Raw genomic sequence first — 43,998 nt, forward strand, 5'->3', positions numbered from 1 at the left:
CGAATTCTTCAATAACTATCGTGTCCAATATCATTGACAAACTAACACCATGGCTTGTCGGCAATAGTTTTTTCACTATATTTTTTCATATTGTTCATATCAATATAATATGATTTATGTGCTCTATGAAAAGCAACAAAAAAGTGCCATTTTTCGCACTTTTTAGGCTAGCACCTACAAAATTCATCATGATAATTTGTACAAATTTAGTCTTGCAAAAACATTTAAAATAGTATATAATATATCTGTTAAAGTAAAGTGATTTTGTTTATAACATCAAACCAAATATCAAAGAAAGAAACAAATGTATGAAAATAAAAAAAGAAATAAACCTCTTTGCGGGAATGTTCACTGCAGATGAGATATATCGCTATGGTGATATCATACTGCTGTTAGGTCATATAATATATCTTGTGCTGTTTTATCGGTTCGGAGTATACCAAATGGTATACTACAACTATTTCAGCGTAGCATTCTATGCAGCGATGTATTTCCTGCTTCGTTTTAAGAAGATAGGCAAAATATCATTTACTTATCTTGTGCTGAGCGAGATAATAGTACACGCCTGCATGGGTGCATATCACATAGGTTGGTCAGCAGGATTTACGCAGATAATGCTGTGTATAATACCTATTCCGTTTTTCCTTGCACCAAACAGAAAAGCGATACCATATATACTTTCGTCCTTTGATGTTGTTGTGTTCATAGTCATGCGTATCATAGTCACAAACAGGGTTGCACCTTACAGCTTTGATACCGGCAGAGAGAATATCTTATACATTTACAATACTCTATGCAGCTTTATTATAATTATCTATGTATCTTCCATATACATTTTCACAAATGAGCATAACAAGCGTGAAGCAAAAGCACAGAACGAAAAGCTTCAAAAGCTCGCCACTATCGACCCACTCACTCAGCTTTTCAACCGCCGTGCCATGATGGATTTTATCAAAAAGATAGAAAGCAACAGCCGCAGGACAAACAGCGTATATTCTATGTGTTTGGGCGATATTGATGATTTCAAGCACGTTAATGATACATATGGTCACGAAGTCGGTGACAAGGTACTTAGAGCGGTATCAGATGTTATAGCTGGAAACGTGCCTAGCGAGGGCTATGTGTGCCGTTGGGGCGGTGAGGAAATACTATTCGTTGTGCCAAATACAGACACTGAAAGCTGTGAGAAGATAGCAAAGAGCATTTGCCAGAAAATACATGAGTGTACATTTAAGGAAAATTCTCGAAGTTTCAATATATCCATGACTTTTGGAGTTTACTCAGTAACTCCGAACGAAAACTATGACGAGGGTATCTCAAAAGTGGATAAGCTGCTATACAAGGGCAAAAATCAGGGCAAAAACTGCGTTGTATCTAAATAAAATCAAGGCAGCCGTGTAGAAAAAACTCCACGGCTGCCATTTTCATGCCTATTTTGCAGAGAGATATCCTCTCATGTCTACAGAAAGGCGTTCCTCAAGACATATAAGCTCCTTGGCAATGTTCTTGGACTTCTCGTCTGCCGCCTTATAATTGTTGAGATATCCGGACAGGGACTTCACGCCCATATTACAGCCGTCTGTTATAAAATCTGCCACAGCGTCATCACTGCTCTCTGCCGCAAGCTTGAAGTTGGTTTTAAGCCATGCCATACCCTTTGCCATAGCAGGCGGCTCTTTTCCGCTGTCATGATATGAATTTAAAAGCCCCTGAAGCTTCTCTTGTATCTCAATATGCCCTGCAAGATTTTTCTCCAGCGTTCGCTTTAGCTCTCCGTTTGAAGTGTATTTCAGCGAATCCTCAATAGACTGCACGCCCATTTTTATTCCTGCGTCGCACTCCCTGAGAAGCTTTATTGTATCCTGTTCTATCATATAAGTTCGCTCCTTTCATAACTGCAAATAGTTTTCCACAAAAATTTCTCTTTATGCCTGCATAAATTCAGCAAAACTATTGAAAAATCTTTAAATTTGTGATATAATTTTTTTATGGCTTACGCCTGAAGTATATAAGGGGGTATTTTAAATGGGAGAACACAAACATTACAAAGAGTCGGGCAAATTCAGCCCAATTGGAGCATTGCTCATGGTGCTTGCAACGGCAGTATGCGGTGGATTGCTTTTCTGGCTCTATCTGCTTTTTGAGGGCTGGTGTACTATCATCTATCTCAATGTTATCGCTGCAATAGCGGTGTCATGCGCACTTGGCTTTGTGGGAGGAAAGATAGTCAGAGCATTCAAAATGCGAAACACAGTTGTGGCAGTTGCCTGTGCAGTAGTGGGCTTTTTATTTGCCTCATATTTTAAATGGGCGCTGTATGATTACAACGATCTGAAAAAATATGGCTATGAGCTTATGAGTGAATACACAGCCTATGATTATTATGACGAGCTGAATATGCTTTTCGATGAAAACACAGACGGCTTCGGTGATTATTATGACTTTTATCACCAGACCAAGGCATATGATCTTTTCAGCAACGATTCAACAGGCGATTTCACAGACGAGGACATTGCCACGATGCAGAAAAAGTCTGTATGGCAGTTTTTCGAGCTTGACAAGCTTCTCGGCAAGGACGAAAACTCAGCCAAGAAAAGCCTTGAAAAGTCATACACAATGAACGCATATGACTACACTTATGATTACAGAGATTATGATAAAACAGGTCTTTTTGACATAATCGCACACCCGTCTGACCTTTGGAAGGACGTTAAGTCTATCAACAAGGAAGGTCGCTGGTCTTACAAGTCATCACATTCATCAAGAGATAACGGCTCGCTTGTGAACGGCACGATCCTGTGGATAGTATGGGGCAGTGAATTTATCCTTCTGCTGGCTTTCCTTGTGGGCGGTGTGAGAATCAAGTCAAAAGAGCCTTTTATCGAGTCTGAGGACGATTGGGCAGAATACAAAAACCTCAAGGGTGCATACAAATTCATGGTGCCTGAGGACATAAAGTCATTTAAGGTTTCAATGGAGCAAAGCCCTTACACGCTTTTTGATTATCAGACGGCTGTTACTCAATTCCTGCCTACATATATGGTGATAGATTGCTATGTGAGCAAGTCAGGCAATGAGAATTATCTCACAGTTTATCAGCAGACGATCAATCCTAAGAACAAGAACCCTGACACAAAAGTTCTCGTGAACAAACTCTTTGTTGACGGTGACTTCATGAACAGGCTCTATTCCCTTGCAAATTTTGCTCCGCAAATGCAGGACGTTCAGCAGACACCACAGTAAGGAAAGAATAAATACATACAAAAAACACGGCTGAAAAAAATATCAGCCGTGTTTTATTATGCCAATTTTTATATTTTACAGCCAAGCGCCGTAAATAGTTTCCCCTGTAAGCTCACGATATGAGCGCACTCTAAGATCCAGCATATCTGCTCTCGCCTTTGCAATGACCTGTGAAGGTGAATTGTAATTCACCACTATGGCAGGCTCACTATGAGAGGTGTGGTCAAGCTTATCCTTGACCGCTTCTGCTACCTCATAGCCCTGTGCTTTCATTGTAGGCTTGCCCGAAACGATAGACTTTCTGTTAAGCTCCTGCGGCTTTATGACCATCACATTGTCAGACTTTAGTGTTATGTCAAACTGAAAATCAGCCGAGTCGCAATACTGACCCATGCCTATAACCGTCACCTTTGCAGTTCCAACGTTCACGTTGTCAGAGTAAACCGTTCTATAATCAACATCAGGAATAAGTGTTTCGCCGCCAACAAAAACGTCAAATATCTGTGTTCTCTCCTTGCCTGTGTATGACATAGAGCCACGCATATTTGTGGTACAGCCCACAATAGTAAGCTTTGTTTTTATGCTCATATCCGCACTGTCGCTTCCCTCTTGGATACTGTCAACAGTGTTAAGAAAAGCTTTCACTTTATAAACATATCTTGTTTTTGGAACAAGTCCATAGTCTGTAAAAGAAGTGCCGTCTGTTACAGTAGCTATCTGCTCAAACTCTGCGTCCTCAGCGTCAGTCTTTCTGTAAACATAATAGCCGTCAGCCTGCGACACCTCGTCCCATGTTAAAGTGAGCTTATCAGAGCAGATATCCTGCGACTTTACGTTATCAGGTGCGTTCAGAAGCACTGCCGCACTGCCTGTGACGTAAATATCGCCCTTGCTGTTGTCAGCAAAGCTGTTTCCGCTTATTTTAACCTGAGATTTTTTATTAGCTTTTATTCCGTAGCCTTTATTTTTATTGCAGGTGTTGTTGAAAAACTCCACAGAAGCGCTGTTGTCAGCCATAAGACCGCTAAGACCGTTTTCTTCAAGGATATTGTCAGAAGCCTTACCGCTTCCGCCAGTGAATATAAGTCCGTGATTTTTAGACTTCTTAACCGTGTTTTTTCTCACATCTGCCTTAGCTTCTTTGGTTATCTTTATGCCGTTGGAGCCTGCGGAGGTTATAGTATTGCCTGATATGGTATTTTTATCAGAACCGCCTGAAACATAAACTCCCGACACGCCTGGCTTTTTAATGGTATTTGAGCTTACCTCATTGCCTGAACCACCGCTTATATAAACGCTGTTCTGCTTTGTGCCTGTAAGCTTATTTTTGGTCACAGTCACCTGTGACGATTCGCTGAGCCATATAAGATCCATGGAATAATTATATCTGTCATAGTCATAGCTTATATCGTTAGAACCTATGAAAATTCCCGAAACGTCTGTAAGCCTTACTGCCGAACCGGCTGTTTTTATAGTGTTGTCTATTATCTTCACGCCTTTTACAGTGTAGTTGTAATCAGGGTGAGAGTATGACTTTTCAAGCTTCTTGCCGAATATCTGGATAGCATACGGCTGGGGATAATAATATGTGCCCACAACGGTTATGTCGTTGTTTCTTATTATGGTGTTGGCATTATCGTCAAGACGATCCTTTATGCCTGCATAGCCTGAATTAGGCACATGGAAATTTGCATTTTCGTAATCTGTCATGTACTTGAAATCTATGGCACAGCCAACGTTTTTCATCGTATTGTTTTCAATTATACATTTTTTATGATTAATAAGTACGATAGCTGTTCCGCTCATATTATAAAATGAGTTGCCTGATATAAGTGTATTAGTATAATATACACCAAGACAAGCTGAATGTGAGCCAAGACCTCTTATAAGGTCATGGAATTTGTTGTTCTTTATTACAGCATTGTCGCAAGGGGTATCATCAAAAGGCTCATACGCCGGGAAAACATCACTGTTACTTATGGTATCCAACTGTATAGCCTCTTTCTGAGATGTTCCAGTATAGCCGTGAAAATCGCAGTCTTCGATAGTGATGCCATTTACGCCGCCTATCTCTACATGATGACCATTGTAATTGTTTTTTATCTCAACGTTCTTTATCCAAAGGTTTTTCATGTGACCAAATCTCATATTAGAAAATGGTCTTGAAGTAGGCGAAGGGTTGCCGTCCCAACAGCCTCCCTCGATAACGATATTTCTCTCGCTGCCATATCCGCCTGCACCGTTTGCCTGAGCGTTCTTTATCATACAGCCCTTGTCAAAATTTCTGACGATAGTCGCTCCGTCCTCAAGATACAGCCAGGTGTTTGAATATATCTCCAAAAGCCTGTCTATCCTGTATTTTCCTTTCGGCACAACGACCTTTATCTGCACAGAGTTGGAGCCGTTGTCAATGGCATAGTCAAGGGCTTTCTGTATCGCCTTTGAGGAGTCTTTCTTTCCCTTTTTGTCTGCGCCGAAGTCAACAACATTCACTTCAAGCGCTCCCGAATATCCGCTTATTTCCGCTCCACTGGCTTTTGTGCCGGTGATAGTGGAATAATCATAAGCAAAGCACCTTACTGTCATAAGCATAATGGCGAGTAAACACGCCGCTGCAAAGGCAATAAAGGTGCGAGTGATCTTTGTCAATTCTCATCTGTCCTTTCGTTGTCTTGGGGTTATCGCTGCTCTCTTTTTGTTCCTTTTATCTTTTTTTGCAGAACATATTTTACACATATTCAATTATACCAAATCATGCCCCGTTTGTCAACCGAAAAACGTCAAAAAGACGAAAGCAATAACTCACAAAGTCAACGCATGATACTTGTGCGTTATCACCATAAAAAGCTGCGGTGAAAAGTTCCTCCGCAGCTTTTAACAAATGCGTCTTTTTTATCCTAGTGCCACATCAAGTATCATCATAAGCAAGAAGCCTAGCATTACGCCAACTGTTCCCATGTGACCTTCCCCCAGATGTGCTTCGGGGATAAGCTCCTCCACCACCACATAGAGCATTGCTCCTGCGGCAAAGGCAAGAAGCCACGGAAGAAGCGGTTGGATAGCACCTGCGGCAAGAACGGTGAGAAGTCCGAAAACAGGCTCAACAATTCCTGAAAGAGTGCCAAGACCGAATGCTTTCGCCCTGCCCATGCCCGATTGCCTCAACGGCAGTGCGATAGCCGCACCCTCCGGAAAGTTCTGTATTCCCATGCCTATGGCAAGTGCGATAGCAGAAGCCAGCAGTACCGAGCTGTCATTATGTGCCGCCAACGCAAAGGCAAGACCTACTGCCATGCCCTCAGGGATATTGTGCAGTGTGATAGCGAAAATAAGCATTCCCGAACGCTTTAGACCCCTGCGGACGCCCTCTTCCCTTTCAGGCTCAGGTAAAAAATAAGGCATTGCCTTGTCAAGCCCCATAAGAAACAGCACGCCTAGTGCAAAGCCGCCTGCGGCAGGTATCCAGCCTATCCTGCCGAGAGCTTCCGCCTCGTTTATGGCAGGGATAAGCAAGCTCCACACGCTTGCGGCTATCATAACGCCTGCGGCAAAGCCTAAAAAGGCTTTCTGCACCTTTTCGCTCTGCCCCTCTTTTCTCATGAAAAAGACCACAGCCGCACCTAACGTCGTCATAGAGAATGTAAAGCCCGTGCCTGCCGCAGCCCAAAGTAGACCATTCATACTATTATGTTTCCTTTCAGACAGTATTATGTCAGATACAATGACATATCTTAGTCTATGAAAAGCCTTTACGCTGTGTGAAAAAGCCTCTGCCGACAAAATACATTAAATTTGTCTGAGATTTTCAGAATATGACCCGTCCCAAGTGAATATAATGTTCTCAGCAGGGCATTACAAGCCCTTTACGATCGTATGATCAGTTTATTTTTAGGAGGAAACAGACAAGATGAACACTATGGATCTTAAGCTTAACAGAGAGATGCTGTCAATGACACGGACTATCCTTGACGCCTCCTGCGAGCAGGCTGTGGAAAAGGATTTTTTGCTGCCAGACTATTATCCCGATATTTTCAGGGTACTAAAATGCGTTATCACACCAACAGTACAGAGCCATTCCATAAACGGCGGAAAGCTAAGCTTTGACATGGCAGTGCTCATAAGAGTGCTTTACATCAGCCAGAATGACAAGCGGATAAACTGCATCGAGCAGAAAATGAACTACACAAAGTCTTTCGACCTGCAAGGGGATTGCGGCGACCCTATGATATGGCTCACGCCAAAATGCGATTATGTCAACTGCCGTGTGGTAAATCAGCGCAGACTTGATATCAGGGGTGCTGTGACTATCCACGCAAATGTGACGGGCGAAGTAACTGTGCCTATAGTCACAGACGCATTCGGCTGCGGCATACAGCTTAAAAAAGTTGCTGTTACATACCCTGCAAAACGTCTTACCGCTGCAAAGCGTATCACACTAATAGAAGAATTGCAGCTTTCTGCGGCAAAAGCCCCTGTTGGCACTATCCTGCGGACAGATTGCCGCATTATCCCACAGGAACACAAAATGATAGCAGGCAAGCTTGTGACAAAGGGCGACGCTGAGATAATGATGCTTTACTCCTGCGTAACTACCGATGGAGAAGAAACCGCCGAAACAATGCGGTTTACTCTGCCGTTCTCACAGATAATCGACATAGACGGCATTGACGATACTTTCACCGCAGACGTGAGGATAACCCCTGCGGGGTGTGATATCATACCAAAGTCTGACGATTCCGGCACACTTGAATGTGAGCTTGTGCTTCTTGTGAACTGCGTTGCCAAAAAGCTTTCCACCTGTGAGATCGTCACAGACGCATACTCCACCTGCTTTGAGTGCGAGGCTGAAAGGTGTGAAAGCAAGCTTGACAGCGAAAGCATAAAGTTATCTGACAGCCACAGTGTTACTGCAAAGCTTTCCTGCCAGGATGGCGAGATACGCTGTGTTCACGACAGTTGGGCGACCCTTTCCAATGTGACATCAAGGCTTGACGAGGAAAAGAAAGCCTTTATCATTTCAGGAAGCGTGACGTTCTGTATTATCGGCAGGAACGAGGACGGCACTCCCCTTTATCTTGAAAACGATTCGCCTTTTGAGCATGAGATACCCCTTCCTGAGAATGTCAATGGTGAGATATCCATATCCCCTGACCTGTGCATAGAAAACTGCACATACTATCTTGCAGACGAAACAACAGCGGAGCTTAAAGCCGATATCAAGATAGGCGGCGAAATGACTATTCAACAGACAGGGACTATGATATCAGAGCTTAGGGTACTCACAGATAAGCCGAAAGAGAAAAATGACAAATACGCTCTGAAAATATGCTACTGCAATGAGAGCGACGACATCTGGGAGATAGCGAAAAAGTATTCAACTTCCATAACAGCCATACTTGAAGAAAACGAGCTTACCGACGATAAAATATCAAAACAGGGAATGTTGCTTATCCCATTAATGAACTAGGAGGACAGACACATGAAAAACGATATTTACACCGACATTGCCACACGGACGGGAGGCGATATCTATATAGGCGTGGTAGGTCCTGTCCGCACGGGAAAATCCACCTTTATAAAACAGTTCATGGAGCAGTTCGTTATACCGAACATTGAAAGCGACTACCGCAAAGAGCGTGCCATTGACGAGCTGCCCCAGTCCTCCGCAGGCAAGACTATCATGACCACCGAGCCTAAGTTCATTCCTGAGGAAGCTGTGAACATCACCCTAGAGGGCGGAGCAAGCTTCAACGTGCGAATGATAGACTGTGTGGGCTACATAATCCCAAGCGCCATAGGCTACATAGAGAATGAAGCCCCGAGAATGGTGGTCACACCGTGGTTTGACACGGAAGTTCCATTCAACATGGCGGCTGAGGTGGGAACGCAAAAGGTCATAACAGAACATTCCACCATAGGACTTGTGGTGACAACAGACGGTAGTATCACCGACCTTCCACGTGAAGAATATGAGGAATGTGAGGAGCGTATAATCGACGAGCTGAAGCAGATAGGCAAGCCGTTTGTAGTGCTTATGAACACCACTGAGCCTTACTCTCAGCAGACAAAAGACCTTTGCGAACAGCTTTCCGACAAATACGGCACTACAGTTATGCCTATAAACTGTTTGGAGCTTTCGGAAAAAGAGATAAAAGAGATACTTACGCTTCTTCTTTACTCTTTCCCTGTGAAAGAGATAAACATCTCAATGCCCTCATGGATAAACTCTCTTGACAAGGGTCACTGGCTGAAAGAAGCGGTTTTCGGACACATCAAGGAAGCGGCTTCGGCTGTGTCAAATCTTCGTGACATTTCAGACTGTGCCGAAAAGATATGCTGCTGTGAGCAGGTATCATCTGGTTCGGTGGCTGAGATAGACCTTGGAAAAGGCTCGGCTGTCATAAAGGTGGAGCTTGACCCTGCGCTGTTTTTCAGGATAATAGGCGAAGCCACAGGGCTTGAGATAAAGGACGAAAACGACCTTATGCCGAGAATTCTGGAGCTTGTGAAGATAAAAGAACGTTTCTCGAAATTCAGCTCTGCCCTTGATGAAATGGAGAAAACAGGCTACGGAATAGTTATGCCTGAAATGAACGAGCTGACCCTTGATGAGCCTGAGATAATAAAGCAGGGTGGAAAATACGGCGTAAGGCTCAAAGCCGCCGCACCAGCTATCCATCTTCTGAAAACCACTATCAACACCGAGGTCGCACCTATCGTCGGCTCAGAAAAGCAATCTGAGGAGCTTGTGCTTTATATGCTCAACGATTTTGAGGAATCACCTGAAAAGATATGGGAGTCAAACATTTTCGGCAAGTCACTCCACGAGCTTGTGAGCGAGGGTCTGCACACAAAGCTTTCAAAGCTTCCTGAGGACGCACGCATGAAGATAAAAGAAACTATCGAGCGCATGATAAACGAGGGCTGTTCGGGACTTATCTGTTTTATTCTCTGAGAGTTTCATAAATGAAAATAAACTGATCCACCAAAAAAAGCGTTACACTGAGAAAAGTGCAACGCTTTTTATCTTGTATAAAGTGTTAATTTACGCCCTCTGCAAAGCTGATCGGCACACCGAAAAGCACACCTGCGTTAGGCTGTGAAAGATCGCCTGTAACATCAGTTATCGCCTTTCTTGCAACATCTACCTGATCGTCTGCAACGGCAACGAAAATTGTCTTGCCCTTCTGTGCAGCGTCCTCACCGCTGAGAATAGATCTCAGAACGCCGATCATAGGCAAATTATCCATTGTAGAAATAGATTTCGCCATTCCCACGCTGTCAATGACCGTTCCGCCTCTTATGCCTGCCTGTGCCAGCGAACGCATGATTTCGTCTACTAACTCGATTCTCTTGATAACCAAAAACAATAACTGCATTTTGATCCGTCCTTTCATCTCTTATTTCCTGAATGACGCAGCCACCCAGTCTTCTTTTTCTCTTATCTCAATAAGCTCAAAGCCCTCTGCTTTAAGCCTGTCAAGCACCTCGTCTTTTCTCTGGTCGATTATACCTGAAACTATGAGCGTTCCGCCGTCTTTGATAAATCCGCCGAAAATCCCGCTCATGCCTATAAGAACATCTGCCACGATATTTGCACAAAGCAGGTCATAGCCTGTGCCTATCTGCTCCACCAGAGCCTTATCGTCTATGATATTTCCGCAGTAAGCTGTATACTTCTCTGCGCTTATATGGTTTTTCTCTGCATTTTCCTTTGCTATCTTAACAGAATTTTCGTCAACGTCCACCGCTGTTGCACTTTCAGCACCAAGGAGCAATGCGCCGATAGAAAGTATTCCGCTTCCGCACCCAAGGTCAAGTATCCTGTCGCCCTCATGGAGATTTTTCTCCACAAGCTCCAGACAAAGCTGGGTTGTGTTATGCTGACCTGTGCCGAAAGATGAGGCAGGGTCTATTTCCAGTATCTTTCTCTTTTCACCCTCAGCGACCTTTTCCCATGACGGCTTTATAAGAAGCTTTTCGCCAACGCAAAGGGGTTTGAAATACTGTTTCCAGTTATTCGCCCAATCCTCTTCCTTAACGTTTTTAAGCTCATATTCAAGTCTGCCGAACTCATTGTTCACGTCACGCTTTTTGAGCGCTTTAAGCTCCAGCTTCATAGCTTCAAGATTTTCAAGACCCTGAGCGTTCTCAGGGAGATAAACTGTCACTGTGGTTTCACAGTTTTTTAGACCCATAAGGTCATCATCTATATAATCCCAGTTGCCGTCCTTATCATCAAGAAAGTCCTGAAAATCCTTTGCGTCCTTGATAACAAAGCCGTTTATACCCATTCCAAGCAGACTTCCCGTTACTGCTTCGATGCCTTCTGTAGTAGTATATATATCCATTTCAACCCAATTCATAATATCAATTCCTTTCGATAATATCTCATTATAACACATTTTTGCGATTTTGTAAAGCTTTTTGACTATGATTTATTATACAAAATTAAATATTGATAATTGTATATACTTATCAAATATCAACCATATTAAGTGCAAAGAAAAAGCTTCCCGTCAAAAAACGAAAAGCTTTCATGATCATTTTTTCTTATCGTAAGCGTCAAAGGCTTCCTCAACAGTGCCGTCCACCTGCACCTTGCCGTCTTTTAGGAATATCGCCCTTGTGCAAGTTTCCTCGATAGCCTTGCGTGAGTGGGAAACGAACAGTACCGTTACACCAGTGGAGATAACATCATTTATCTTGTCACGGCACTTCTTCTGAAAGTCTGCGTCGCCAACGCTCAGTGCCTCGTCAACAACGAGGATATCAGGCTTGATATTTATATTGATAGCAAAGCCAAGACGCATTTTCATTCCGCTTGAATATGTTCTTACAGGCTGGTCGATATACTCTCCAAGATCTGCAAAATCAATTATATCCTGCTCTATCTCCTTTATCTGATCGTCATTAAGACCAAGTAGATAGCCCTTTAGATAGATATTTTCCATACCCGTCATATCCAGTGAAAAGCCTGCTGTAAGCTCAAGCAATGCGGCAACCTTTCCTCTTACGGTGATAGTACCGCTGTTTGGAAAGCTTACGCCTGTTATCATTTTCAGAATGGTCGATTTTCCTGCACCGTTCTTTCCGATAATTCCCACAGACTCGCCTGGGTATATCTTGAAGCTCACGCCTTTAAGGGCAGGGTGCTTCTTTACTCCCCTGTTTTTGGTGAAAATAGCCTTAAAACGTGCCTTTTCGTTTTTATATAAAAAGTATTCTTTTTTTACGTCCAAAAATTCAATAATTGGCTCAGTCGCTTGATTTTCCATTTAAAAGTCAGTTCCTTTCAGCCTTTGTTACAGAACGTCAGGAAGTATCTTCCTGAATTTCTTATAGGTGTGCGCTCCGAGGAATATCATAAAGATAAACTCCGCATAGAACACTATAGTTTCGGTGGTATAGTTAGAATCAAAAATAAACGTGTCTGTAAGAAAGCTCTTTCTATAGCCGTTTACAAAATAGTTTATAGGGTTGAAATACATGAGCTTTCTCAGCCACAAAGGTGAGATATCATATGTGTTCCAGAATATACCTGAAAGCCAGAAAAGTCCTGTTATAATAGAGTTTATAAGATTTTCAAAATCCTTGCTGAACGCACTGAGAGGAGCAGTCATCCACGAAAGCACAAGGAAGAAAAAATACATCATCAGCGCATAATAGATAAACTGAAGATTGTAAATACTCGGTCCAAAGCCCAGACACAGCAGCACCACATACATTATAGCACACAGCAAAATGTGGATATAAAGTCCCGAAAGTGAGGTAAAGGTCATGATATTTGAAACAGGGAAGGACAGCTTTGTTACAAACTGCTTGTTGCTTCTTATTGACCTTGATCCTCCAACGATACATTCTGAAATATAAAACCACGGCACATAGCCGGTGAGCATGAAAACGAACTGAGTGTACTTTCCGTTAATGAAATGCACTCCACCGTTTCTTTTTAAACCTATTTCAAAGGCAAACCACAGTATAAACAGGGTAAAGGTCGGCTTTATAAGCGCCCACAATGGGCCAAGCGCCGCACCCTTATACTTCTTTTTCAGCTCGTTCACCGACAACATTCTTATCTGTCTGAGCTTTCCCTTATGCTCCTTCAATATCTGGGTAAGCCCGAACCAATCAAACTTTTTTCCTTCTATTTTTATCATCTCCGTCAAAAACGCTCTTTTCCCAAAGCGCTGTCGATTATTCTTTCCGTTGACCTGCCGTCGCAGGCAGACATATATTTTTCCGTGAAACGCTCCACGCCCTCACGGTCAAAGCTCTTTTCACTGTCAAGCACAGCCTGTGCAAGCTTCTCTCCCTCCGTCACCAAAGGCGCAGGCATATCTGTTTTATAATCAAGATAAAAGCTCCTGCCCTTGCTGTAACTCTCAATATCAGGGGCAAATATCACCCACGGCTTTTTATACAGTGCATACTCGAACACAAGCGACGAATAGTCTGTCACAAGCACGTCTGCCACAGGCATGAGCCTGTTTGTAGCAATATCGCAGTTAGTCAGCCCGCTGTGAAGTCTGGGGTGCATTTTTATAATGACTTTCCAAGCCTCCCCAAGTTTTTTTTCAAGCTCTGCGGCATATTCTTCGCCCACGCAGTGACAATCAAGTGCATTACCTCTGAACGTTGGCGAATAAAGCACTATCTTCTTGCCCTTATAGTCGGGATATCTCTCAAAGAACTCACGTCTGCACTGCTCGTTGTAGCTTTCATCAAAGAACACGTCCGTACGGCTGACGCCAAGGGGCTTTACGATATCTTCTTTCAGCCTGAACGCAGACACAAAAGCCTTTACGCACTCTTTACTGCTCACAGTGATAAGGTCAAAATTTCTTGTAACAGAGCCTTTGAAATGGGAAGATATATCCTCCTCGCTGTCATAGCCGAACTTTTTCAGTGCTCCGCAGGAATGCCAAAGCTGAACCACTGTGGTTTCCTCACGCTTTTTGCAGGAAGTCACAGGCACAAAATAGTTGCATATGAACACAGCCCTTGCATTTGCGTAAGCTTTCATAAAGCTCATCATATATTTAAGCCCCGAGACCATTCCACAGCTTGAAAGGTCGCAGTACATCTCCCTGACCTTATAGCCACGGCTTTGAAGCTCCGCTTTTATAAGCTCCATGCTCTCAGGAGTAGAAACGCTGTTAAGGTCTGCAAGGATAACGAGCTTTTTGTCTATATCCTTTTTCTTTGACAGCTTGTAGCACAGCGGCAAAAGCGTTTTTTGCAGTGCTGATTTTATGTGCTGTCTTATTATTCGTTTGCGGCTCTCCATTATCCCCTAAGAAACCTCTTATATATCTTGCCTGTCAGCGATTTCGGCATTATGAAAATGAAAAACTGAAAAGTGCATGGAACAATAAAGTCCCACAGATTTGAATATCCCATACGGAATATCTTCCACCTGACATTCACAAAAGACTTTGTGTTTGCCCAGTTTCTTCTTCTCTCATAATTGTTCGCCGTAACTCTGTACATCACAAGCGTTTTGTCAAGATTTATTCCCCTTGCGCCGTCCGCAAGCATTTTCACCACGAACTCATAGTCCTCACAGCGTTTTATATTGCTGTAACCTCCCACGCTCAAAGCACGGGATTTCTTATAAACAAGGGTCTGATTATTGAACGGATTTCTCCGCCTTGCATATTTGTGTATCTCTTTATTGGTCAGTGGCGTTTTCTTTGTGGCTATCACTTCGCCCGTCTGACTGTCGAACTCGTCTATATAAGCCCCAAGCATATCTATCTCAGGGTGCTTTGCCATAGCATAAAGCGACCTTTCACAGCGGTCAGGCTTAGCGATATCGTCAGAGTCCATTTTGACTATATACTCATTTTTGCAGGCGTCTATACCTCTGTTAGCGCATCTTCCTGTGCCTACATTCTCCTTGAGCCTTATGGGATGAAAGCACTCGTAATTCTCCTCATAGTAGTCTACGACCTCGTCAAGCTCTTTTGTGAGCTTTCCGTCGCACACAAGCACAAAATCGTTCGTCACATAGGTCTGTGACAGCATACTCTCGATACTTGCCCTGAGATGTTCAGGCTTCTCTCCTGCATAAACAGACATAAGCACGCTGTATTCAGGCAACTCCACATTTTTCACTACCATAGCGCACCGTCCTTTTTTCATTCTGTCAAAATTATCCCCACAAATCTGTAAGCTATTCCATTATACCATTAAAACCGCTGTTTGTCAACGCAGATAAGGCTGTTAAAACAACACAAAAAGGACGGCTTTTTACTGCCGTCCTTTGTATCAAGACCTTATCCGTCACTTTATGACCTTAGCACATATCTTTTCGTAATTGTCTATCTTATAGTTGAGTCTGTCGATAGTCGCAGCTATCTCAGCCTGCTTTTGGAGGAGATCTTTTCTCTGCTCGATAAGCAGATTTTTTCTTGCCTCGATAGTGCTGTCGCCCTGCTGATACAAAGCAACATACTCTATAAGGGCTTCTATTTGCAAACCTGCGCCTCTCATGCACTTTATGAACTCTATCCAATTGCATGAACTTTCATCATAGTCCCTAAGACCGCTTCTCGTTCTCGGCACAGGCGGGATAAGTCCTATCCTCTCATAATATCTCAGTGTATCGGGTGTAAGTCCGAATTTCTCGCTTACTTCAGAAATAGTCATAGCTTTACCTCTCTATTAAAGTGCATTATACTGCTCGTCTGAAACGGGCTCGCACCACTCGTTCGATGCGCCCTCGGCAGGTATCTCAAGAGCAACGTGCGTGAACCACTCGTCCTTTGTTGCACCGTGCCAATGCTTTATCTCCGGAGCAATGTAAACAACATCACCAGGGTGTAGCTTTCTTGCAGGCTGACCCCATTCCTGATACCAGCCCTCGCCGTCTGTACAAAGAAGTATCTGTCCGCCCTTGTGGTGGATATGCCAGTTATTTCTGCACTTCGGCTCAAAGGTAACATTAAAAACGCCTACGCCCTTGACATTCAGCGGTTTAAGATAGCTGTTACCTATAAAATACTGAGCAAAATTCACATTTGGCTCGCCAAGACCAAAAAGCGAGTCTGAACAGCCGTTCTTTTCCTCAGTATACACTTCCCTTACCATTGGAAAGACAGCCCAAGCGTTAGGCCAGCCAACATAGAATGCGGCGTGAGTGATGATCTCCACCATTTCTGTCTTTGTTACTCCGTGATTTTTAGCATTCTCGATATGATATTTGATAGAATTGTCTGTAATGCCCTTTGCCATAAGAGCGGTTACCGTAACGATACAACGATCTCTCAGTGAGAGCTTGTCCTCTCTTGACCATACCTCGCCGAAAAGAACGTCATCATTAAGCTCTGCAAATTTAGATGCAAGGTCGCCAAGACTATTTCTGCCTGCTGTCTGTTTTACTGCCATGGTAATTACCTCCTAGAGTTTTATTTATTGATTACATTTTACCACCTTGAGTTAGCTCCAAGTCAAGACCTTTTCTATAAAATCGTCGATATGCACAAATCGTCATGCAAAATTTGTTATCACCGACAATATCTTAACGCTAGTCCGACACATTAAGAAAATCTTATGAAACAGTTAAGATAATACTCGTGCGAAAGCTTCTTTAGTATGGTATCATTTATACAGCAAAAGCAAAGGAGCGGACATTATGACAAAGAAAAACAAAAAGCATATCGTAATCGCCACTGCAATCATTATTTTGGTTGTGGCATTGCTTATATACAGATATTACATTCCTGATATGAAGCCCAAAAAGCAAACCACACCTGCATCAGTGGAATACACCTATGACGACAGCGTGACTTCATCTCAGCTTGCAGAGTATAATGCCCAGCAGGACTGGCAGCTCACATTGGTGAACAATGACACACCTATATGCGAGAATTGTTCAGTGATACTCACCGCCCTTGACAATGGTCAGGCAGTGGACTGCCGCATTTACCCACAGCTTCAGAAAATGTTTGATGACGCACGCTCGCAGGGGATATATCCCACTATCACATCATCGTTCCGCACCGCAGAGGATCAGCAGGACATACTTGAGAGCAAATATGAACACTATCAGAAAATAGGCTACAGCGACAAAAAGGCGAAAGCCTATGCGGAAGAATGGGTGGCGATGCCAGGCACAAGCGAACACGAGCTTGGTCTGTGTGTTGATATCGCAAGCGGTGACAGCAGAGTTACAAATCAGGAAGTATGGGATTGGCTCGCCAAAAACAGCTACAAATATGGCTTTATAGAGCGTTACACAGCCGAAAAGCAGGATATTACCGGCATTATCCCGGAAGAATGGCACTACAGATATGTTGGCGAAAAGGCGGCAAAGGAAATGTATGAAAATGACCTTTGCCTTGAAGAATACTTGCAGAAAGCGTCATAAAAATGAAATTATGTACACATTGTTTGATATGTAATACTGCGGGCGACCTGAGGTCGCCCACTAATTATTTTCTTTGCAACACTCACAGCACTGTATCTCCACGATGCAGTGCTTTTATTTTGCATATATTTTCTTCAATATCCTTATCATATCCTTTGCCTGCTTTTCAAGCTGTGACTTGAGATAATACACCCCGAAGGACACTTCCCTCACGCCATTTATAGGGATACATTTAAACGGACCTCTGTAGGTTTCCCCTATCATAGGGTAGACAAAAAAGCCTATCCCTGCCTCCGCCATTGTGATAGCACTTTCATAATCGCCGCAGAATGTTATCTTTTCCACATTTCCCTGTGCAAGAAGTTTGTGCTGAAATGAGAAAACCTCTTCAGGACAGGTGTGCCGCTCTATGAAAAGCGGTCTTCCTGAAAAGTCCTCTATGTCAAGGCTTTCAGCCGCCGCAAGTGGGTGATCCTTTGTGCAAAGGCACATGAGCGGACAGCGGCAAAGCTCAGTGTAATCAAAAGGCTGTTTCTGCGTGCTTTTAAAAGACAACAAAAGCTGTATTTTCTGATCTTTAAGCTGATTGTCTATAGACTTGAAAGGCAGAATATGTATTGACGGCAAAAGGTCATCATAAAGTCTGGACATTTCTCTTAGGGCAGGCGGCAGGACGTTCAGTTCCGCCTGATTGTGACAGCCTATATCCAGCCTCACAGGCTCGTCCTCAGGCTTTTCTGACAGCCTGAATTTTGCTGAGCCTGCTATTTTAAGTATCTGCTCTGCGTCTGAAATAAACATTATACCCTCTCTTGTGAGCGAAACGCTCTTGCTCGTTCGCACGAAAAGCTTCACCCCTAGCTCGTCCTCCAAAGAACCTATCTGGTGGCTCACCGCAGGCTGAGTGATGCTCACAGATTCCGCCGCCTTGGAAAAGTTAAGATACTGCGCCACAGCCAAAAAACACTCCAATTGTACAGTATTCACAAAAAACGCCCCTTTATGTTTGTTTATTTCCGCAAATTGTTTCGTTTAGTAAACAATTCTTAATAAAAATTAAATTTGATAGTAATCTATAAAATTCTTTTATTCATTATAACATATTTGTATTTCACTTTCAAGTAAAAATGTGATATTATTAGTTAGAGCAAAATGTTAGGTACAAAAATGTAAGGAGGCGAACAATTTGGCGGATAACAGAAAAAAGAACATTCTGCGGTATTCCAAATACATTCATCTGAAAATAGAATGTGAGATAAACACCATGCTCGCAGGCAAGGGTATAACCGCCGCTCAGAGCCATGTGCTTATGTACATAATGGAACATAATGGCGAGCCTGTTTTCTCAACGGCGATACACCACGATCTGAATATTTCCCGTGCGACGGTATCAGGGCTTATAAAAAAGCTCCGTGCAGGAGGATATCTCTCCTATGAGGGCAGTGATGATGACGAGCGTCACAAGAAGATAATAGCAACCGAGAAAGCCTATACACTCCAGCAGGACATCTGCGACTGTCTTAAAAAGATAGAAACAATGGCTTTCCGTAATTTTACAGATCAGGAGCTTGACGAAATGGAACGGCTCCAGAAAAAAATGATAGACAATACAATATAAAAATAAGCGAGAGGAGGGATCTGGCTTGAAAGAAATACTAGCACAGATCAAACAGTACAAGAAGGACTCCATTCTGACCCCTGTCTTTACCGCACTTGAGGTCTTTATGGAAATGCTTCTGCCTTTTATAATGGCGAAAATAATCGACGACGGCATTGAAAAGGGCAACATGACAAACGTTTATATTTTCGGTGGCGTAATGGTAGTGGCGGCAATGGTCAGCCTGCTTTCGGGCTTTCTTGCAGGAAAATATGCGGCTTCGGCTTCATCAGGCTTTGCCTGCAATCTTCGTGAAGCTATCTACCGCAAGGTGCAGACCTATTCGTTCTCAAACATCGACAAGTTCAGCACCGCAGGTCTTGTAACAAGAATGACAACTGACGTTACAAACGTTCAGAACGCATACCAAATGATAATCCGTATCGCAGTGAGAGCGCCGCTGATGCTCATCTGCTCAATGGCAATGTGCTTTGCAGTAAGCGGCTCAATGAGTCTTATATTCCTTGCAGCTATCGTTCTTCTTGGCATAGTTCTTGGAATCATCGTTAAAAAGACGATGAAAGTTTTCACAGAGGCTTTCAAAAAGTATGACGACCTTAACGCAAGCATACAGGAAAACGTATCGGCTATCAGAGTTGTAAAGGCATATGTAAGAGAGGACTTCGAGCAGAAGAAATTCAAGAAAGCCTCAGGCAATCTCTATAAGATGTTCGTAAAGGCTGAGAGCCTTATCGCACTGAATAACCCTGTTATGATGTTCGTTATCTACTCCTGCATAATGCTCATAAGCTGGCTTGGCGCAAAGAATGTTGTTGCAGGCGCAATGAAGACCGGTGAGCTTTCATCTGTTTTCACATATGTTATCTCCGCTATGATGTCCCTTATGATGCTCTCTATGATATTCGTTATGATATCAATGAGTACAGCAAGTATCAGACGTATCTCAGAGATACTCAAGGAAACACCTGATCTTCACAACGGTGAGAACCCAGCAAAGGATATGAGAGACGGCTCTGTTGACTTCAACAATGTAAGCTTCTCATACAAGCATGGAAGCGGAAAAATGGTGCTTAACAATATCGACCTGCACATCAAGTCCGGCGAAACTATCGGCATCATAGGCTCAACAGGCTGTGGAAAAACAAGCCTTGTAAATCTTATCAGCCGTCTTTATGACGTTGACGACGGTTCTGTGTGCGTTGGCGGCAAAGACGTAAGAGATTACGATATGGAATATCTGAGAGATCAGGTTTCTGTAGTATTGCAGAAAAACGTGCTTTTCTCAGGCACTATCCTTGACAACCTGCGCTGGGGCAACGAAAACGCCACAGACGCCGAGTGTATCGAAGCCTGTGAGGCTGCCTGCGCTGACGAGTTCATTGAACGCTTTCCTGACAAGTATGAAACTTATATCGAGCAGGGCGGTACGAACGTATCAGGCGGACAGAAGCAGCGACTTTGTATCGCAAGAGCGCTTCTGAAAAAGCCAAAGGTTCTTATCCTTGACGACTCCACAAGCGCAGTAGACACTGCAACAGACGCAAAGATAAGAGCGGCATTCGCAAAGTCTATCCCAGGCACAACAAAGTTCATTATCGCACAGAGAATTTCAAGCGTCCAGGACGCCGACAGGATAATAGTTCTTGACGGTGGCAGAGTAAACGGCTTTGACACACATGAAAAGCTTGTTGAAACAAACGAGATATACCGTGAGATATATGAATCTCAGGTAAAGGGCGGCGGAGATTTCGACGTTCAGTCAGCAGGAAAGGAGGAAGCTTAAATGCCTAAGCCAATGAATAAAGAAATGGGCGGCAAGCCTAAAATGTCAGGCGACCAGATGAAAGTCCTCGGCAGAGTAATGAAATATATGCTCAAAAACTATAAATTCTCATTTATAATAGTTGTGGCGTGCATACTTATTCAGGCTGTCACCACACTTGCGGGAATGATGTTCATGCAGTCACTTGTTGATGACTACATCACACCGATGCTAAAGACCTCCAGCCATGATTTTTCACCACTTGCAAAAGCTCTCGGCGGTCTTGCTGTAGTATACGTTGTGGGCATTGCGGCTTCATACGCATACAACAGGATAATGGTAAACATCGGTCAGGGTACGCTGAGAAACATAAGAGATGATCTGTTTCTCAACATGGAAACACTTCCTATCAAGTATTTTGACACACACCCGCATGGCGACATCATGTCAGTATACACAAATGACGTTGATACCCTCAGACAGTTTATCAGCCAGAGCATACCTCAGCTTATAAACTCTCTTGCAACACTTATATCCACCCTCGTTTCCATGATAATCCTCAACATTCCTCTTACCATACTCTCTATTGCAATGGCATTTGTAATGGTAAAGGTGACCAACGATCTCGCTTCAAAGTCAGGAGCGCACTTTGCGGCTCAGCAGCGTGACCTTGGCGCAGTTGACGGCTTTATCGAAGAAATGCTTGACGGTCAGAAAGTGGTAAAAGTGTTCTGTCACGAAGATAAGGCAATAGAAGACTTTGTAAAGATAAATGACAAGCTGAGAGTCAGTGCAAACGAAGCTAACAAGTACGCTAACATCATGATGCCGATAAACGCAAATATCGGAAACCTCAGCTATGTGCTTTGTGCCATTGTGGGAGCAATCCTTGCCATAAACGGCTATGCAGGTCTTACCCTCGGCACTATCGTAACATTTGTATCCCTTAACAAGAACTTCACACAGCCTATCACACAGATAAGCCAGCAAATGGCATTCGTTGTTCAGGCTACCGCAGGCGCAGGCAGAGTGTTTGACCTTCTCGACCAGAAGCCTGAAACAGACAAGGGCTATGTTGAGTTCGTTAATGCAAAATATAACCTGAACGGTGAGCTTGAAGAATGCAAAGAGCGTACAGGCATATGGGCTTGGAAACACCGTCATCAGGCTGACGGCACTGTTGACTACAAGAAAATGGAGGGCGAGGTCGTATTTGACGGTGTTGACTTCGGTTATGATGACAGCAAGATAGTTCTTCATGACGTAAAGCTTTTTGCAAAGCCTGGTCAGAAGATAGCTTTTGTTGGCTCAACAGGCGCAGGAAAGACAACTATCACAAATCTTATCAACCGCTTTTATGACATTCAGGACGGCAAGATACGCTATGACGGAATAAACATTACCAAGATAAAGAAGCCTGCTCTGAGAAAAACTCTCGGCATAGTTTTGCAGGACACACACCTTTTCACAGGCACAGTAATGGAAAACATCCGCTACGGCAACCTTGACGCCACCGACGAGGAATGTATGGCAGCCGCAAGGCTTGCAAACGCAAACGGCTTTATAGAAAGACTTCCTGACGGCTACAACACTGTTCTCACAGGCGACGGCTCGAACCTTTCACAGGGTCAGCGTCAGCTCATAGCCATTGCAAGAGCGGCAGTCGGCGATCCTCCTGTTCTTATCCTTGACGAGGCTACCTCCTCTATCGACACAAGAACAGAGAGTCTTGTACAGGCAGGCATGGACGCTCTCATGCAGGGCAGAACAACATTCGTTATCGCCCACAGACTTTCAACTGTCAGAAACTCAGACTGCATAATGGTACTTGAGCAGGGCAGGATAATCGAGCGTGGCACACATGACGAGCTTATTGCCAAAAAAGGCAAGTATTATCAGCTCTACACAGGAAACTTCGCAGAAGAAACAGCATAAAAGGGGCTATTCCGCCCAAAGAAAAACGCCACGGAGAGAATATCTCCGTGGCGTTTTTGTGCAATAAAAATGCGGCTGACAAAAGCCAACCGCAATAAATCTTATTCTTCTTCCTCTTCGTCCTCATCGAAATCTTCTTCATCGATGCCCATTGGACGAGGCATATCATCTGTCATAGGCTCATCTGCTCTTCTGAAATATGAGTCGAAATCAAAACGTCCCATGCAGATACGCTCCCAGTATGGTTTACCCGGCTCAAGCACCATAACATTATGCTCATGAACTTCGATAACATCATAGATCTTGCCGTATGAATCCTTTACCTGATCGCCCTTTACAACATTGGTCATTATATTCACCTTCCTTGTCATATCTTGAATTATACCACATTATAAGAGCCTTGTCAATCGGCTTGAAAAATTTTTTGCCCTAAATACTTACCTTCTTCACAGCCGACCACTTGCCGTACACTTTGGTCTTGCCAATGGTCTTATAATCTCTTGCCTTGACGTAATATGTCTTTTTGCTTTTAAGACCTTTTATTGTGCCTTTGTTCTTTGAGTTTCCGCTGAGCCACAAGGACTTGCTGTTCTTAAAGCCACTGTTGTCAGCATATGACACTTGATAGCCTGAATTTGAGCTGTGCTTTGCAAGAGTGACCGCTATCTTCTTTCCGCTCTTGTCACCCTTGGCAGAAATGCTCTGTCCCTGTGGGTTTATCTTGAAAGTCTTTGTTATCTTACCTGTGTAGCTTCCCTTTCCTGTGACGGTCACCTTAGCAGTTCCTATGCCCTTGTTTGCGGAGTAGCTTACAGTATAGTCCCTGTCCTTTTTGAGGGTGACATTTCCGTCCTTTACAGTGACAGCAGGCTTCAGCGCCTTACCTGTCCACACCTGATCTGACACCTTGACAGACGCCTTCCCGACAGATCTTTTCGTTGCTGATCTTACCTTTATCTCAGGGGAATATCCACCGTATACCCTCTTGCCTGACACAGTTTCATAACAGCGTACTTTGTAATAATAATCTGTGTTCGCCTTGAAAGATCCATCTGTAAACTTTCCTTTTGCAGTCGTCCCCACGGCAGAATATTTTCCCTTTGCGCCTGTTTTCCTGTATATCTCATAGCCGCATTTATTAGTTGATCTGCCGGAAAAGCTGATCTGTATATCCGTGTTATTCACAGAATTCACAGACAATCCTGATACTCTCGGCAGGCTGATAGAAGAATCAGCGCTCTTTGACACTGCCGCAGACTTTGAGCCGTTCACAGCGTTGTCTTTCAGCGAAGCCTTGCTGTGAGAGCTTACGCTTATGCCGCTTTTTCCTGAGCCGCTTATACTGTTTGAATTTACACTCACAGAACTGCTGTAATTTGACACGCAAATGCCGTTCTGCTTGCTGTTTGATATCTTATTTGAGCTTAGAGCCACACTGCCGCAGTGGTCTGTAACAAGCACGCCATGCTTGCCTGCGCCAGAAACAGTGTTTGAGGTCGCCTTGCCCGAAGCGTTCTTGCTGAACACGATACCATGCCCCACGGCATTTTTAACTTTGTTGCCTGAACACTCGCCCTTTGAGCCGTTATAAATAAGAATGCCCGTGTCCCCCGCCTTTGAAATGCTGTTGGACTTTATCACAGCTGAAGAATTTGCAGCCACTGCTATGCCATGCTTTTTCGCTGAATTTACGCTGTTTGAGCTTGCAATATTGTTCTCAGAGCCGTTGTAGATATTTATTCCGTTCATTCCAACGTTCTCTATGGTATTGTTCTCAAGGGTATTCCCTGAGCTGTCAGTAAGGGAAGCACCGTTTCTGGCTGAGCCTGAAATGTAGTTATCTGTTATCTTTATATTGTCGCACTCGTTGAGAGTAAGACCATTTTTATCCTTGTAATTAACACCGTCCTGCTTTGTAACGAGAATATTTGATTCGATACTGCAATTTTCAGCGTCATTAAGTGCGATAGTGGTTCCGTTGCTCTCGATTCGATTTTCGACGATCTTTACTCCTGCCACTCTGAAGTTATAGTCAGGGATAACACCGTTGTCCTTGACCTCATACCCTGTCAGGCGTATGCCGCTTGTAATGCCATATTCGTCATCACCGCTTACAGAGATAGTGTTAGATGAAATAACAGAGTTTGCGTCGTCATCAAAGCCGTCAACTGCTTCCTCCATAGACTTCACCACAGGGGGATTGAAATTGTTGTTAGGCAGGCTGGACATTGCCTTGAACTCTATACCGCTTGCGCAGTTTGTGATAGTGTTATTTGTTATGGTACAATTTTTATAATTGTACATTATCATTGCCATATCGTCGAGATTCTCAAAAACATTGTCTTCGATAAGGATATCTGTGTAATAGATACCAAGAGTGGCGGAATGAGAACCAAGACCTCTGCAAATGCCTGAGAAAAGATTATTCTTTATGACCACATTTTCGCATGATGTATCATCAAAAGGCGCATAGCCGGCAAAAACTCTGCTGTTGTTCATGCAATCAAGCTGAATGGCTTCTTTTTTCCTGTAGCCTGTATATCCTGTAAAAGTACAGCCCTCTATGGTGACGTCAGCCGCACCGCCTATCTCCATATGATGACCGTTCTCGTTATTTTTGACGTGCATATCTTTCAGAAGAATATTTCTGCAATGTGCAAATCTGATATTTGAAAAATCTGCGGTATTTGGCCACTGGTCTGTGTTTCCGTTCCAAAGCCCACCCTCGACGATAACATTTTTAACGCCGTCATAGCCGCCGATACCATTATTATCGCACCTGAGCATAGGTCCATAGGAAATGCACCTTTTTATCTCAACGCCCTCTTCACAGTATATCCAAGTATCGCTGTATACCACAAGTGCAGAAGAAATAAGATACGTTCCCTTTGGTATCACGACCTTTGTGAAAATGCCCTGCCCTGAATTTTCCTGTGCAGCGTCAAGTGCCTGCTGTATCTGCTTTTCGGTCATGGCGTTTCCTGTGTTGTCTGCACCGAAGTCATTAACCACGTTATAAGTGACGATTTCCATGCCGTCTGTATCAAAATACGCACCTGTCACAGCCGTATCTGCCGCTTCTGCCACCGATGTTATAGCTGTAGAGAAGCCCTCGGGGATCACTGTGATAACGAGCAAGAGCGTTGTCAAAAGTGCCGCTATCCGTCTGAAAACGTTTTTTTCACTGATAATTCTGTAGCCTTTAATGTTCATTCTGCTGTGTTCTCCTTAAAGTTCGGCTATATTTTTCTTGCCGCTGACAATTATTCGTACAAATAGTATTATAAATCATTTATAAGTATCTGTCAACAAACGCTAAACTTTTCGTGAACACTGCACAAATTTGGCTGTGTATTTTTGGCACAAAAAAAGCTCCCCTGACGCATAAACGTCAAGAGAGCCTTTAAATCAAAATATTTTACTGCACTTCCACTTTTTCGCCCATGATAGACCTGATAGCGTGGACACGGCACACCTCTGCACACTTTCCGCAGTTTGTACACTTGTCATAGTCGATAACAGCGTGGTTGTTCTGCACTGTAACGGCACCTGACGGACAGTTTTTCTCACACAGCTTACAGCCTATACAGCCGTTAGGACAAACAGATCTTGTCACTCTGCCCACATCTCTTGATGAACAGCAGATATCCACAGCCTGAGAGATCCTTCTCACTGCGATAAGACCGTTAGGACAGGCTTTTGCGCAAAGCCCACAGCCCATGCACTTTGCTTTGTCGATAACGGCAATGCCGTCAACGATAGATATTGCCCCCTGAGAGCAGACCTTGATACAATCACCGTAGCCCAAACAGCCGCTTGTGCAAAGCTTGCTTCCGTCATAAAACCTGTTGCACGCCGCACAGCTCTGAATGCCGTCAAAATCGTATTTATGCGGTGTATGAGAGCAATCTCCCGAACAGCGCACGAAAGCCACCTGTGGCTCTGTTACAGTCACTTCAACGCCCATTATCTCGGCTATCTTCTTTGCAGCAGCCTCGCCTCCCGGACGGCAAAGGTTACATTCCGCACCTTTGTTCACGATAGCGTCGGCATAGTCTGCACAGCCTGAAAAGCCGCAAGCACCGCAGTTTGCCTGCGGAAGTGCTTCTGCGATAGCGTCAACACGCTCATCCACCTCAACGGCAAAAACTTTTGAAGCCACCGTCAGCAGAACGCCTGCCAATATGCCCAAAGCGGCAAATATAGCCAAAGGGATCAAATATTCCATATCATTCTCCTCTTTCAGAATTTCAGTTTTTGTTGTGTTTCATTATATTATTATCCATAAAATCAAGGGTCATCTTAATGCGGTTTTTGATATTAACGTCCGCTGTTCCCGAATCGTGATCGACCGCCGTTATGATGCTGTCTGGGTAGAGCTTTTTTATACGCTTTATTATGCCTCTTGCACAGGTGTGGCTCACAAGGCAGCCAAACGGCAACAGCATCACAACACCTTTGCAGCCGTTCTTCAACGCTGAACACATTTCTGCACCGATAAGCCAGCCGTCCCCCATTGTTTCGCCAAGGCAGCCAAAGTTTTCACCGTAGCTTTTCAAGGATCTATAGTCTTCCATAGGCTCGAAACCGTTTTGTACAAGTGCAGAATTCATTTTACACCAAAGCGTTTTCATATAGGCAATAAGGACTTTTGCTCCCACACCTGCCAAGGTTTTTCTTCCGTAAATGTTATCATCATTTGTAAAGGAATCGGCAAGGTACATTATGTATGGAACAAAGCCGCTCATATATATCTGACAACCGAGATCACGGAGGTATTTCTCCGTTTCGCCGTTGCCGAGAGCACAGAATTTTATGTAAAGCTCCCCTGTTACGGCGACCTTTTTGACCGATCTGCTTTTATCACAATTTATTGTAGCAAAGCTTTCGCATATCTTGCGGAATATGACGCACATTGAGATCGGATCGGCTGCTTTGCCATGTTCAAAGAGCCGTGACAGCCTGCTGTTCCATAGGCGGACTTTATCAAGCGTTTCACCCTTTTTTAGTTCATAGGGTGAAAGCTCATTATAAAGATACAAAAGCAAGTCACTGTAATAGATTGCTGCACAAGCCGTCAGCACCATTTTAGGCGTTATGGAAAATCCGCTGTGTTTCTCAACGCCGCTGACATTAAGTGACACCACAGGAACATTTTGCAGACCGGCTTTCAAAAGAGCTTTTCGCAGCAGCATAATGTAATTGCACGCTCTGCACCCTCCTCCTGTTTGAGGCAGCAGCAGGGCTATTTTTGCGGTGTCATATTTGCCGCTTTTCAATGCACATATGAACTGTCCTATTATGAGGTTGCAGGGAAAGCAGACATCATTATTTGAATATTCCCAGCCTGCGTTTATCATTTGTGACCGACTGTATTCGTTCACCCCGATAACGTCGCACTTATATCCGCCGCTAAGAAATGCATATTTAAGCAGCGGAAAGTGGAAGTCAAGCATTGATGGTATCAATATAGTGTGGGTCTTTTTCATCGGCTTTGTAAATTCAACCCTTGATCGTTTCATATCGATAAATTATTATCAGATTATTCCCGAAAAGCCCATAAAGCTTAGCGAAACGATAGACGCCGCAATGAGCGTTGCAGGCACGCCCTTGAAAGTTTCAGGAAAATCGCAGCTTTCTATCCTTGCTCTTACTCCGCTGAAAAGCAAGAGAGCAAGAGTAAATGCAAGTCCTGTTCCAAGTGCGTTTGTAAGGGACTGAAGAAAATTATAGCCGTTGTCTATGTTTCCGATAGTAACACCGAGAACTGCACAGTTGGTTGTGATAAGAGGCAGATAAACGCCCAGTGCCTTATAGAGAGGCGGCATCATCTTTTTCATGACTATCTCAACAAGCTGAACGAACATTGCTATAACAAGTATGAATGCCACTGTTTTTAGATACTCTATGCCGAAATGCTCAAGAAGTCTGTATACAGGATATGTGATAGCTGTTGCGCATATCATAACGAATATTACCGCTGCGCCCATTCCCACAGATGATTTCATCTGCTTTGATACGCCAAGGAAAGGACATATTCCCATGAACTGAGAAAGCACAACGTTATTTACGAACACGCAGCCGATAAGTATAAGTATGTAGCTCATTTTTATGCCTCCTCACTCTCTGTTCTGCACTGACCCTTGCACAAAGCCGCATTTGGACAGCCTGAGCAGGATATCTCCTTTGGCGGCTTCTTGTTCGCTATCTTGTTCACAAGTGCGATAAGACAGCCAAGCACGAAAAATCCGCCTGCCGGCATGATGAACACTGTCATAGGATCGTCGCACAGGAAAGGTATCTTGAAGCCGAACCATGAGCCTGTGCCAAGAATCTCTCTTATAGATCCCATTGTGAAAAGTGAAAGTGTAAATCCAAGACCCATTCCAAGTCCGTCAAGTATGGACGGGAATATCTTGTTCTTGCTGGCAAAAGCCTCCGCTCTGCCGAGGATAATGCAGTTTACCGTGATAAGTGACAGGAATACGCCTAATGCACTGTAAAGCTCAGGTATATAGCCTTTCATAAGAAACTCGATAAGAGTAACGAAGCCTGCGATTATTACGATAAAGCAAGGCAGTCTTACAGCCTTTGGTATAACGTTTTTCAAAAGGGATATAACAAAATTTGAGCAGACAAGCACGAACGTTGTGGCAAGTCCCATTCCGATACCGTTTTTCGCCATTGTTGTGACCGCAAGCGTCGGACACATACCAAGAAGCGTAACAAGCGTCGGGTTTTGCTTTATGATACCCTTTGTAAATTCATACAGATTAGAATTTTTCTCAGCCATTGAGTATCTCCTCCTTATGCTCGTCAAAAAGCTTCACAGCCTTTTTGCACGCAGATTTCATTCCCTTTGAAGAATAGGTGGCAGCGGTAACATTGTCGATAGAATTTTCATCAGTGTCAACACCAAAGCCCTTTAGCTTTGAAAGAAAGCTATCGTCCTGCACCTTTGTGCCAAGACCCGGAGTTTCGCCTATAGAGAGAAATTCTATCCCCTCGATAGTTCCCTCGCTGTTTATACCAATAAGCAGATGAAGTCCGCCCTTTGAATAGCCGTCCTCAGTTATCTCGATAACGCATCTTCCGTTATCTTTATCTGTGATAATGGAGTTCACGCCCTCTGTATCAAATGTGACAGGGGTCTTGCTGTCACCCTCGCCGTCAAGCATTATCTCATAATCGCCCTTGCCGAATATCTCCTCACAGCCCTTTTTCATATCATCTGTAAGAACACCTGTATTGTCAACATATGTGGCATTATAGGCAAGCACCAAAAGTCCGCTGACAACTATACATATTATAGTCAGCACCAATGGAGGCATTATTTTATCTTTCATTCAGACTTCGCCTCCTTCTTCTTTGTTACAGCCCCTAAAGGCTTTGTTTTTGTTATCATGTCGATATATGGTGTAAGTATATTCATAAGCAGTATTGAGAATGAAACACCCTCAGGATAAGAGCCGAAGAAGCGTATCACACAAGTGATGATACCGCAGCCTATGCCGAATATCACCTTTCCTGTTTTTGTAACAGGAGTTGTAACATAGTCAGTTGCCATGAAGAATGCACCGAGCATTACGCCGCCTGCAAGTATCTGATAGATGCCGTCCTCGCCGCAAAGATATGAGAACACGAAAACTGTGCCTATAAATGCAAGAGGGGTATGTACAGAGATTATCTTCATCATTATAAGGTATATGCCGCCAATGAGCAAAGCCGCCGCAGACACCTCGCCAAGACAGCCGCCTACTTTTCCAAGGAAAAGATCGAGATAATCGGCAGGGGCGGAATGTGCCACCGCAAGAGGTGTTGCACCTGTTACGATACTGTCAGGGTCATAGAAAGGCACTACCCAATGGGTCATGTTGCCTGTGAATGCAAGCATAAGAACTATTCTTCCCACGATAGCAGGGTTGGCAAAATTCTGTCCCAGTCCGCCAAAAAGCTGCTTTACGATTACGATAGCAACGAATGTGCCGATAGCAGCCTGCCAATAAGGCATTGTCACAGGGAGATTGAACGCTAAAAGCATACCGGTCACAAGTGCCGAAACGTCCTTTGTGGAATCTGGTCTTTTCATTATAAGATTGCAAAGCCTTTCCCATATAAGTGCCGTTATCATGCAGAAGCCAGTGAGCATTAGCGCACGTCCGCCGAAAACATAGGCAGACATTGCAAGTGCAGGGCAAAGAGCAATGAGCACATGGGTCATCACCTTAGAGGTAGAAATATTATCCCTTATCTGAGGTGAAGGGCTGACAAGCATTTTTTCCATATTTTCTTACCTCCTTATGTTCTTATGAAAGCTTTTGCAAGCTGATTTTTCTCTGCAAGATCTCTCTTTGCAGGACAGACGTATGAACACGAGCCGCAGTTCATGCAAAGACCCACCTTGAGCTTCATAAGAGCTTCTTTGTCACGCCTGTCATAAGCCTTTTCAAGCTCTGTAGGCATAAGATTCAGCGGACAAGCAGAGATACATCTTCCGCACTTTATGCAGTTTGTCTGTGTACACCTGTCCTCGATACCCTTTTTCTTATCAGCCTTTTCACCAAATGCAAGAATGGCGTTTGTGGTCTTTGTCACAGGGGTGTCAAGCTCATAAAGGCACATTCCCATCATAGGACCGCCAAAAAGGGCTTTTCTAACCTTTTCTTTATCGCAGTCACCGAATTTCAGTATATCCTCCGCAGAAGTTCCTATAGGTACTTTCACATTGCATGGAGTAGATACCACGTCACCGTCAACAGTTATACGCTTTGATATGAGCGGCATACCGGTTTTGGAATACTCGCCGATAAAGCCTGCTGTGGTGACGTTCATTACAATAACGCCCTGATCTGACGGAAGCTGACCCTCGCCAACTACACGTCCCGTGGCGTTGAATATTATCACCTTTTCTGCACCCTGAGGATAGCATGACTTCAGCACCTTTACTTCGATACTTTCATCATCAGCCGACTTTTCACGCATAAGCTTTATAGCCTGTGGCTTGTTGTCCTCGATACCGATAACGACCTTTTTAAGCCCCAGCATATCACGCACGAGCTTTATTCCGCACATAACATCGTCAGCGTTCTCCATCATCTCACGGTAGTCGCTTGTTATGTAAGGCTCACACTCAGCGGCGTTTATAACAAGAGTATCGACCTTGTATTTGTTCTCGTCAAAGTTGAGCTTTATGTGCGTCGGGAAGCCTGCGCCGCCCATTCCGCAGCAGCCTGACTGCCTTACGGCTTCGCAAAGGCTCGCCTTGTCTGTTATAACAGGCGGCTTTACGTCAGGTGATACCTCCTGCTCTCCGTCGGTGTCGATCTCCACCATTTTGCACACCTTTCCGCCTGCTGTGAGCAGTTCGGATATCGCCGCCACTGTGCCTGACACAGACGAGTGAACAGGGCATGACATAAAAGCGCTGCTCTCGCCTATGACCTGTCCCACAAGCACTCTGTCACCCTTGGCAACTGTCGGCTCACAAGGTGCTCCCATGTGCTGCGACATGGATATCTTCACTCTTGCAGGCAGCGGCATGGCGATAGTTTCGCTGTTTTCCGTCCCCTTTTTGTGGGAAAGAAAAATGCTGTTGAGTTTCATAAATTTCCCCCTTATCATACTTTATGACTATTCAAACCTGAATTTATCATCACTTATACTTATCCTGCTCTTTATACTGTCAGAGCAGTAAACTACGCCATTCTCATCGATGGCGATAACTTCTATATCTTCATCACCGAGCCACCTGTCAAGCTCACCGCTTCCTCCAATAAAAATACAGGTAGACAGAAAGTCCGTTTCAATGCCGCTCTGCCCTATCACAGTGACTGAAACAAGGTCTGTTTCGCATGGATAGCCTGTTGTCAGGTCAAAAATATGGCTCCACTTTTTGCCCTGTGCTTCAAAATAGCGCTCATATCCCCCGGAAGTGGAAACAAATCCGCCGCCGCTTGTGAAGCTAAGGCAGGTGTTATCGTTATCAAAAGGGTCTGTGACCGCAACCTTGAAATCTGTTTTATCCGGCTTCTGCCCGTAAAGAAGCGTTGACGAGCCAAAGCTCACCACCGCACAATCGGCTTTTTCACTATCCAAAAGCTTTTTCACTTCGTCAAGGGCAAAGCCCTTTCCGTCACAGCCCACGTCTATCTGTGTGCCGTTTTCAAGGACACATTCGCTCCCCGAAAGCTTTATATTCTCATATCCCACAGCGGAAAGAGCAGTCTGTATCTCACTTTGCTCAGGCACTCTCGGCTCTTCATCGGTAACGTTCCAAAGTTCCGTCACTGCCCCTGCGGAAATATCCGCTCCGCCGTATTTTTTTGTAAGCTCTATGCTCTTTTCTATAAGCTGTGCAGTTTCCTCAGAAAGCTCAAGCCTGCCGCTCTCATTGAGCCGTGATAACTCCGAGCCTTCCTCATAAGGCGAATAAAGCTTTTCCAAAGCCTTTATCCGCTCTTTCACCTGCTCTGCCTCTCCTCCGTAAACAGCCGCTGTGCAGGGACAATCCATGGCAAAAAATGTCGCTTCATCTGGCTTCTTATCTAAGTGCATCATCACCGCTCCGCACACCATAAGAGCCGCCGCACACGCTACCGATACAAACAGCCGCCTTTCAGGCTTTTTCATTTTTATACCTCACTTGAAATTAGTTGAAAAGTGTGTTATAATATCCGAAGTATGATAACATCGGTATCAAAATTCTTATGTGCAAGCGAGCAAAATGTGTTCGCACTCTTTGATAAACGCCCTCAGTTCAGGATTTTTCCCCACTGAAACCTCGAGCCTGTTCACCTTTTTTCCTGCCATACCAAGGATCCTGTCAAGGTCTTTAGGCTGAGCGGAAAGATATTTTACACAGCGTTCCATGGTTTCCTCAGTGTCAAGCTCAAAAAGCTTTTGGGAGTTGTGAGGATTTTCAGAGTAAAGCTTTCTCAAAAGCATATAGGTGCATATTTTCACAGCCATGTCCGTCTGAGTTTCAAGACCCTTTATGCCGCTGTCTTTTATAAGCTCCCTCAGCAGCTCGCTTCCCTCGTCCGGACAGCCTAACGCAGAGTTTTTTTCTCTGACCTTGACTAAACCGAACACATCTTCATAGGAAGCGCCGTAAAGCTTTATAAGAGCAATGATGATATTGACGTTCTGCTTTTTGCCGTGTTCAACGGCTGATATGCAAGACTGGCTGGTGCCGACTGCTCTGGCCGCTCGGCTTTGTGTATAGCCGCTTTCTATCCTCGCGGCGGTAAGCTTCTCACCTATCCTGAGAGTCAGCTCATCTTTGCTGTCATTGCTCATGTAATATCTCCCATATATAAAATCATATTGGTTTTTCAACCATTATTCTATTATACTATAAAATTATGTATTTGTAAATATAAAATCTATAAAATGACGTATTTAAGTGAAAAAAATTTGTGCAGGTTTTAAAGCACTTATCATAAAAGAAAAAGAAAGCAGGTATTTTAAATATGAAAGGCTACAGAATAGCATTTATCCGTCACGGAATGACGCAGGCAAATCTTGACGGACGTTATATCGGCACTACCGACTTGCCGCTGTGCAGAGAGGGTGCTGACCAGCTTTATGAAAAGATAGAAAAGTATGATTACCCTTCGGTGCAGAAGGTCTACACCTCGCCTTTAAAAAGGTGCAAACAGACTATATCTATACTCCAGCCTAACAGGCTTGTGGCTGAGATGCCCGAGCTTCGTGAAATGGACTTCGGCAAGTTTGAGAACAAGACCGCTGATGAGCTTATGAACGACCCTGATTATGAGCAGTTCATAAAAGGAGGACTTGACAATCCTCCGCCGAACGGCGAATCAACAAGAGATGTCATAAACCGCTGTTATGAGGCTCTGAACATCATCATTTCCGATATGATGTACGAGGGTCTTACAAATGTTGCGGTCTGCACCCACGGAGGTCTTATAATGAATATGCTGGCAGGCTTCGGCGTGCCGAAAAGGAAGCCTATGGACTACGCCTGCGATTTCGGCGAGGGCTTTGAAGTCATGGTGACAGCTTCCATGTGGCAGCGTTCAAACGCTTTCGAGGTAATAGGAACATATCCGCCAAAATATGAGGAAATGCCTGATTACACTGTTGAGGATTATTATACCGACTAAGAGGATAAGTAAACATTAAAAACAGAAACGAGGGGGGAAAAGGCTTGACAAACAAAGAGATAAAACTATCGGCAAGAAAAAATATAAGCCAGAACATGGGAAACTGCGTATCGCTCACGGCATTTTTGTTTGCGGTGTTTGTATTTCTTGGTCTGTGCGAGCTTGCCCTTTTTATGCTTTTCAAACGCATCGGCTGGGAGTACTTTTTCTCGTGGCAGGGAATAAAAGATCATGTTTCCGTAAGGCTATTCTGGTTTCTTGACCTCATTGTCATTATACCTTTTGCAGCTTTTGAAATGTGGACTGTCCGCAGATTTTTTGTTGATATTGCAAGAGCAGACAGCTATGTGGGTTCGAGGCAGTATATAAACTCACATTCTTATGTATATTATTCCCACACCATGTTTTCTTCCATTATAATTAATTCGCTGAAATTATTTTCCGCAGTACCTTTCGCTATCTCAACCTACAGCGTGTATTATTGGGGCTGGGTATGCAAGCTCAGCGAGCTTACCTCCGCAGGTCTTCTTTGTTTCATGTTCTCACTTGGTCTGTCTGTTGTGTTTTTCGGACTTATGGTGCATTACTGGATATCCCTTGCCCTTGCGCCATATATAATGACTCTAAACCCACGCACAAACATTTTTGACGCCTGCGATCTTTCTGTAAGGCTCATGGACGGTCAGCATGGCAGATATATCTCGTTCCTGCTGAGCTTTGTTATGTATATCCCCGCACTTCTTTTAGTATATCCTGTTTTTATCATCTATCCATATTTCAGACTAAGCTATATAGTGTTTTTGCAGGATATAATGGGAAGCTACTGGCAGGACAAAATGCCGTCAATGATAAAGCGCTGGAGGAAATACAGCAAATGACTGTGACAATAACAAAAGAAGAAAATGAAAAAGCCCTTGAATGTGTACTGCGTTCAAGGGGCTTTTCAAAAAGGCTCATAACAAGGCTCAAACGCACTGAAAACGGCATGACAAGAAAGGGCGTCCTTATCCGCACTGTTGACCTTGTATATGAAAATGACATCATCATGATAAACGAGGGTGACGGTGAAGCTCTTGACCCTAATCCTGACCTGAAAGCTGATATCCTCTATGAGGACAGCGAGGTGGTGGTGTTCTCAAAGCCGCCTTTTATGCCCTGCCACCCGTCAATAAAGCATCGTGACGATACGCTGGGAAATCTTTTTGCCGCACTTTATCCAAGCCTCGCTTTTAGACCTGTCAACCGCCTTGACCGCAACACGAGTGGCTGTGTGCTTGTGGCAAAAAGTCAGCGAAGCGCCGCAATGCTCCAAAAAAGCTTTGAAAAGACCTATGTTGGAATAATAAAAGACCTGCCCCACTGCGGCGGGCGTATCTGTGCGCCTATCGCAAGGGAGCAGGAAACTATAATAAAACGCTGTGTGAGGGCTGACGGACAATATTCCGCAACGGATTATCTTGTACGCAAAAGGCTGGGAGATCTTTCTCTTGTGGACTTCTTTCTTGAAACCGGCAGAACGCACCAAATAAGAGTACACTCGGCTTTTATGGGCTATCCTCTCCTGGGTGATGACCTTTATGGCGAGGCAAGCCCTCTTATAAGCCGTCAGGCTCTCCACTGCGAGAAAATGACTTTTCAAAGCCCCGAAAACGGCAGGATAGTGACTGTTACCGCACCGCTTCCCGAGGATATGCTCTGTCTTATGACACCCGACAGGTGATATCCGTTTCAAGCTCCACCGAGCCTAGCACTTCATCAAGGCGGTCGGCATACTTCAGATAGCTTTGCGGATATTTGTGACGGAAAAGCCGCCACACATCAAAAATATCCGTCCTGTTCTCATACAGGGCTTTGTTCCACACCCCTGTGATGTTTTCTTCAAGACGCTGTTGCACAAGTGCCGCCACCTCGTTTGAGCTTTTCTCGTCACGGATATCAAGCGAAGTGTGCGCAAGAACAGTGAGCTTCAATCTGCATACGAGCCTGCCGTTCTCGTTATCAAGCTTCAGGCTGTGGCTGTCAGAGGTTATCCTAACGTCCATGGGGCTTCCATTATATTCGATAATATCAGAATACTGCTCTGCCTTTCCCGTGAGCCACAGACAGCCTGATGCGTCAGCGTGGGAAAGATAGCTCTCAAGCACCGTACCTTTTCGTATAAGGGCGGTCTTTTTTATTTCCAAAAGCGGCTCCTGCTGTTCCGCTGACTTTTCCTCATGGCTCTCCGCAAAATCTCCCAGCGGTTGTTTGATAGAGATAACCGGCATTGCGATATACTGCGGTGATCTTATGCAGGAAAGCAGATCGATAAGGCGGCACTCCACCGTTATGCCGTTTCTCACACCCATTTTTATGACCTGTGTGAAGTTTTCTGAGGACATCGTTCCCCTTGTTAGCTGAACGTTCATAAGCTCCTCTGCGGTATTTTCCGCCAGGCAAAGCTCCACTCCAAGAAAAACATTTTTGTCCTTTATAGCAAAAGAGAACAGTTCCTCCGGAGAGGAAAGATCTATATTTTTATTAAAGCATATTATTTGAAGATGGCCAAAAAAGATCTCCCTGCCTATCTGATACTGACAGCCCTCAATGGCGTCTCGGATACTCCTGCCTTTGCAATTGACAGTCTGTATATTGGACTGGCTCACATCAAGAGGAGTGTCAGAACCCATACTCTGGGTCTTAAAGACCTGCAATGACACATTGTATTCCCCGTTTTCATAGTCAACGCCCATGGCGTGGCAAAGAACACGCTCCTCGATATCCACCTGCCTGCCGAAAGAAGAAAACAACAGCGTCACTGCTGCGATAAAAAGCACAACAGCCACCTGTATCTTACGCTTTTTCATCAGATCTCGCCCCCTTTTTCACAAATATCAGGCATAGAAGCGGTATTACGCCTCCGAGAAATATGAGTGGGATAGGGCTGAGCCCTGCGTATGCGATGCTCTCCCACTTGTGAGGCAAAAGCCAAAAGAGCGTTGCCACCGCAGGAATCGCCGCTGTTATTATCACGCCCGATCCAGAACCGAGCTTAGGAAAAACATATCTCAGGCATCTGCCTGAACAATGGAAATATACTCCCAGCTTATATACCGAGAGCATTACCCACACGCCCATAACAGCGGCGTCATAGCGTTCTATTATGGCAGTGCGTGAAAATGCCGCAAGTGCGAAGAATGGCAGTTTTGCAAGAAGAGTGTAATCTCCAAGTATCATTGTGATAAAGCCTAAGACTATTTCAACAAGGGCAAGCCTTGTGAACAGAAAATACATAGACGTTTTTGCTGCATTGCCCTTTATTGAGGGTAAAAGAAAAACTATCACTGCAAGATAAGAGCTTCTTGCAAGCTCGCTGACAGCAGAATGAAAAATGCCTTTTCCAACGTTTCTTTCCGCAAGGTGAAAATCAACGAATGTGAAATCTTCAAGAGAGCTTATAACAAGGATAGATGTCACAAAGAGAAAAAGTACAAAAAGCACTGTTCCCGTTTTTCCTATGACCCCAAGACCTGACATTGCAACATATATCCCGCAGGCGGCAACGCTGAGAACTATCATGAGCCGTGGTATATAATCAGAAAAATAATAATCCATAAAATAAGTGAAGGTGCCGATAACATAAAATGACACTGTAAGAAAATATGCAAGATACATTGTACAAACTCCCCTGCCTGCCCACTTTGAACGGCTCACCACAAGGGTGCATGGGTCATCATTAGGAAAGCGCTTGTGGAAAGCCGCCATACCGCATATTATAACTATCTGAAAAACTGTAGACAGCACTGTTCCAAGCATAAGCTCCAAAGCGTTTGCGGTGCTTTCAGGGAGAAATGTCATCATTGAAAAGGCTCTTGTGCAGATAAGCATTGCAAAAAACTGCGATGGCGTAAGCTTTTTCATTGGCTTCCCCCCTTTTCGTCAAGCTTGTATTCTTTAATGGTGCTGTGAGTTTTCTCATATGACCGAAAGCTCCGCCTTGAAATAACGTCCTTTATACCCTTTGAGAAAAATGGCGTAACAGGAGCGGTGTAAGATACTGCAAGGTCGTCCATGGAGTTTATATTTATCATCAAAAGCACAGTGCAAAGTGCAATGCCATAAAGCCCCGAGCCGCCGCCCACCAGGATATACACTAGCCTTAATATAGCCGTCTGCTGATAAAGGCTCGGTATAACGAACGATGATGTTGTGGTTATCCCCACCACTATAAGCAGAGGGGCGGACACAAGTCCGCTTTTTACGGCAGCGTCGCCTATGATAAGACCGCCCACTATAGAAACAGTGCTTCCCACAGGCTTTGGAAGCCGCAAGCCCGCTTCTTTCATTATCTCAAATAGAAGCATTAGCACAAGCACCTCCACTGTCAACGGATAAGGCGTTGACTCCTCTGAAACTGCAAGATTCAGAAGAAGCTTCAATGTGAAGACCTCAGGGTGAAAGCTCGCCAGTGCAACATACAGACCCGGAAAAGCCACCGCTAGAAAGAACGCAATATATTTCAGCCACCGCATAAATGTGACGTAAAAAGGCTTTTCCGCAAAATCGTCCATGGTCTGAAAATTTTCCGCAAAAAGCGATGGGCAGATAAGCACAAATGGCGTGCCGTCCACAAAAACACATATCCTGCCCTGATTTAACCTTGTGCATATCATATCAGGTCTTTCGGAATAAGCCATTTGTGAAAACACTGACGAACCGAAGCCTTCGTCGATAAAAGGTTCGATATATCCGCTTGTGAGAACAGTGTCGAGCTTTATGCCTTTGAGCTGTTTTCTCAGCCTGTCCACAGCGTCTGAGCTTGCCCGGTCGCTCATGTAGACCATGCACACGTCGGTGGAAGAACGCTTTCCTATCTGCATCATCTCAAACCGCAGCGACGGTGTTTTCATTCGTCGGCGCACAAGAGAAATATTAGTTCTTATTGTTTCCGTAAAAGAATCCTGTGCGCACATTATAGTCTGCTCGCTTGCAGGCTCAGAAACCGACCGCTTGTCGTAACCTTGGATACCGTAAACAACAGCCTTTGAAAGCCCCTCCACAAATATGACCGCAAAGCCCGAAAACAAAAACTGTATGACGTCACCATAATTAAAGACCGTTTTTCTCTCGGCGGCAAGCAGGCTTTCTTTTGTTAGAAAGTCGAATACCTGCTCTGCATTGCCCTTTGACTTTTGTGCAGAAAGCTCCATTATAGGTCTGAAAATAAGCTCTGACATTGCGCTCGTTGAGATCATTCCCTCTATGGATACCAACGCACAGCTTACGGAGCATATCTTCACATTCATTATGTTAAGATCCATTGAATTGCCTGTTATGGTGCGAAGGGAAGTCATGGCGGCGTCAATGGTCTTATCTATCTCAGCGTTTTTGTAGTTTCTGAAATCAGGTGTGTTCATTTTGTTTCTCCTACATAAAAATTCTTATCGTCTTTATTATCTGCGGCTGTTATCAGAATATTCTGCATTAAAGCTGCAAAAAATAGCTTTGACCATATTGGAGGAAAACAAAATGCTGATAGTTTTTTTCAGAGCCGTGATACTTTATATACTCATTGTCATAAGCATACGCCTTATGGGCAAAAGGCAGATAGGCGAATTACAGCCCTCGGAGCTTGTTATAACGCTTCTGCTTTCAAACATCGCCACCCTGCCTATCGAGGATATGACTATACCGATGTCAATGGGCATAGTGCCTATATTCACGCTGGTGTGCCTTGACGTTATACTCTCTCACTGCTCGCTTAAATTCAGAGGACTTAGAAAGCTCATATGCGGCTCTCCGAAAATAGTCGTGTCCCGTGGGATCATAGATCAAAAACAGCTCAAAGACCTGCGTTTTTCTGCAGACGATCTTTTGGAGTCCCTAAGAAGCATGGGTATATTCGATATAAACGAGGTACAGCTTGCAGTGGTGGAAACAACAGGCAAGATATCGGTCTATCAGAAAGCACAGTTTCGACCTGTGAACAATGGCGGAATGGGCATAAAAGGATCTCAGACCGACCCTCCGCAGCTCGTTGTCGACAACGGAAGGATAATATACTCCGCCCTTGGTCTTATCGGCAAGGACGAAAAGTGGCTCATGAAAAAGCTAGGAGAAAAGGGTATGCCCCTGAAAGATGTTTACATCTGCACCGCCGACCCCTCAGGGCAGATAGTTGTCATAAGAAAAGACAATGGCAAGAAAAAAGTATAAAGGAGCAATCACAATGAAAAGATTGACCGCCTGCATTATTATCCTCACTGTCATAGCCGCCATGTCAGTGTTCTCCGTATTTGCGGTAAAAAAAGAAAACGATAAGTTCATAAGCCTTGTGAACGCCGCTGAAAACAGCTACAGAAATGAGGACAGCGACACAGCCCAACGGCTCGAAGAACTCGAAAAGGCTTGGAATAAATATTATGTAAGAATATCATATATAGCACAATCCTGCACACTTGATGATATCTCCTATGCAGTGGCAAAGCTCCCAGCCCTATTGGAAAAGGGCTCTGAGGAATTTTTGTCAGAGTGCGAGAGCATACGCTCATGGACAGAGAAGATATACCACACTCAGTATCCCCATTTATATTCGGTTTTTTAATGTAGAAAAATTGTGTCTAAAACGTTATCAAAGTGTATGATTTTTTCTTGCGTTATTGTACAAATCTACAAAAATCATACAGAACAAGGCGGTTTCAACGAGTTTTTCTTGACTTTTCTTTCTGCTAATATTATACTTAGAATGTATGAATAGGATAAAAAATTTTATCCTGTTTAGAAAAGAAGTATCAATGGAGGTATGAAATGAACACTATCAAGTTTTGTGCTAAGTGCGGAGCGCCTATAGGTCCGGAAGAAAAATTCTGTGGCGGCTGCGGTGCATCTATCGCCGAAATGGAAGCCGAAGCAGGCATTTCCACACAGCAGGCAGCACCTGCTCAGGCGCCCGTTCAGCAGGCTCAGCCTGTACAGCAGCAGGCTCCTCAGTATGACCAGCAGTATGCACAACCAGCAAACAACTACGCTCAGGCAGCAGCTCCTGCGGCTGCAAAGCCAAATCCTTTTGCTAAGCTTGGCGAATGGGTAAAGGGTCACAAGAAGATAACACTTATCGCCGCTGCGGCTCTTATCGTTGTTATCGTTGCGATCATCATTCTTTGCAACATTCTTAAATATCAGGTGATCGACGCAAAGGATCTTTTCAAGTTTGAATTTAAGGGCATTGACGGCTGTGGCTATGTTGAGGCAGAGCTTAACTGCTATGACAAGAGCTACTATTCAATGGCAGACGCTACAAGCGCTCTCGGCGACCTTGCTGACGAGACAGATCTTGACCTTGGCGACCTTGATGATCTTTCCGACTATGCAAGCTCATCTGACAAGTCATCAAAGGTAAGCAAGTATTTTGCACTTGACAAGAAAACTCTTACAAAAGCATTTAACAAAGCTGATGATTTTACAGAAGCTAAGCAGATGAGAAATGCCCTTCTCAAAACAAATAGCGATGGCGAGTATAAGCTGAAGATCACTTTTGATAAGAAAGCAAACAAGAATCTTAAAAACGGTGACAAGGTAAAATGCACTGTAAAGTACAACGAGGATTCTCTCAAGGACAAGAACATAAAGCTAAAGAACACTGAGTTTGAGGTAACTGTAAAGGATCTTAAAAACGGTGAGGAGATCGACTTCTTCAAGGGCGTTGAGGTCAAGTTCTCAGGCTTTGACGGCAACGGCTCTGCTGACGTTTCATATGACTCAGCATATCCATTTATCTACTATGATTATGACTACAAGTCAGATCTGAAAAACGGCGACAAGTACACTGTTACAGCTAACATAGACGTTTATGGCGCAGAAGAAAGCGGTGACATGACTTGGTTTGAATATGACGACAAGTATTATACATACAAGACAGCCGACGTTAAGGACGGCAAGGTAACAAAGGATTTCACTGTTGAGGGTCTTGAAAAAACTCAGGAGATCGACCCGTTCGAGGGACTTGAATTTGAATGCTCAGGCGGTGTTCCATTTGTAAAGCCTTACTCAGTAAAGAGCGAGTCTATCCCTGCTGCTCTTAAGGACAATGTTTCTTATTCAGTATCATGCGATGATTATATTGGCATCGGCGGCACATTCAAGGTAACTTGCAGCCCTTATTCCTCACTTGCAAGAAATGGTATCACACTTTCCGGCAAAACTGAAACAAACGATTGGGGCGACACTGTTTATGTTAAGGAAATAACAGTTGACGAAACATTCCCTGCATATGTAACAGCTGACAACGGTAAGGCTGCTATGGACAGCTATCAGTCATATATCGACGACAAGATCGAAGATATGAGAAAGGATATAAAGGGTCATTACGCTCCATATCCTGCTGACTTTGACGGTAAGGTAACATCTATCGAGTCTTTTGATTACGTTGACACTTATGTTGCGTTCACAAACAAGAAGAATTATGATTCTTGGGAGAACACAAATGCACTCTACAATCTTTACAAGATAACTGTAAAGACAGATAAGGAGAAAAAGGCAGTTTCATTCTATGCTTCGATCTACTGCTCAAATATCGTTGCAACAGGTGAAACATTTACTGAAGAGCCTTACTTCTCATCATCTTACTACAACAAAGAAGCAGATTTCAAGAAGAAGGTAATTGAAGCCGAGGGTTACACAACAACTAAGGCTGGTGCGGCTTCAAAGCCTGCAACTGACGATTCTTCATCGGCTGCAGCAAACGAAGCAACAACTACGACCACAACAACAGCAAAGACCGATTCTTCTGTAGCAGAAACAACTACATCTGCAAAGGATAAAGCAACAACTACAACTCTCGTTCCATAAGAGTTAAATAGTAAGAAACACGCCGCGGAAATTTTCTGCGGCGTGTGTTTTTATTTCCTGACATGTAGGTTTGTCAATCATATTGGACACTATTATTAAGAAATTCGAT

40 protein-coding genes are annotated in these 43,998 nt (G+C 44.1%); 14 read left to right on the forward strand and 26 right to left on the reverse strand.

The window, feature by feature from the left end; translation table 11 throughout:
- Positions 1-308: 308 nt before the first annotated feature.
- On the forward strand, positions 309-1,382 hold the full coding sequence (locus DW015_RS10510; RefSeq protein WP_117905600.1) for a GGDEF domain-containing protein: 1,074 nt from the start codon (positions 309-311) through the stop codon (positions 1,380-1,382).
- Positions 1,383-1,430: 48 nt separating this feature from the next.
- Here the strand turns inward: DW015_RS10510 and DW015_RS10515 are convergent, their stop codons facing one another.
- Entirely contained in the window at positions 1,431-1,874 is a 444-nt protein-coding gene (locus DW015_RS10515; protein ID WP_117905601.1) for a hypothetical protein, read from the reverse strand.
- A 151-nt stretch (positions 1,875-2,025) separates the two neighbouring features.
- Between DW015_RS10515 and DW015_RS10520 the strand changes: the two genes are divergently transcribed.
- Positions 2,026-3,243 carry a hypothetical protein gene (locus DW015_RS10520; protein ID WP_117905602.1) on the forward strand — a complete coding sequence of 406 codons (1,218 nt, stop codon included), beginning with the start codon at positions 2,026-2,028 and terminating at the stop codon, positions 3,241-3,243.
- Between the two features lie 75 nt (positions 3,244-3,318).
- Here the strand turns inward: DW015_RS10520 and DW015_RS10525 are convergent, their stop codons facing one another.
- A complete protein-coding gene (locus DW015_RS10525) occupies positions 3,319-5,892 on the reverse strand; it encodes a right-handed parallel beta-helix repeat-containing protein (RefSeq protein WP_117905603.1) in 2,574 nt (857 codons plus the stop codon).
- Between the two features lie 243 nt (positions 5,893-6,135).
- A complete protein-coding gene (locus DW015_RS10530) occupies positions 6,136-6,924 on the reverse strand; it encodes a ZIP family metal transporter (protein ID WP_022288479.1) in 789 nt (262 codons plus the stop codon).
- A gap of 226 nt (positions 6,925-7,150) precedes the next feature.
- Here DW015_RS10530 and DW015_RS10535 point away from each other — a divergent pair, with 226 nt between their 5' ends.
- Both DW015_RS10535 and spoIVA read left to right on the forward strand, forming a co-directional pair.
- The gene (locus tag DW015_RS10535; protein WP_117905604.1) at positions 7,151-8,710 is read left to right on the forward strand and encodes an SPOCS domain-containing protein; all 1,560 of its coding nucleotides are present in this window, start codon (positions 7,151-7,153) and stop codon (positions 8,708-8,710) included.
- A 12-nt stretch (positions 8,711-8,722) separates the two neighbouring features.
- Positions 8,723-10,198, forward strand: coding sequence for a stage IV sporulation protein A (gene spoIVA / locus DW015_RS10540; protein WP_117905605.1), 1,476 nt, complete (start codon positions 8,723-8,725; stop codon positions 10,196-10,198).
- An 85-nt stretch (positions 10,199-10,283) separates the two neighbouring features.
- Here spoIVA and DW015_RS10545 read toward each other — a convergent pair whose 3' ends face one another.
- The 8 genes from DW015_RS10545 to DW015_RS10580 all read right to left on the reverse strand — a co-directional run bounded on the left by DW015_RS10545 (position 10,284) and on the right by DW015_RS10580 (position 16,635).
- Complete coding sequence (locus DW015_RS10545; RefSeq protein WP_022288482.1) at positions 10,284-10,622, reverse strand: hypothetical protein; 339 nt, start codon at positions 10,620-10,622, stop codon at positions 10,284-10,286.
- A gap of 21 nt (positions 10,623-10,643) precedes the next feature.
- Positions 10,644-11,609, reverse strand: a complete 966-nt coding sequence (gene prmA / locus DW015_RS10550; RefSeq protein WP_022288483.1) for a 50S ribosomal protein L11 methyltransferase — start codon at positions 11,607-11,609, stop codon at positions 10,644-10,646.
- A 177-nt stretch (positions 11,610-11,786) separates the two neighbouring features.
- A complete protein-coding gene (locus DW015_RS10555) occupies positions 11,787-12,521 on the reverse strand; it encodes an ABC transporter ATP-binding protein (protein ID WP_022288484.1) in 735 nt (244 codons plus the stop codon).
- A gap of 27 nt (positions 12,522-12,548) precedes the next feature.
- Positions 12,549-13,403, reverse strand: coding sequence for an ABC transporter permease (locus tag DW015_RS10560; RefSeq protein WP_207659376.1), 855 nt, complete (start codon positions 13,401-13,403; stop codon positions 12,549-12,551).
- Positions 13,404-13,408: 5 nt separating this feature from the next.
- The gene (locus DW015_RS10565; RefSeq protein WP_117905607.1) at positions 13,409-14,533 is read right to left on the reverse strand and encodes a CDP-glycerol glycerophosphotransferase family protein; all 1,125 of its coding nucleotides are present in this window, start codon (positions 14,531-14,533) and stop codon (positions 13,409-13,411) included.
- Positions 14,533-15,369, reverse strand: coding sequence for a glycosyltransferase (locus DW015_RS10570; protein ID WP_117896867.1), 837 nt, complete (start codon positions 15,367-15,369; stop codon positions 14,533-14,535). Before DW015_RS10570 ends, DW015_RS10565 begins: the two co-directional genes overlap by 1 nt.
- A 162-nt stretch (positions 15,370-15,531) precedes the next feature.
- Positions 15,532-15,897, reverse strand: a complete 366-nt coding sequence (locus DW015_RS10575) for a MerR family transcriptional regulator (RefSeq protein ID WP_117905608.1) — start codon at positions 15,895-15,897, stop codon at positions 15,532-15,534.
- Between the two features lie 15 nt (positions 15,898-15,912).
- Positions 15,913-16,635 (reverse strand): carboxymuconolactone decarboxylase family protein, encoded by a 723-nt coding sequence (locus DW015_RS10580; RefSeq protein WP_117905609.1) that lies wholly within the window; start codon positions 16,633-16,635, stop codon positions 15,913-15,915.
- A 247-nt stretch (positions 16,636-16,882) separates the two neighbouring features.
- Here DW015_RS10580 and DW015_RS10585 point away from each other — a divergent pair, with 247 nt between their 5' ends.
- Positions 16,883-17,617: a M15 family metallopeptidase gene (locus DW015_RS10585; RefSeq protein ID WP_117905610.1), complete on the forward strand. Its 735-nt coding sequence runs from the start codon at positions 16,883-16,885 to the stop codon at positions 17,615-17,617.
- Between the two features lie 114 nt (positions 17,618-17,731).
- On the opposite strand, the gene DW015_RS10590 is transcribed toward DW015_RS10585, so the two are convergent.
- A complete protein-coding gene (locus DW015_RS10590) occupies positions 17,732-18,604 on the reverse strand; it encodes a LysR family transcriptional regulator (protein WP_117905611.1) in 873 nt (290 codons plus the stop codon).
- 199 nt (positions 18,605-18,803) lie between these two features.
- Between DW015_RS10590 and DW015_RS10595 the strand changes: the two genes are divergently transcribed.
- From DW015_RS10595 to DW015_RS10605, 3 genes are read left to right on the forward strand one after another with little or no spacing between them, the layout of a single operon-like run.
- Positions 18,804-19,235, forward strand: a complete 432-nt coding sequence (locus DW015_RS10595) for a MarR family winged helix-turn-helix transcriptional regulator (RefSeq protein ID WP_022288492.1) — start codon at positions 18,804-18,806, stop codon at positions 19,233-19,235.
- 25 nt (positions 19,236-19,260) lie between these two features.
- A complete protein-coding gene (locus DW015_RS10600) occupies positions 19,261-21,018 on the forward strand; it encodes an ABC transporter ATP-binding protein (RefSeq protein WP_117905612.1) in 1,758 nt (585 codons plus the stop codon).
- Positions 21,019-21,030: 12 nt separating this feature from the next.
- Positions 21,031-22,932 carry an ABC transporter ATP-binding protein gene (locus tag DW015_RS10605; protein ID WP_117905626.1) on the forward strand — a complete coding sequence of 634 codons (1,902 nt, stop codon included), beginning with the start codon at positions 21,031-21,033 and terminating at the stop codon, positions 22,930-22,932.
- Between the two features lie 101 nt (positions 22,933-23,033).
- Here DW015_RS10605 and DW015_RS10610 read toward each other — a convergent pair whose 3' ends face one another.
- The 11 genes from DW015_RS10610 to DW015_RS10660 all read right to left on the reverse strand — a co-directional run bounded on the left by DW015_RS10610 (position 23,034) and on the right by DW015_RS10660 (position 34,230).
- On the reverse strand, positions 23,034-23,282 hold the full coding sequence (locus DW015_RS10610; protein ID WP_022288495.1) for a hypothetical protein: 249 nt from the start codon (positions 23,280-23,282) through the stop codon (positions 23,034-23,036).
- 79 nt (positions 23,283-23,361) lie between these two features.
- Positions 23,362-26,145, reverse strand: coding sequence for a right-handed parallel beta-helix repeat-containing protein (locus DW015_RS10615; RefSeq protein ID WP_117905613.1), 2,784 nt, complete (start codon positions 26,143-26,145; stop codon positions 23,362-23,364).
- A gap of 205 nt (positions 26,146-26,350) precedes the next feature.
- Complete coding sequence (locus tag DW015_RS10620) at positions 26,351-27,160, reverse strand: RnfABCDGE type electron transport complex subunit B (RefSeq protein WP_117896861.1); 810 nt, start codon at positions 27,158-27,160, stop codon at positions 26,351-26,353.
- 22 nt (positions 27,161-27,182) lie between these two features.
- Positions 27,183-28,454 (reverse strand): 2-hydroxyacyl-CoA dehydratase, encoded by a 1,272-nt coding sequence (locus DW015_RS10625; protein WP_117905614.1) that lies wholly within the window; start codon positions 28,452-28,454, stop codon positions 27,183-27,185.
- Positions 28,455-28,469: 15 nt separating this feature from the next.
- Positions 28,470-29,039, reverse strand: coding sequence for an RnfABCDGE type electron transport complex subunit A (locus DW015_RS10630; protein WP_117896859.1), 570 nt, complete (start codon positions 29,037-29,039; stop codon positions 28,470-28,472).
- Between the two features lie 2 nt (positions 29,040-29,041).
- Entirely contained in the window at positions 29,042-29,725 is a 684-nt protein-coding gene (locus DW015_RS10635) for an electron transport complex subunit E (RefSeq protein WP_022288500.1), read from the reverse strand.
- Positions 29,718-30,278, reverse strand: a complete 561-nt coding sequence (locus tag DW015_RS10640; RefSeq protein ID WP_038670797.1) for an FMN-binding protein — start codon at positions 30,276-30,278, stop codon at positions 29,718-29,720. The genes DW015_RS10635 and DW015_RS10640 overlap by 8 nt, the downstream gene beginning before the upstream one ends.
- On the reverse strand, positions 30,275-31,216 hold the full coding sequence (locus DW015_RS10645; protein ID WP_117905615.1) for an RnfABCDGE type electron transport complex subunit D: 942 nt from the start codon (positions 31,214-31,216) through the stop codon (positions 30,275-30,277). Before DW015_RS10645 ends, DW015_RS10640 begins: the two co-directional genes overlap by 4 nt.
- A 14-nt stretch (positions 31,217-31,230) precedes the next feature.
- Positions 31,231-32,535, reverse strand: coding sequence for an electron transport complex subunit RsxC (gene rsxC / locus DW015_RS10650; protein WP_117905616.1), 1,305 nt, complete (start codon positions 32,533-32,535; stop codon positions 31,231-31,233).
- 27 nt (positions 32,536-32,562) lie between these two features.
- Entirely contained in the window at positions 32,563-33,561 is a 999-nt protein-coding gene (locus DW015_RS10655) for an FAD:protein FMN transferase (protein ID WP_117905617.1), read from the reverse strand.
- Between the two features lie 75 nt (positions 33,562-33,636).
- Positions 33,637-34,230, reverse strand: a complete 594-nt coding sequence (locus DW015_RS10660) for a helix-turn-helix transcriptional regulator (protein WP_117905618.1) — start codon at positions 34,228-34,230, stop codon at positions 33,637-33,639.
- Positions 34,231-34,403: 173 nt separating this feature from the next.
- On the opposite strand from DW015_RS10660, the gene DW015_RS10665 reads away from it, so the two are divergent.
- From DW015_RS10665 to DW015_RS10675, 3 genes are read left to right on the forward strand one after another with little or no spacing between them, the layout of a single operon-like run.
- Positions 34,404-35,063 carry a histidine phosphatase family protein gene (locus DW015_RS10665; RefSeq protein WP_117859120.1) on the forward strand — a complete coding sequence of 220 codons (660 nt, stop codon included), beginning with the start codon at positions 34,404-34,406 and terminating at the stop codon, positions 35,061-35,063.
- Between the two features lie 44 nt (positions 35,064-35,107).
- The gene (locus tag DW015_RS10670) at positions 35,108-35,941 is read left to right on the forward strand and encodes a hypothetical protein (RefSeq protein WP_117905619.1); all 834 of its coding nucleotides are present in this window, start codon (positions 35,108-35,110) and stop codon (positions 35,939-35,941) included.
- Positions 35,938-36,783 carry an RluA family pseudouridine synthase gene (locus DW015_RS10675; protein ID WP_022288509.1) on the forward strand — a complete coding sequence of 282 codons (846 nt, stop codon included), beginning with the start codon at positions 35,938-35,940 and terminating at the stop codon, positions 36,781-36,783. Before DW015_RS10670 ends, DW015_RS10675 begins: the two co-directional genes overlap by 4 nt.
- Here DW015_RS10675 and DW015_RS10680 read toward each other — a convergent pair.
- Genes DW015_RS10680 through DW015_RS10690 form a run of 3 tightly spaced genes read right to left on the reverse strand, consistent with a single transcriptional unit; the run spans position 36,764 to position 40,459 of the window.
- Positions 36,764-37,909 carry a Ger(x)C family spore germination C-terminal domain-containing protein gene (locus tag DW015_RS10680; RefSeq protein WP_117905621.1) on the reverse strand — a complete coding sequence of 382 codons (1,146 nt, stop codon included), beginning with the start codon at positions 37,907-37,909 and terminating at the stop codon, positions 36,764-36,766. The two genes, DW015_RS10675 and DW015_RS10680, sit on opposite strands and share 20 nt — an antisense overlap.
- Positions 37,896-38,963 (reverse strand): GerAB/ArcD/ProY family transporter, encoded by a 1,068-nt coding sequence (locus tag DW015_RS10685; RefSeq protein ID WP_117905622.1) that lies wholly within the window; start codon positions 38,961-38,963, stop codon positions 37,896-37,898. The genes DW015_RS10680 and DW015_RS10685 overlap by 14 nt, the downstream gene beginning before the upstream one ends.
- Positions 38,960-40,459, reverse strand: a complete 1,500-nt coding sequence (locus tag DW015_RS10690; RefSeq protein WP_022288513.1) for a spore germination protein — start codon at positions 40,457-40,459, stop codon at positions 38,960-38,962. Before DW015_RS10690 ends, DW015_RS10685 begins: the two co-directional genes overlap by 4 nt.
- A gap of 112 nt (positions 40,460-40,571) precedes the next feature.
- On the opposite strand from DW015_RS10690, the gene DW015_RS10695 reads away from it, so the two are divergent.
- The 3 genes from DW015_RS10695 to DW015_RS10705 all read left to right on the forward strand — a co-directional run bounded on the left by DW015_RS10695 (position 40,572) and on the right by DW015_RS10705 (position 43,889).
- The gene (locus DW015_RS10695; RefSeq protein ID WP_117905623.1) at positions 40,572-41,258 is read left to right on the forward strand and encodes a DUF421 domain-containing protein; all 687 of its coding nucleotides are present in this window, start codon (positions 40,572-40,574) and stop codon (positions 41,256-41,258) included.
- A 13-nt stretch (positions 41,259-41,271) separates the two neighbouring features.
- The gene (locus tag DW015_RS10700; RefSeq protein ID WP_117876272.1) at positions 41,272-41,646 is read left to right on the forward strand and encodes a DUF4363 family protein; all 375 of its coding nucleotides are present in this window, start codon (positions 41,272-41,274) and stop codon (positions 41,644-41,646) included.
- Between the two features lie 203 nt (positions 41,647-41,849).
- The gene (locus tag DW015_RS10705) at positions 41,850-43,889 is read left to right on the forward strand and encodes a zinc ribbon domain-containing protein (RefSeq protein ID WP_117905625.1); all 2,040 of its coding nucleotides are present in this window, start codon (positions 41,850-41,852) and stop codon (positions 43,887-43,889) included.
- Positions 43,890-43,998: the final 109 nt, after the last annotated feature.

The sequence above is a fragment of the Ruminococcus sp. AF37-20 genome, assembly GCF_003460465.1.
Taxonomy (GTDB): Bacteria; Bacillota; Clostridia; order Oscillospirales; family Ruminococcaceae; genus Hominimerdicola; species Hominimerdicola aceti.

Coding starts and splice junctions, on each gene's coding strand:
- DW015_RS10655 (WP_117905617.1), bottom strand. CDS start 33,561: ATGAAAAAGCCTGAAAGGCGGCTGTTTGTATCGGTAGCGTGTGCGGCG.
- DW015_RS10535 (WP_117905604.1), top strand. CDS start 7,151: ATGAACACTATGGATCTTAAGCTTAACAGAGAGATGCTGTCAATGACA.
- DW015_RS10545 (WP_022288482.1), bottom strand. CDS start 10,622: ATGCAGTTATTGTTTTTGGTTATCAAGAGAATCGAGTTAGTAGACGAA.
- DW015_RS10560 (WP_207659376.1), bottom strand. CDS start 13,403: ATGATAAAAATAGAAGGAAAAAAGTTTGATTGGTTCGGGCTTACCCAG.
- DW015_RS10605 (WP_117905626.1), top strand. CDS start 21,031: ATGAATAAAGAAATGGGCGGCAAGCCTAAAATGTCAGGCGACCAGATG.
- DW015_RS10695 (WP_117905623.1), top strand. CDS start 40,572: ATGCTGATAGTTTTTTTCAGAGCCGTGATACTTTATATACTCATTGTC.
- DW015_RS10640 (WP_038670797.1), bottom strand. CDS start 30,278: ATGAAAGATAAAATAATGCCTCCATTGGTGCTGACTATAATATGTATA.
- DW015_RS10675 (WP_022288509.1), top strand. CDS start 35,938: ATGACTGTGACAATAACAAAAGAAGAAAATGAAAAAGCCCTTGAATGT.
- DW015_RS10580 (WP_117905609.1), bottom strand. CDS start 16,635: ATGGCAGTAAAACAGACAGCAGGCAGAAATAGTCTTGGCGACCTTGCA.
- DW015_RS10690 (WP_022288513.1), bottom strand. CDS start 40,459: ATGAACACACCTGATTTCAGAAACTACAAAAACGCTGAGATAGATAAG.
- DW015_RS10705 (WP_117905625.1), top strand. CDS start 41,850: ATGAACACTATCAAGTTTTGTGCTAAGTGCGGAGCGCCTATAGGTCCG.
- DW015_RS10565 (WP_117905607.1), bottom strand. CDS start 14,533: ATGGAGAGCCGCAAACGAATAATAAGACAGCACATAAAATCAGCACTG.
- DW015_RS10610 (WP_022288495.1), bottom strand. CDS start 23,282: ATGACCAATGTTGTAAAGGGCGATCAGGTAAAGGATTCATACGGCAAG.
- DW015_RS10625 (WP_117905614.1), bottom strand. CDS start 28,454: ATGAAACGATCAAGGGTTGAATTTACAAAGCCGATGAAAAAGACCCAC.
- DW015_RS10570 (WP_117896867.1), bottom strand. CDS start 15,369: ATGGTAGTGAAAAATGTGGAGTTGCCTGAATACAGCGTGCTTATGTCT.
- DW015_RS10635 (WP_022288500.1), bottom strand. CDS start 29,725: ATGGCTGAGAAAAATTCTAATCTGTATGAATTTACAAAGGGTATCATA.
- DW015_RS10575 (WP_117905608.1), bottom strand. CDS start 15,897: ATGACTATTTCTGAAGTAAGCGAGAAATTCGGACTTACACCCGATACA.
- prmA (WP_022288483.1), bottom strand. CDS start 11,609: ATGAATTGGGTTGAAATGGATATATATACTACTACAGAAGGCATCGAA.
- DW015_RS10680 (WP_117905621.1), bottom strand. CDS start 37,909: ATGAAAAAGCGTAAGATACAGGTGGCTGTTGTGCTTTTTATCGCAGCA.
- DW015_RS10660 (WP_117905618.1), bottom strand. CDS start 34,230: ATGAGCAATGACAGCAAAGATGAGCTGACTCTCAGGATAGGTGAGAAG.
- DW015_RS10645 (WP_117905615.1), bottom strand. CDS start 31,216: ATGGAAAAAATGCTTGTCAGCCCTTCACCTCAGATAAGGGATAATATT.
- DW015_RS10530 (WP_022288479.1), bottom strand. CDS start 6,924: ATGAATGGTCTACTTTGGGCTGCGGCAGGCACGGGCTTTACATTCTCT.
- DW015_RS10555 (WP_022288484.1), bottom strand. CDS start 12,521: ATGGAAAATCAAGCGACTGAGCCAATTATTGAATTTTTGGACGTAAAA.
- DW015_RS10515 (WP_117905601.1), bottom strand. CDS start 1,874: ATGATAGAACAGGATACAATAAAGCTTCTCAGGGAGTGCGACGCAGGA.
- DW015_RS10510 (WP_117905600.1), top strand. CDS start 309: ATGAAAATAAAAAAAGAAATAAACCTCTTTGCGGGAATGTTCACTGCA.
- DW015_RS10700 (WP_117876272.1), top strand. CDS start 41,272: ATGAAAAGATTGACCGCCTGCATTATTATCCTCACTGTCATAGCCGCC.
- DW015_RS10685 (WP_117905622.1), bottom strand. CDS start 38,963: ATGAAAAAGCTTACGCCATCGCAGTTTTTTGCAATGCTTATCTGCACA.
- DW015_RS10585 (WP_117905610.1), top strand. CDS start 16,883: ATGACAAAGAAAAACAAAAAGCATATCGTAATCGCCACTGCAATCATT.
- DW015_RS10630 (WP_117896859.1), bottom strand. CDS start 29,039: ATGAGCTACATACTTATACTTATCGGCTGCGTGTTCGTAAATAACGTT.
- rsxC (WP_117905616.1), bottom strand. CDS start 32,535: ATGAAACTCAACAGCATTTTTCTTTCCCACAAAAAGGGGACGGAAAAC.
- DW015_RS10520 (WP_117905602.1), top strand. CDS start 2,026: ATGGGAGAACACAAACATTACAAAGAGTCGGGCAAATTCAGCCCAATT.
- DW015_RS10615 (WP_117905613.1), bottom strand. CDS start 26,145: ATGAACATTAAAGGCTACAGAATTATCAGTGAAAAAAACGTTTTCAGA.
- DW015_RS10620 (WP_117896861.1), bottom strand. CDS start 27,160: ATGGAATATTTGATCCCTTTGGCTATATTTGCCGCTTTGGGCATATTG.
- spoIVA (WP_117905605.1), top strand. CDS start 8,723: ATGAAAAACGATATTTACACCGACATTGCCACACGGACGGGAGGCGAT.
- DW015_RS10665 (WP_117859120.1), top strand. CDS start 34,404: ATGAAAGGCTACAGAATAGCATTTATCCGTCACGGAATGACGCAGGCA.